Origin of the sequence: Methylobacter sp. BBA5.1 (genome assembly GCF_000746145.1) — a bacterium.
GTDB classification, from domain to species: domain Bacteria; phylum Pseudomonadota; class Gammaproteobacteria; order Methylococcales; family Methylomonadaceae; genus Methylobacter; species Methylobacter marinus.
Genome location: NZ_JQKS01000020.1, coordinates 57,672 through 113,450, shown reverse-complemented (window position 1 = coordinate 113,450; position 55,779 = coordinate 57,672). Strand labels below are relative to the sequence as shown.

47 protein-coding genes (1 of these 47 cut by a window edge) are annotated in these 55,779 nt (G+C 57.5%); 32 read left to right on the top strand and 15 right to left on the bottom strand.

Annotated elements, in window-relative coordinates:
* Positions 1–81 precede the first annotated feature (81 nt).
* Positions 82–327, top strand: a complete 246-nt coding sequence (locus EK22_RS24940) for a hypothetical protein (RefSeq protein ID WP_036251846.1) — start codon at positions 82–84, stop codon at positions 325–327.
* Here the strand turns inward: EK22_RS24940 and EK22_RS13565 are convergent.
* Positions 316–1,032 (bottom strand): fatty acid desaturase, encoded by a 717-nt coding sequence (locus EK22_RS13565; RefSeq protein WP_235209395.1) that lies wholly within the window; start codon positions 1,030–1,032, stop codon positions 316–318. The two genes, EK22_RS24940 and EK22_RS13565, sit on opposite strands and share 12 nt — an antisense overlap.
* Before the next feature lie 760 nt (positions 1,033–1,792).
* Here EK22_RS13565 and EK22_RS13560 point away from each other — a divergent pair.
* Entirely contained in the window at positions 1,793–2,209 is a 417-nt protein-coding gene (locus EK22_RS13560; protein ID WP_036251843.1) for a glycine zipper family protein, read from the top strand.
* Between the two features lie 163 nt (positions 2,210–2,372).
* Here the strand turns inward: EK22_RS13560 and EK22_RS13555 are convergent, their stop codons facing one another.
* Positions 2,373–4,211 carry an alpha-amylase family glycosyl hydrolase gene (locus tag EK22_RS13555; RefSeq protein ID WP_036251841.1) on the bottom strand — a complete coding sequence of 613 codons (1,839 nt, stop codon included), beginning with the start codon at positions 4,209–4,211 and terminating at the stop codon, positions 2,373–2,375.
* Between the two features lie 352 nt (positions 4,212–4,563).
* Here EK22_RS13555 and EK22_RS13550 point away from each other — a divergent pair, with 352 nt between their 5' ends.
* The 7 genes from EK22_RS13550 to EK22_RS13520 all read left to right on the top strand — a co-directional run bounded on the left by EK22_RS13550 (position 4,564) and on the right by EK22_RS13520 (position 15,573).
* A complete protein-coding gene (locus tag EK22_RS13550; protein ID WP_051961902.1) occupies positions 4,564–4,983 on the top strand; it encodes a DUF2170 family protein in 420 nt (139 codons plus the stop codon).
* Positions 4,984–5,009: 26 nt separating this feature from the next.
* On the top strand, positions 5,010–5,705 hold the full coding sequence (locus EK22_RS13545; RefSeq protein ID WP_036251839.1) for a PspA/IM30 family protein: 696 nt from the start codon (positions 5,010–5,012) through the stop codon (positions 5,703–5,705).
* 287 nt (positions 5,706–5,992) lie between these two features.
* A complete protein-coding gene (locus tag EK22_RS13540) occupies positions 5,993–6,592 on the top strand; it encodes a hypothetical protein (RefSeq protein WP_036251836.1) in 600 nt (199 codons plus the stop codon).
* A gap of 12 nt (positions 6,593–6,604) precedes the next feature.
* A complete protein-coding gene (locus EK22_RS13535) occupies positions 6,605–8,647 on the top strand; it encodes an SPFH domain-containing protein (RefSeq protein ID WP_051961901.1) in 2,043 nt (680 codons plus the stop codon).
* A gap of 142 nt (positions 8,648–8,789) precedes the next feature.
* Positions 8,790–9,329, top strand: coding sequence for a TFIIB-type zinc ribbon-containing protein (locus EK22_RS13530; RefSeq protein WP_036251833.1), 540 nt, complete (start codon positions 8,790–8,792; stop codon positions 9,327–9,329).
* A gap of 12 nt (positions 9,330–9,341) precedes the next feature.
* Positions 9,342–14,534 carry a DNA repair ATPase gene (locus tag EK22_RS13525; RefSeq protein WP_036251831.1) on the top strand — a complete coding sequence of 1,731 codons (5,193 nt, stop codon included), beginning with the start codon at positions 9,342–9,344 and terminating at the stop codon, positions 14,532–14,534.
* A 709-nt stretch (positions 14,535–15,243) separates the two neighbouring features.
* Positions 15,244–15,573, top strand: a complete 330-nt coding sequence (locus EK22_RS13520; protein WP_020160138.1) for a hypothetical protein — start codon at positions 15,244–15,246, stop codon at positions 15,571–15,573.
* A gap of 558 nt (positions 15,574–16,131) precedes the next feature.
* Here EK22_RS13520 and EK22_RS13515 read toward each other — a convergent pair.
* Complete coding sequence (locus EK22_RS13515; RefSeq protein ID WP_152565106.1) at positions 16,132–19,599, bottom strand: alpha-galactosidase; 3,468 nt, start codon at positions 19,597–19,599, stop codon at positions 16,132–16,134.
* A 219-nt stretch (positions 19,600–19,818) separates the two neighbouring features.
* Between EK22_RS13515 and EK22_RS13505 the strand changes: the two genes are divergently transcribed.
* From EK22_RS13505 to EK22_RS13485, 5 genes are read left to right on the top strand one after another with little or no spacing between them, the layout of a single operon-like run.
* On the top strand, positions 19,819–22,308 hold the full coding sequence (locus EK22_RS13505; RefSeq protein WP_036251825.1) for a tetratricopeptide repeat protein: 2,490 nt from the start codon (positions 19,819–19,821) through the stop codon (positions 22,306–22,308).
* A gap of 18 nt (positions 22,309–22,326) precedes the next feature.
* Positions 22,327–22,665: a J domain-containing protein gene (locus EK22_RS13500; protein WP_036251823.1), complete on the top strand. Its 339-nt coding sequence runs from the start codon at positions 22,327–22,329 to the stop codon at positions 22,663–22,665.
* The gene (locus EK22_RS13495; protein WP_036251820.1) at positions 22,662–23,330 is read left to right on the top strand and encodes a nucleotide exchange factor GrpE; all 669 of its coding nucleotides are present in this window, start codon (positions 22,662–22,664) and stop codon (positions 23,328–23,330) included. Before EK22_RS13500 ends, EK22_RS13495 begins: the two co-directional genes overlap by 4 nt.
* The gene (locus EK22_RS13490) at positions 23,327–25,087 is read left to right on the top strand and encodes an Hsp70 family protein (RefSeq protein WP_036251818.1); all 1,761 of its coding nucleotides are present in this window, start codon (positions 23,327–23,329) and stop codon (positions 25,085–25,087) included. The genes EK22_RS13495 and EK22_RS13490 overlap by 4 nt, the downstream gene beginning before the upstream one ends.
* The gene (locus EK22_RS13485) at positions 25,087–25,482 is read left to right on the top strand and encodes a hypothetical protein (RefSeq protein ID WP_020160145.1); all 396 of its coding nucleotides are present in this window, start codon (positions 25,087–25,089) and stop codon (positions 25,480–25,482) included. Before EK22_RS13490 ends, EK22_RS13485 begins: the two co-directional genes overlap by 1 nt.
* A 102-nt stretch (positions 25,483–25,584) precedes the next feature.
* Here the strand turns inward: EK22_RS13485 and EK22_RS13480 are convergent, their stop codons facing one another.
* The 3 genes from EK22_RS13480 to EK22_RS13470 all read right to left on the bottom strand — a co-directional run bounded on the left by EK22_RS13480 (position 25,585) and on the right by EK22_RS13470 (position 27,921).
* Positions 25,585–25,965, bottom strand: coding sequence for a DUF427 domain-containing protein (locus tag EK22_RS13480; RefSeq protein WP_036251816.1), 381 nt, complete (start codon positions 25,963–25,965; stop codon positions 25,585–25,587).
* Positions 25,966–26,022: 57 nt separating this feature from the next.
* Positions 26,023–26,403 carry a VOC family protein gene (locus EK22_RS13475; RefSeq protein ID WP_036251813.1) on the bottom strand — a complete coding sequence of 127 codons (381 nt, stop codon included), beginning with the start codon at positions 26,401–26,403 and terminating at the stop codon, positions 26,023–26,025.
* A 213-nt stretch (positions 26,404–26,616) separates the two neighbouring features.
* Positions 26,617–27,921, bottom strand: coding sequence for a cytochrome P450 (locus EK22_RS13470; RefSeq protein ID WP_036251811.1), 1,305 nt, complete (start codon positions 27,919–27,921; stop codon positions 26,617–26,619).
* A 582-nt stretch (positions 27,922–28,503) separates the two neighbouring features.
* On the opposite strand from EK22_RS13470, the gene EK22_RS13465 reads away from it, so the two are divergent.
* Both EK22_RS13465 and EK22_RS13460 read left to right on the top strand, forming a co-directional pair.
* A complete protein-coding gene (locus EK22_RS13465) occupies positions 28,504–28,968 on the top strand; it encodes a putative molybdenum carrier protein (RefSeq protein ID WP_036251809.1) in 465 nt (154 codons plus the stop codon).
* Positions 28,969–29,089: 121 nt separating this feature from the next.
* A complete protein-coding gene (locus tag EK22_RS13460) occupies positions 29,090–29,431 on the top strand; it encodes a zinc ribbon domain-containing protein YjdM (protein ID WP_020160150.1) in 342 nt (113 codons plus the stop codon).
* A gap of 276 nt (positions 29,432–29,707) precedes the next feature.
* Here EK22_RS13460 and EK22_RS13455 read toward each other — a convergent pair whose 3' ends face one another.
* From EK22_RS13455 to EK22_RS13430, 6 genes are all read right to left on the bottom strand, one after another.
* Positions 29,708–31,291 (bottom strand): sigma 54-interacting transcriptional regulator, encoded by a 1,584-nt coding sequence (locus EK22_RS13455; protein ID WP_036251806.1) that lies wholly within the window; start codon positions 31,289–31,291, stop codon positions 29,708–29,710.
* A gap of 11 nt (positions 31,292–31,302) precedes the next feature.
* Positions 31,303–31,551, bottom strand: a complete 249-nt coding sequence (locus EK22_RS25580) for a zinc ribbon domain-containing protein (protein ID WP_036251803.1) — start codon at positions 31,549–31,551, stop codon at positions 31,303–31,305.
* A gap of 85 nt (positions 31,552–31,636) precedes the next feature.
* A complete protein-coding gene (locus tag EK22_RS13445; RefSeq protein ID WP_036251801.1) occupies positions 31,637–32,290 on the bottom strand; it encodes a beta-class carbonic anhydrase in 654 nt (217 codons plus the stop codon).
* 1,151 nt (positions 32,291–33,441) lie between these two features.
* A complete protein-coding gene (locus EK22_RS13440; RefSeq protein ID WP_036251799.1) occupies positions 33,442–34,383 on the bottom strand; it encodes a response regulator transcription factor in 942 nt (313 codons plus the stop codon).
* Positions 34,373–37,774: a response regulator gene (locus EK22_RS13435; protein ID WP_051961899.1), complete on the bottom strand. Its 3,402-nt coding sequence runs from the start codon at positions 37,772–37,774 to the stop codon at positions 34,373–34,375. The genes EK22_RS13440 and EK22_RS13435 overlap by 11 nt, the downstream gene beginning before the upstream one ends.
* Before the next feature lie 236 nt (positions 37,775–38,010).
* Positions 38,011–38,790, bottom strand: coding sequence for a hypothetical protein (locus tag EK22_RS13430; protein ID WP_051961898.1), 780 nt, complete (start codon positions 38,788–38,790; stop codon positions 38,011–38,013).
* Positions 38,791–38,999: 209 nt separating this feature from the next.
* On the opposite strand from EK22_RS13430, the gene EK22_RS13425 reads away from it, so the two are divergent.
* The 14 genes from EK22_RS13425 (at position 39,000) to ureG (ending at position 52,012) form a co-directional block, all read left to right on the top strand.
* Positions 39,000–40,232: a porin family protein gene (locus EK22_RS13425; protein WP_036251880.1), complete on the top strand. Its 1,233-nt coding sequence runs from the start codon at positions 39,000–39,002 to the stop codon at positions 40,230–40,232.
* Positions 40,233–40,262: 30 nt separating this feature from the next.
* Positions 40,263–41,561 (top strand): urea ABC transporter substrate-binding protein, encoded by a 1,299-nt coding sequence (urtA, locus tag EK22_RS13420; protein ID WP_036251796.1) that lies wholly within the window; start codon positions 40,263–40,265, stop codon positions 41,559–41,561.
* 165 nt (positions 41,562–41,726) lie between these two features.
* Entirely contained in the window at positions 41,727–43,373 is a 1,647-nt protein-coding gene (gene urtB / locus EK22_RS13415; protein ID WP_235209388.1) for an urea ABC transporter permease subunit UrtB, read from the top strand.
* Between the two features lie 3 nt (positions 43,374–43,376).
* The gene (gene urtC / locus EK22_RS13410) at positions 43,377–44,468 is read left to right on the top strand and encodes an urea ABC transporter permease subunit UrtC (RefSeq protein WP_036251794.1); all 1,092 of its coding nucleotides are present in this window, start codon (positions 43,377–43,379) and stop codon (positions 44,466–44,468) included.
* The gene (gene urtD, locus EK22_RS13405) at positions 44,465–45,244 is read left to right on the top strand and encodes an urea ABC transporter ATP-binding protein UrtD (protein WP_036251791.1); all 780 of its coding nucleotides are present in this window, start codon (positions 44,465–44,467) and stop codon (positions 45,242–45,244) included. Before urtC ends, urtD begins: the two co-directional genes overlap by 4 nt.
* Complete coding sequence (locus EK22_RS13400; RefSeq protein WP_036251789.1) at positions 45,244–46,020, top strand: ABC transporter ATP-binding protein; 777 nt, start codon at positions 45,244–45,246, stop codon at positions 46,018–46,020. The genes urtD and EK22_RS13400 overlap by 1 nt, the downstream gene beginning before the upstream one ends.
* A gap of 258 nt (positions 46,021–46,278) precedes the next feature.
* Positions 46,279–46,854, top strand: coding sequence for a HupE/UreJ family protein (locus tag EK22_RS13395; protein WP_036251787.1), 576 nt, complete (start codon positions 46,279–46,281; stop codon positions 46,852–46,854).
* A 4-nt stretch (positions 46,855–46,858) separates the two neighbouring features.
* Complete coding sequence (locus tag EK22_RS13390; protein WP_036251784.1) at positions 46,859–47,713, top strand: urease accessory protein UreD; 855 nt, start codon at positions 46,859–46,861, stop codon at positions 47,711–47,713.
* 260 nt (positions 47,714–47,973) lie between these two features.
* Positions 47,974–48,276, top strand: a complete 303-nt coding sequence (gene ureA / locus EK22_RS13385; protein WP_036251783.1) for an urease subunit gamma — start codon at positions 47,974–47,976, stop codon at positions 48,274–48,276.
* Positions 48,277–48,286: 10 nt separating this feature from the next.
* A complete protein-coding gene (locus EK22_RS13380; RefSeq protein ID WP_036251780.1) occupies positions 48,287–48,598 on the top strand; it encodes an urease subunit beta in 312 nt (103 codons plus the stop codon).
* Positions 48,591–50,294: an urease subunit alpha gene (gene ureC, locus EK22_RS13375; RefSeq protein ID WP_036251778.1), complete on the top strand. Its 1,704-nt coding sequence runs from the start codon at positions 48,591–48,593 to the stop codon at positions 50,292–50,294. The genes EK22_RS13380 and ureC overlap by 8 nt, the downstream gene beginning before the upstream one ends.
* A 2-nt stretch (positions 50,295–50,296) precedes the next feature.
* Positions 50,297–50,728 (top strand): urease accessory protein UreE, encoded by a 432-nt coding sequence (gene ureE, locus EK22_RS13370; RefSeq protein ID WP_036251775.1) that lies wholly within the window; start codon positions 50,297–50,299, stop codon positions 50,726–50,728.
* Positions 50,718–51,392, top strand: coding sequence for an urease accessory protein UreF (locus EK22_RS13365; RefSeq protein WP_036251773.1), 675 nt, complete (start codon positions 50,718–50,720; stop codon positions 51,390–51,392). Before ureE ends, EK22_RS13365 begins: the two co-directional genes overlap by 11 nt.
* An 8-nt stretch (positions 51,393–51,400) precedes the next feature.
* Positions 51,401–52,012, top strand: coding sequence for an urease accessory protein UreG (gene ureG, locus EK22_RS13360; RefSeq protein WP_036251771.1), 612 nt, complete (start codon positions 51,401–51,403; stop codon positions 52,010–52,012).
* A gap of 41 nt (positions 52,013–52,053) precedes the next feature.
* Here the strand turns inward: ureG and EK22_RS13355 are convergent, their stop codons facing one another.
* The 3 genes from EK22_RS13355 to EK22_RS13345 are packed head-to-tail and all read right to left on the bottom strand — an operon-like array spanning position 52,054 to position 54,004.
* Entirely contained in the window at positions 52,054–52,656 is a 603-nt protein-coding gene (locus EK22_RS13355; protein WP_036251768.1) for a nitroreductase family protein, read from the bottom strand.
* A gap of 36 nt (positions 52,657–52,692) precedes the next feature.
* Positions 52,693–53,553: a pirin family protein gene (locus tag EK22_RS13350; protein ID WP_036251766.1), complete on the bottom strand. Its 861-nt coding sequence runs from the start codon at positions 53,551–53,553 to the stop codon at positions 52,693–52,695.
* Entirely contained in the window at positions 53,546–54,004 is a 459-nt protein-coding gene (locus tag EK22_RS13345; RefSeq protein ID WP_036251764.1) for a DoxX family protein, read from the bottom strand. The genes EK22_RS13350 and EK22_RS13345 overlap by 8 nt, the downstream gene beginning before the upstream one ends.
* 120 nt (positions 54,005–54,124) lie before the next feature.
* Here EK22_RS13345 and EK22_RS13340 point away from each other — a divergent pair, with 120 nt between their 5' ends.
* The gene (locus EK22_RS13340) at positions 54,125–55,018 is read left to right on the top strand and encodes a LysR substrate-binding domain-containing protein (protein WP_036251762.1); all 894 of its coding nucleotides are present in this window, start codon (positions 54,125–54,127) and stop codon (positions 55,016–55,018) included.
* 378 nt (positions 55,019–55,396) lie between these two features.
* On the top strand, positions 55,397–55,779 hold the 5' portion of the coding sequence (locus tag EK22_RS13335; RefSeq protein WP_020160175.1) for a hypothetical protein. Its footprint extends 43 nt past the window's final position; the window shows 383 of its 426 coding nt (coding positions 1–383); its start codon is at positions 55,397–55,399; its stop codon lies beyond the right edge, outside the window.

Genomic DNA, 55,779 nt, shown 5'->3' with positions numbered 1-55,779 from the left:
AAGTGCGCAGTTGGCACGGCTGGTACCGACACATGACCCTGGCAATGGCCGCGTTGGCGTATTTGGCGGTGTTGTGCCGCCATGAAAAAGACGCGTCATCGGCAAAAAAAACCGGAAACTGCTGAGCAAGCAAGCCTGGAAGCAGCGGCAGCTCTGATCCCGTTGACGGTACCGGAAGTGCGCAAGCTGTTGTGGCAATGGCTGTGGCGGCATCCGCCGAGAATCATGCATATCGTCAACTGGTCGCTATGGCGAAGACGCCATCAAGCCGTTGCCCGTGCCTGCCATTACCGACGACGCAGGGAGAAAAATAATCTACAACTGTAGTACTAGAAGGAGAATGGGCAATTGAATCATAAGGTAATTTTGAAAACCCAGAAGCAAGCTCATCCCTATGATAAGAACCGCAAGGGCGATATTGGTGAAAACTACTCCGTAACGCTCCCGTTTGCCGGCGCCAAGGCTTGGAAAGCGCTGCACCACTAAAAACAGCACGATCGGAATCAGACCGAACAATACCAAAGGGTTGCGAAAAAGCCTGTAAGCCAGGCGTTTCAACCACGAAGCGGCTAAATATTCTTCTACGGTCATTGTCCAGATATCGCCCGCGCCTCGACGATCCAGATTGCCTGAGGCCGAATGATGAATGATATGGGTGCGTTGCCAGTCTTCGTAGGCGGTAAATACCATAATTCCAGCAATATAGCCCAGAATCCGGTTAGCTTTGCGTGAAGGAAAAAAGGCACTGTGACAGCTGTCGTGGAAAAATATAAAGATGCGCACCAACAGACCTGCAGCCGGAACGGTTAATAGCAAGGTGACCCAATACGGGTAGCCCTGGAGCGTGGAAAAAATCATTAATCCCCATAGGGCGAGGTAGGGTATGAAAGTATTCGATATTTGCCAGAAAGCTTTCCGGTAATCGGGGCGCGCATACTTTGATACGGTCCGGATCAAGTCTTGTCTGTAAGTGGAGGTATTTACAAAGCCCGGGGATGACGATGCTTTGTGGCTCAAAAACTGCTCGGACATAAATTAACTCTATGAAAATAAAAAGAATGCTTGTGGCCTGGATTTGGCCAGGTACAACTTGAGGATTTGGGATAGAGGCCGGACCGGCCTATTGAAAGAAACTAAATAATGGGCACCAGGCCCAAGCAGCAAAATAGCGATTGTTCGCTATATGTGCACACATCAATGTCTACTTGTTAACATTCATGGCAGAACCCTTTAAGGTAACTCTCCTTATCCGGAAATCATGGGGGCAGTTCCTAAAGCTTGTGGTTTCCGCGTTCATGAGGGCTCTCTCATTCATCAACCCGATAATTGGATGAGGTAATCAGTGTTAAGTTCATAGTCATGTTTTTTATCAAGATGATGTATCAATGCTTTTCCGGCCACAACAATGATCCGCTTTAGGCTGCAATTCGCGGTTTACATACGATAAGAGGGTAATTGATTGCGTTTGCCGCGCCCGAGCAGCGCTTGAACCTCTTCTGCCTAAAATGGCCCAATGCCCGCGCCGGTGCGAATTCAATTGCGCCCCGGAGCAGTATTCGCACTGAACCGCCGCCCGATTTCTCTTTCCAAACGACAATGTACCCGCGGAAAGCGGCTCATTCGATTTGCTTGCCGCTATGCGTAGAACCTAACCCGGTGCTAGTGGTCTACTCAAGGTCGTCGGTCAATGAACCGTTACGCATGAATATCATGCTATCCCCGTGGCGTAATCATCGGTTTGCATTCGGCACGAAACCGTGCCGTCAATTATCCTCTGAAATAGGAGATTCTCATGGTTAAGACTTTTTTGATCCTTGTCGTTGCCCTGGTAGTGGAGGGCTGCGCATCGACCCGCCCGGTTCTTTATCCCAACGCGCATTTAACCTCCGTCGGGTCGGAAGCCGCGGAACGCGATATCGAGAGATGCATGGAGCTTGCCGACGCCGCCGGTATCGATTCCGGCGGCAGCGAAGCCGGTCGGGCGGCGGCCGGGACTGCCGGAGGTGCTGCTATCGGCGCTGCATCGGGCGCCGTAGGGGGGGCGGTGGTGGGATCGGCAGGGGCAGGGTCGGCCATCGGAGCGGCTTCCGGCGCGGTCGCCGGCTTGCTGAATTGGATATTCAGCAAGCCGAAACGCAGTTCCGCCTATGAGAACTTCGTCAACAGATGTCTTGAGGGGCAAGGGTATCAGCCCGTGGGCTGGGACTGATATTCATCATACAGGCGACGACGATTGCACTCATGCCCGCTGCGTAAGGCAGCGGTTGCGCGCACGGATAGGATGCGCTTCCAAAGTCCCGCCGGCTTTCTGACCCGTCCATCCGGCTCAAAATACCCGTTTCAGCCAAACCCCAGGCTGCATGGCTTCCTATCTAAACACTGCGCCAGATGCGTCCGTAATTGGACGGAACGGTCAGCCAGTGTTCCTGCCCCGGCGCACTGACAAAGTTGTCCTGGCCGTGCAGTTGCTCGTTATAGGCGCCGGCGCGCCCGAAGTTAAACGGCACGCTTTGATCGGCATGCGTGAAGTTCACCGCGATCAGACTGGTTGCCGCGTCGGTCGTGCGCTCGAACAGCAACAGGCCGCGTGACAGATACCGTTCATAATCATTATGAAAATAATGGCTCCCCCGGCGCAATTCCTCGCAGGACTTGCGTAGATTCACCAGTTTGCGGGTCAGACCCACCAGGCTTTTGCCGACCGGGTCATAGAAATAATCCCAGCGCAACGGCCGAAGCAGCAGCACGCGGCCCAGACCGTCCTCGGGCAGAAAGTAATTTTCGCCGAACTCCTGCCCTTGCCAGAGCATGGGGATGCCCTTCGCGGTCAGCAACGCGATCAGGTAGGGCTGGAGGCGATACCAGTGCGCGCGCTCGCCTTCGGCGAAAAGCGGATTCCAGTCGCGTTGCCGGAGTCCGAACTCGCACAGGAAACGGCTGTGATCGTGGTTCTCGATATATTGCAGCGGCGCCTTGCCCAGCACCTCGCCATTGTGGCTGGCCTGTCCGATATAGCCTACCGCGCCCAGCCGCAGGCCGAGGTGCTCTATCGCTCCGGCGGCGCCGCGCGCGCAGGCCCCCGCCGCGCCGAAAGTGGCATTCTGCCAGGTGGCGTTGCTGTAGCTCTGTTCGAGAATCTGTTCAGGCGCTTCCAGTTGCTCGGCGATCTGAATCAGACGAGGGCCTTCCGGCGCGTCGAAGCGGGACAGCCGCGCGAGCGCGCCCTTGACATACTCGTAGGTGTGAAAGACCAGACTGGCATAACCGTCGCCCATGGCCCCGTCCCAGTAATTGGGCACACAATCGTAGCGAAAGCCGTCGATGTGATAAGTCTCCAACCAGTGCTGGTTGACGCTAAAGAAAAAATCGCGGGTCAGGCTGCGCCTGAAGTCGGTGCCGACGCCGAAATAGTCCTTGGCGAACGGCCCCATAAACGGGTTTTCATGATACTGCAGGCGCCGGTAGAGATCGTGGTAAGGAAAGTCATCAGCGGTATGGCCATAAACGACATCCACGACAACCGCCAGCCCGCGCTGGTGCGCCGCATCGACAAAATGCTGGAAATCGGCGCGCCGGCCAAACCGTTCATCGACGCCAAAATAGCCCAGCGGCAGATAGCCCCAATCAACCTCCAGCGCGACATTGCTGACCGGCATCACCGACAGCGCGTTGACGCCCAGATCAGCCAGATAGTCGAGACGGTCGATCGCGCCTTGCAGGTCGGCGCCGAACTCGGCGAGATTCAGTTCGTACAGGATCAGATCGTGCAGCGCCGGCGTTTTCCAGTCCGCCTCGCCAGGGCTCCAGGCATAAGGGCTATAGCCGAGCGTAAAGGCGGAGAGCTTGCCGACGGCGTATTCGCGGGCAAAGGGATCGATAATCCAGTCCAGTATGCCGACATTCGGGTTATGCAGCTCGTAACGGTAGACATGCCGGCCGGGCGAACCGAAATGCGACCCCGGCTGCGCGTCGCGGACAATGTTGAAATCAACCGTTACCGACCAGGCGTCGCCGTACTCGGCATCGACGCCATGCCGCAGCTCGATAGCCATCGGCTGTATGGCCTGGATGAACTGATCCCGCTCATGAATGAGCTTTATAAACAGCCGGTTGCCGGCGCTCGCCGAAACCCAGGGCAGCAACAGTCCGAAATCGACCACGCCGGGCGCGGATTCGTGGGGGCCTAGTCTGGCCAAAGGAAGGCTTTTCATAATTACACAGTCCTGGGTTGGTTAATGGGACGAATGGGGGTAAAGCTGATGGCTGGCATAGTCGGCCAGGCAATCGGTTCGAGGTTGGCATAACCGGCCAATCATGCCGATTAAATGCCCAGTTTGACTCTGGATCAATAAGTGAAATTACGTAGCGGCAAGCCTTGGCCCGGACCGATTTGATCATTCAGTGAAAAATGCCCGGCTTTTCGCCCGCCCCGCTAAAAACCTGTCAATTTCTTAAAAGCAGCTATTCTTAATATGATCACATCCAGAATCCCCATAATATGTCTTGACATAATATGGGGTAAGAATCTATTCTGTCAGCGCCACTCAGCACAAGGAGTAACCCATGAATAACAAAATAACGTTAACGCAGCTGGCGGACTCGTTGCACAAGTCCAGATTCAACAATGGCGCGGCTTTGGCGCCGGAAATCATCGAAGAGGACCTGCAGGTGCTTCAGGTCCTGATCCAGGATCGCGAGGAATTCCCGGTATATGTGACGATTGATGACAGCCAGATTCTTTGTGTTTCCTATCTCTGGCAAGAACAAGAGATCATTCCGGAACAACGCGAAGCGTTACTGGAAGCCTTGCTAGCCCTGAACATTCCGATGCCGCTGTCGTCATTTTCCAAAATCGGCCATCAATACATTATTTTCGGCGCCTTGAGTACCCGCTCGGATGCCGATGCCATTCTGCATGAAATTGAGACTTTGAGTGACAACACCCTGGACGCCATTGAACTGATGGCGGACTACCTGAAATGACGCCTCATCATTAGGAGCCGAACAACATGAACCTACTCAATAAACTCCTGACCGCGCTGCGCGGTGCCGCTACCGAAACCGGCGAAGCCCTGGTCGATTCTCAAGGGATACGGATACTGGAACAGGAAATCCGCGACGCCAAGGAACATTTAAACCGCGCCAGGGAAAGCCTGACCGAAGTCATTGCCGAACAAATGGCGGTGCAGCGGAAAGTGAACGGCCTGCAGACGGCCATCGCGGAACATGAACAGTACGCCAATCAGGCATTGGCGAAGAACAATGAAGCCCTGGCTCTGGAGATAGCGGAAAAAATCGCCGCCTTAAGCAATGAGCTGGATGCCCAAGCGGTGGTTCTGGAAAGCCTCGACAGCAATATCGCGACCCTGAAGCAGTCTATCGCCGCCACCGAACGCAACATCCAGGGCATGGACCGGGAATTGACCCTGGTCAAAACCACGGAAAGCGTGCACAAGGCCAACGAAGCCGTAGCCGCCCGATTTTCCGGCAGCCGGTCGTCCTTGCGTTCGGCCACCGAATCGCTGGAACGGATCAAAGCCAAGCAGCAAAAAAAAGTCGACCAAATGCAGGCGGCCCTCGCGATTCAACAGGAGGAAAACGGCGACCGGCTGCAAGAGAAACTGCAGGATGCCGGCATCATCACCAAAAAAGCCACGGCTTCGGCCATTCTGGACCGATTGAAGGCCAAGCGGTCTGAAGCCTGATCGCGATGCTCAGGACAGCGGTTTCGGTTCGCCGGCATAAAACGATGCCGGCGCGGCCGCGACGCCTGCCTCCTGGCCGGTATGACGACAATCACAACAACAACCCTTAAGGCACATGATATTGAAGCTTCTTTTTCAGGACATACGCAAGCCTGTGGGGGCGACTTCAGTCGCCCCCACAGGTTTTAAACCCGCTTGTTTCGGCGGATGAACAGGCAAACTGCGTAAGTCCTGTTTTTTAACCACAGGCCGCCCGGCATCGTTGCCTTTGCGCGCAAGGACAAAAAATGGAAACGGTACTCACCCTTATCAGCAGCTTTCCGACCGTGGTCTACACCATTCCGCTGGCCATATGCCTGGTGTTCTGGCTGTTCAGTCTGTTTGGCGTGTTCGATTTTCTCGATGTGGATATCGACAGCGAGGCCGGTTTGGCGGGACTTTTGGCCACGTTCGGCCTGGCCGGCGTGCCCATCACCCTGTCGCTCAGCCTGCTGTTCCTGTTCGCCTGGAGCCTGAGCCTGTTCAGTACCGCCTGGCTGCTGCCATGGCTGCCGGCAGGCCTCGTTTACAACGCCGCCGGCGCGGCCGCGCTGGTCATCAGCTTGATTTTTTCAGTGTATCTGACAGGAAAAATCACGCGGCCGTTGAGCAGGCTTTTTGTCACGCATGAAGCGCGCAGCAACCGTTCCCTGGTGGCCAAATACTGCGAAATCACCTCCCTGACCGTCAACGAACAGTTCGGCCAGGCCAAAGTCGAGGATGGCGGCGCCGGGCTGATCATCTCGATCCGCGCGGCCGCGCCCAACGACTTCAAAAAAGGCGACCACGCTTTAATTTATGAATACGACCCGGATAAAAACCTCTATTTCATCAGCAAACAGGACTAATCAGGAGTAGTCATGGAAATCATCATCACCGTTACCATTGCCGCGTCAGTCATCCTGATCGGAGCGCTGATCGTCTTTGCCTCGATGTATCGCAAGGTCGACCAGGGACAGGCCATGATCATCAACACCTTGAGCAGCGAACCCAAGGTGACCTTCACCGGCGGTCTGGTCATACCAGTGCTGCACCGCGTCGAAAAAATGGCCATTTCGCTGAAGACCGTGGAAGTCAACCGGCGCGGCGGCGAGGGGCTGATCTGTAAGGACAATATCCGCGCCGACATCGTCGTCACCTTCTTCGTGCGCGTCAACAAAACCCGCGAGGACGTGCTGAAAGTGGCGCAGGCGATCGGCTGCGAGCGGGCCTCCGACCAGCACACCATAGAAGAACTGTTCAGCGCCAAGTTCTCGGAGGCCTTGAAAACGGTAGGCAAGCGCATGGACTTCGAGGACTTGTACCGCGAGCGCAACCACTTCCGCGACGAAATCATTCAGGTGATCGGGCAGGACCTGAACGGCTATGTATTGGAAGACGCCGCCATCGATTATCTCGAACAAACGCCGATGAACCAGCTGGATGCCAACAATATTCTGGATGCCCAGGGCATCCGCAAGATTACCGAACTGACGGCGATACAGCACGTGCGCACCAATGAGCTGCAACGCGATGAACAAATGCAGATCAAGAAAAAGGATGTCGAAACCAAAGAGATGATCCTGGAGCTGGAACGGCAACAGGCCGACGCCGAGGCCAGGCAACAGCGGGAAATCGCCAGCGTGCAGGCGCGGGAAAAGGCGGAAGCCGAAAAGATCAAGGCGGAAGAGCACACCAAGGAAGAACGGGCCCGCATCGCGGCCGAACAGACCCTGGGCATCGACAACGAAAACAAGCAGCGGGAAATCGAGGTCGCCGAGAAAAACCGGCAACGGGCCATCGCCATCGAAACGGAAAAAGTCGAGCGCGTGCGCCAGCTTGAAATTATAGACCGGGAAAAAGAAGTCGAATTGCAGCGCATCGCCAAGGAAAAGGCCCTGGAAGAGCAAAAGAAAGAAATCGCCGAGGTGATCCGTTCGCGCATCGCCGTTGAAAAACATGTGGCCGAGGAAGAGGAACGCATCAAGGAGTTGCGCGAAGTATCGGAAGCGGACCGCAAACGCCAGGCGACCGTGATCGCCGCGGAGGCGGAAGCGCAGGAGCGCCTGGTGAAAGATATCAAAGCCGCGGAAGCGGCCGAACAAAGCGCCCAGTTCAAGGCGCGCGAAACCCTGGTGCTGGCCGGCGCGGAATTCGAAGCCGCGGAAAAACAGGCGCAAGCCAAAATCCGGCTGGCCGAAGGCATTCAGGCGGAACAGGCCGCCGTTGGCCTGGCCGAAGCGAAAGTGCTGCGCGAGCGCATGGCGGCCCAAGCGCAGGGCGATGAAGCCGTCGGCATGGCGCAGGTGCGCATCAAAAATGCCGATGCCGATTCCGAGGAAAAACAAGCCATGGTCGACGTAAAAATCAAGATTGCCGAAGCCGAAGCCATCGAACGCCGCGGCCAGGCCGAAGCCGAAGCCGTACGGCAGCATTACCAGGCTGAAGCCGACGGCCTGAAGGATAAATTTGCCGCGATGGCCAGCATGGATGAGAAAACCCGCAGCCACGAGGAATTCCGCCTGCAAGTCGATACCGCGCATACCGAAACCCTGGCCGCCATCGAAGCCGGCCGCGAAGCGGCCACGCTGAACGCGGGCGTGTTCGCCGAAGCGGTCAAGCAGGCCAACATCGACATTGTCGGCGGCGACGGCGAATTCTTCGAACGCTACATGCGCGCGCTGGCGGTCGGTAAATCGATAGACGGCACGGTCAATAAAAGCGACTTGCTGAAAACCACGTTTAAAGACCACCTGCGCGGCGAGGCGAACCTGATCGAGGACATTAAGCAAATCGCCGCGAATCTTGGTTCCGATGATCTGCAAAACCTGTCGGTGGCGGCCTTCCTGAACAAGCTGACGACGAAAGGCAGTATCGAAGACAAAACCAGGATGCAGGCACTGTTGGAACAGTTGAGTAATTGACAATGCAGCCCGCATGGAGCGTGGCGGCATGCGGGCGTTCGAAAGCCTTGCATGGCCCGGATTCCGCAAGCTTCATCCGGGCTACGTAATCAATACAGACACGGATTTACAGGGTCGATAGCGGCCGCCATGGAGACACACAATGAATTGCCCCTTCTGTAAAACGCATCGATTAAAACCCACCCGACTCACCGCCGAATTGCCCGCCGAAAGTTGCAGCCAGTGCCGTGGCGCCCTGGTTTCGCTGCTCAGCTACCGGACCTGGTTGGACCGGCATCCGGTGGCGGAACAACTGGCCGTCGACCAACAGCAAGGTACTTGCGTCGAACCGGCCGACGCCTCGCATGCGCTGTTTTGCCCGAAATGCGCCGGCATCATGACCAAATACCGCATCGCCGCCGAAACCGAAAACAGAATCGACCTGTGCGTCCGCTGCAATGAAGTCTGGCTGGACAACGGCGAATGGGAACTGATCATATCGCTGGAACTGGCCGATAAACTGCCCCGGATTTTCTATGACAGCTGGCAAAAACAAATCCGGGAAGTACATTTCCAGGACCTGAAGGAACAAAAATTCAGAGAGCTATTGGGAGCCGATTATGACGAAATCGTGCGTATCCGCGATTGGATCGACGGCCACGCGCAGCGCAGAACCTTATTGGACTATATCAACAGCTTTTAAACCTGATCGCTCATGACTGAAGAAACCATTTCCGACATCCAGCAAACCGTTACCGAAGGCGAAGCCTTTGAAGTGATCCGCAAGCGCCTGGATCAGCAAGGGCTCGCTCTGCAGGCCAAAATCGACCGCCTCAACACGCTGCGCGCCGAGGAATTCGGACAAACGGAACTGAAAATCATCGGCCGGGTACGGGCGCGTACCGAAAACAATTGCGTGCCGCGCGATATCGGCCGGGTCGGCAAGCACCTGATGCTGTTCGGTTACAACGTGTTCATCGGCATGAAGAAAGAGACCCGGGTCGAGGATGTCTTCAGCCTGTACAATCTCGTCGAAACCGAAGACGGCTTCGATCTCGAAGCGCATGCCTCGCCGGACCATTTTTTGCTGGATGAAAGGTTTGTCGCCGACTTCAAGGAACTTTACCGCTACTACAAGACCACGCGCCTGTTGTCCCTGCATGCCGGCCACGAACAACTGCTGGCCGTGTTCCAGATTGGCCAGAAACTGGACGACATCCGGGTGTTCCGCTGGCAAATACGTGACGATCAAGTCAGCTATATCGACAACCGGGGCGAACGCGATTTGCCGCGGCATCCGGCCCACGACTTCGAATGGACCGCGACCCGGCGCGAGGACCATGTCGCCGGCAAGCACCCGCACATCAGTATCCTCGATGAGGTTTTCGTCGAGACCATCGGCGGCGACCTGACCGTCAAGGTCGAAAACAATACCGAAGACGGCCTGGGCATTTACCGCGAACCGGTCGACGACCCGCACCAGTCGCTGGCCGACGCCGAGATCGCCTACGCCAGACTGGGCACCCTGATCGTGCTGAAAATACGCCCGTACCGCGAAAGCGCCTGCCGCTACCTGGTCTTCAACACCCTGACCCGGCAGGTCAACCGTATCGACGCCATCGGCCAGTCCTGCGTGCAATTGCCGGACAACCACGGGCTGATTTTCCCCGGCGGCTATTATCTGCAAAACGGCGAAACCCGGCTGTTTGAAAACGTCCCGGCCGGCCTGACGTTTGCCAGCGTGCTGCGCTCGCCCAACGGCGAGGACGTGCTGTACCGCTTCTATGAAGCCGATGCCGGCATCAGCGTGCTGTTCTCCTACAACCTGATCGAGAAAAGCCTGCAAAACCCGATCATCGCGCACGGCGTGTGCCTGTTCCGCAGCGGCCGGATGCTGGTATTCCGGGCCGAAAACGACGAACCCGGCCGCATCCATCCGATGCAGCTGTGGGAAACGCCGTATTTTCACGAAGAGTTCATGCATCAGCAGCCGGCGCGCCAGTCATTTTTCGGCAAAATCGGCAATGCCGAACTGGTCCGGGGCATTTCCGACGGCTACAGCCTGGTGCGGGCGATTTCGAGCCGGCACGCCACGCTGGCCCACTACGAAGCCCTGATCGAGGCCGGACAACGCCTGTTCGACGCCTACCATTGGCTGGATGCCGATGAGGCGGGCGCGCTCGGGGCCGATATCCGGCAAATCCGCGCCACCGCGGAACTGGTGCTGGACGAGTTTGAAAAGGTCGAAAGCATCCGCCAGCAAGCCAACCAGGCCCTGAGCGAGGCCGAAACCCGGCAGCGGAACCTGCTGAAAAACCTGTATGTCGACAGCTGGAAAACGCCGGGGGAATTCGTCCAGGCCCTGGACGCCATGCACAGGCAACAGGGTCACCTGACCACGATCAGGGAACTACGCTATATCGACCAGGCCGCCGTGCAATCGCTGCAGGACGATCTGGCCCGCGAACTGGATGCGCTGGGCCAGGCGACCGTCGGCTTTTTAAGCAGCGAGACGGCGCTCGCGCCATTTCATGACAGCCTGTCGGCCTATCAGGCGCAACTGGACAACAGCCAGACCACAGCCGAAATTCAACCCGTCCTCGAACAGCTGGACCAGATGAGCCAGAATCTGGACCTGCTGAATGAAACGCTGGCCGGCCTGGAAGTCAAAGACGCCCAGGTCAGGACCGGTATTCTGGAAGCCCTGTCCGAACTCTACAGCAAACTCAACCAGATCAAGGCCGGCGCCCGGCACAAGCGCAAAAGCTTCCGCTCCGAGGAAGCGGTCGCCGAATTCGCCGCCCAGTTCAAACTGTTTTCGCAAAGCATCAGCAGCGCCCTGGAATCGGCCGAAACGCCCCGGCAATGCGACGATCAGCTGACCCGCCTGCTGACCCAGCTGGAAGAGCTGGAAAGCCGGTTTTCCGACTTCGACGAATTTCTGGCCGATATCGTCCAGCAACGGGAACAACTGTTCGAAGTCTTTCAGTCGCGCAAGCAGGTATTGCTGGACGAACGGCAGCGGCGCGTGCAGACCATCGTCGCGGCCATCGACCGGCTGTTCGCCGGCATCGAACGGCGCTTGCAGACCTTTGACGAGCCGGATGCGCTGAACAGTTACCTGGCCGCCGATGCCATGGTGCGGAAACTGCGCCAGATGATCGAACACTTGCAGGCCCTGGACGCCTCGGTACAGGCCGATGACGCCCAGGCCCGGCTTAAGGCCATGCAGGAACAGGCGCTGCGCTCCCTGCGCGACCGCCGGGACATCTTCGAGGACGGCGGCGCGCTCATCAAACTGGGCCGGCACCGCTTCAGCGTCAATACCCAGCCCCTGGACCTGACCCTGATCAATCGTCAGAACCGGCTGGTCTGGCATTTGATCGGCACCGATTATTATGCCCGGGCCGAACACCCGGAGCTCGATGAGCTCCGTGAGTTTTGGGATCAGGCCCTGATTTCCGAAACCGGGCAGGTTTACCGGGCCGAATACCTGGCCGCTTCGATTCTGCACAGCGCCGAGCAAGGGCTCGGGCAACTGACGCTGGACGAACTCCATGCGGCGCTGCTGCAGGACGATGCGCTGATGCAGTTGATCCGCCGCTATGCGACGCCGCGCTATCAGGAAGGCTATGACAAAGGCATACACGATGTCGACGCCCGCCGGATTCTGGAACACTTGCTGCCGGCGCGGCAGGCCGCGGGGCTGTTGCGCTTCACGCCGGAAACGCGCGCCCTGGCGTTGGCCTACTGGCATTTCGCCGCCATCGATGAGACCCAGAAACAAAACCTGCGGCGGCTCGCCCAAAGCGCCGCGCTGCTGCAAAAGTCTTTGGGCAGCCTCAAGGCGCATCAGGACCTGTCCGGCCAGATCACCGCGCAGTTGGCGCGGTTCAAGACCCTGTCCGGCCTGGCGGCGGCGGACCCCGCCAGTGCCGGCGATTACCTGCTGGCCGAACTGGCGGCCAGCGTTCCCGAATTCATTACCAGCCGGCAGGCCGATGCCCTGGTCAATGCGCTGTACCAGCATCTGGAAAGCATCGGCCATCGCGGCGACTACGAAACCGCCTTGCAGCACTGCGCGGAGCAACTTGATGCCCAATGGCAACTGACCGCCGGCTGGCTGGCGGGCATCACGGCACAGCCGCAGTACGGCACTTTTCAGCGCTTCATCCCGGAAGCGGTGATGATCATCCTGGGAACCGGCCTCAATCGAAAAATCAGCCCGGCAACCCTGGAAGTCACCATCGAAAACCTGATGGGCGATCACGCTCGCATTGAAGACAGACGGCTCAGCATCAGTATCGATGAATTCGGCGAACGTCTGCACCGGCACCGCACGCAAATCGTGCCCGGCTTCCAGCGCTACCAGACCCTGCGCCAGCAGCTGATCGCCGCCGAACGGGAACAGCTGCGCCTGGAAAGCTATCAGGCCAGACCCTTGACCTCATTCGTGCGCAACAGGCTGATCAACGAGGTTTACCTGCCGCTGATCGGCGACAACCTGGCCAAGCAAATGGGCGCGGCGGGCGCCGCCAAGCGCACCGATCTGATGGGCCTGCTGCTGCTGATTTCGCCGCCCGGCTATGGCAAAACCACGCTGATGGAATACGTCGCCAATCGCCTGGGGCTGGTGTTCATGAAGATCAATTGCCCGGCCCTGGGCCACGCCGTGCATTCCCTGGACCCCGCGCAGGCGCCCAATGCGACGGCCGCCAGGGAACTGGAGAAGCTGAACCTGGGGCTGGAAATGGGCAATAACGTCATGCTTTATCTGGATGACATCCAGCATACCCATGCCGAGTTCCTGCAGAAATTCATCTCCCTGTGCGACGGCTCGCGGCGCATCGAGGGCGTCTGGCAGGGGCGGACCAAAACCTATGACCTGCGCGGCAAAAAATTCTGCGTGATCATGGCCGGCAACCCCTACACCGAATCCGGCGAGGTCTTCAAAATTCCGGACATGCTGGCCAACCGCGCCGATATTTACAATTTGGGCGATGTCCTGAGCGGCAATGACGAGGTCTTCGCGCTCAGCTATATCGAAAACAGCCTGACCTCCAATCCGCTCCTGCAGCCGCTGGCCACGCGCGGCATGGACGACGTCTACCGGTTCCTGCGCAAGGCTGCCGGCGAAACCGTGTCCGACAATGAGTTCGAACACCGCTACGCCGCCTCGGAAAGCCGGGAAATCGTCGCCGTCCTGGAGAAAATGCTCAAGATCCGTGATGTCGTGCTGGCGGTCAATCAGCAGTATATCCATTCCGCGGCGCAGGACGACCGCTACCGCACCGAGCCGCCTTTCAAACTGCAGGGCAGTTACCGCAACATGAACAAGATGGCGGAAAAGGTCACATCGGTCATGAACGACGAGGAACTGCGGAATCTGATCAGCGATCATTACGTCGGCGAAGCGCAGACCCTGACCCGGGGCGCCGAGGAAAATCTGCTCAAACTCAAGGAAATCCGGGGGCTTCTGAACGCCGGGGAAAGCGAGCGCTGGAGCGCGATCAGGAACGAATATGCGCGCCTCAGGAAACTCGGCGATGAAAACGACCCGGCACGATTGCTGGCCAGCCAGTTGTCCGTTATCGCCGAGCAGCTGACCGTTATTGGCCGGCACTTGCAGGCGCCTTCGCCGCTGGCCGAATTGAATCAGCACATCGTGCACCTGCGCGAGCAGATCGCCCAGGTCGAAATGAATGTGGAAGTGGTCAACCAGCCGATGCCGGGCGCCGACGCGGTGCTGCATAAACTGGCGGAATTATTCGAGATTTCATTCTTGCCAGTGTTTTCGGCCATGCAGCATAAAATCAGCATGGAACATGAAACCTGGGAACGCGTCAAAATGCTGACCGAAGAGTTCAAGCGCCTAAAACGCGAGAGTGATCCCGTAAAAAGCAATTAGAGCAATCAGTCCTTACTTGAACAACGACTGTTGTGCAAATTATTGATGAGCCTGCCTGAAAAATACAGTAGGGTACCAGACTGTGAAAGTATTCAGAATTTTTCTCCTCAATGTCTATATGTTGTTATATACAAATATCAAATGCACAACATATTGTGGTGAAAATTTCAAAAAACGAATACTTTCACAGTCTCGTACGCATTGCGTACCATTCCCAGCGGTCCCGGTAAATGCCATCCCAAAAGGGACCAGACTGTGAAAGAATTAGTGAAAAGCGTCATAAAAAAGCCTTATTCACCACGAAGATCACGAACGACTGCAGGGATGCAGGAGGTAGAGCAACGCAGGAGCAGTTGCCGAGGACACGAAGAAAAAATAAAATTAATCAATAACTTAAAACTTCGTGTGCTTCGTGTCCTTCGTGGTTAAATCTTTTAAATTGAATACTTTCACAGTCTCGGACGAGATGCGTACCCTACCGGATTGAATACCCCGTGTGCCCAGCCGGTCGGTGAATGGCTTGTTTTCATGGCGGCTCAAACGACTGGTGCGGCCGCTATTTTTCCTCAGCCTGTCCGATTCCCGCCCGCGGTCCTGCGCTTGCGCAGGGACAGACGCGGGCCGGGCAGTCGTGAACTCCGTGTTCTTTGTGGTTACAATACCCGCAATCGAGCGGCTGCCGCTTATCCAAATTTAAACAAACAAGCCTATGAATAAAAAAGACCTGCCTGAAAACTGGAAAAAATCGGCGCAAAGCATACGCGCCATCCAGGTCGCTTTCGAATTTGGCACCGGCGTATCCGAAAGCATCCGGCGTGAAGCCAACAAAAACGGCCTGAGCACCTCCGACCAAATCAGAAAGATCATTCAGCTGGACATCAAACCGCCTAAGCGCCCGAGGCTGACGGTATCGCTGACCGAGGACGATTATAAAAAACTGGCGCGGCGGTATCAGCTGGATGCCGGCAACAAAGCCGCGATCCGTGAGGCCATGCGCCAGGAACTGATCGACTTCGGCAAAAGCATACAATCGGAATAGTTTCAGGCCGGCAAGGGAAAGGGCGGGGAAGAAGCCGACATTCTCACAGGCATTCTTTTTAACGGATGTTGCGCGCCAGGCATGGACGATGGTGGGAGCGATGCCCTCATCGCGATCTAGAATCGGATTGATGCCTTGATACCGTAAAATGAACAGACACATAGGGGCGAACCTGTGTGTTCGCCCTTGCTCAACAGTTCTCCGATAACCCGTTGTGCACCCGAAACAGGGCGGACACACAGGTCCGCCCCTACAATGCATCCGTACGATAAAGGTGCTCCCTTTGATCTGTATGAGCCGCATCGCAAATTATTAGGTGATTTCCATGTTAAATATTATTCCGGTAGGTCGGGTTAGCGCAGCGTAACCCGACGCTGCCTGTTACGCATAAATCGTTTCGGGTGCCTCGGGGACGAATGCCAACGACAGATGCGCCAGTAGCATTCGATCCGGCAGAGCGCATGCGTCTGCGGCAGGGCCAGGCTGACGGCACGGCTGCATAACATCAGTTCATTTAGACAAATTCCAACACACACAAATTCAGCAATAACCCGGCACTCAATCCTGCGCCATCGGCCAGAGATGATACAGCAGGACGCGGATGTCGCCGGGAAACGCATCGGGTTTCGCCGCCGAAACCGTTACCGTGTTTTCGCCCGGCTTCAGCTTAAGCCGCAGGCGGGTGCGTTCGATCTTATTGCCCGGCGCCATGCCGCCGGGCCAGTGGGTCGTATCGCCAGGGCCTTCCGACGTCAGCGCCTGTCCCGCCGCCAGCACATCGGGAAAGACCATGCTCTCGCCGTTGACCGTGATGATCGGCCGATCGAGCGAAGCCGCCGGCGCTTGCGTCCGGAAGGCACGGACATTGTCGAGCGTGACGCTGACCGTCGTTTTGGCCGGCACGGCGTCGAAATAAAACAGCAGATATTCTGTCCGCGCCCAGTCGAACTGACTGTCGGCAGGAAAAGGGAAGGCCAGCAGATGCCAGCCCGTGAAGTCGACAGCGGCTTCGAAATCGACACGCTGTCCCTTGGCATCGCGAAGCTGGATGCGAAGCTGTTCGTATTTACCGTCGCCCAGAACCCAGACGCCCAAAGCATTCTTGCCCGCCAGGTTCAGAGGCTGCTCGAAGCGCCGGCCGATCGCCGACCAGCCGCCAAATGCCCCTTCGTTCGTCGCCGAGTAGCGCAGGGCGCTGCCGCCGGTCCTTGTCTCGCCGCGGGTAGTCTCGAAATGCTGGCGCACGCCGTCGCGCACGGGCCCGGCGGGCGAGACCAGCTTGTCAGGCCGGGGGACAAGCTTCTCGTATTGATTGCGACCGCTCATCCGGAAGGCGGCCGCGTCCTCAAAGCCTTCGATCGTGAGCGCGTCCGGGCGGCCGTAAGCGGCTGATGCTCCAGCCATGCTGCCGGCAATGATCTCCACGCCAAGTTCATGGTCGCCCGGCTCATCGTTGCGGATGGTCCAGGTATTTTGACGGCCGTCCAGCACATCGACGTATCTTAACGGCTCGTAGGCGGCGCGGTAGAGCTGCCAGCCGCCGCCTGCATCATCAAACAGCTTGAAATCCTTTTGCGGTTCGCGCAGCCTGGCCTTGACCGGCGCGGGCAGGGGGCCGGCATGCCGGAACTGCTCCCACTTTCGCAGCGTATCCAGCATCTGGCGCGACTGCGTCTGATTTTCCAACGCCTCCCGCGAGGTCTCCAGAGAAAGCGATCCGTCCACGGCCATCGCCTTGGCGGCGACATACTCGAGCTGGTCCGGGCGCATGTCCTTGAACCAGTAATACCAGCCGATATCGGGCCGCGTGAAGTTCGCGTTCATCCGCAGAATCTGCGGCCAGCGCTCGTCGAGATAGCCCTTGATATCGCCATGGCCGTCCGCCGAAGCGGCTCGCGGCACGATGTGCCAGCGCAAATCGGTACCGAGGCCATTGCTGACCTGATAGAGCACATCCTTGTTGAATTTGCGGTAATAGGCGAGATGCAGGCGGTTCAGGTAATACCAGCTGTCGATATAGGCATCGATGATGCCGTCGCTGGCATCAAAGTACACCATGTCGAAATCCGCACTGTTAAAGACATCGGCGAAGTTCTGGGTCAGTTCGTCGGCGAGCGTGCTGTCGGGATCGACCAGGAAAAATCCCCACAGCGTGAGCAGCCTCTTTACGCTCGATCCGGCCGGGTGCGCCTGTGCCCTGGTGCCCAATGCGCCGCGCTCGCAATTGACATACCGGAACGGGGGGGCCGGCTGCGCGGCTTCATAACGGATGATCTCATCGCCGATTCTCAGGTATTGCCCCGGAAACTCCCTGCCGCCAGGGCCTGTCGGCGGCAAGCCGGGTTCGGCCGACAGCGTGAGGGTGGTGGCTTTCGCATCGAGCGCCTCGGCGAGGTTCGGAACGGGCACCGTTGCCAGACGATCATCCGGCTTCGGCGTGATGTAGGCATCGTTCGGCGAGATCGAGGGGCCGAATACATGCACGCCGGCCTCGAGACCGGCCGCGTGAATCTTCGCCACCGCCGCCTTCAACCCTGCCAGGCCGTGCGGAAAATTGTCGGTATTGATCCGGTAATGGCCGTGGCTTTCCAACCAGTTGTTTTTCAAAAAAACGAGAGTGCCGAAGCCACCCAGTTTGGCATAGTCGATCAGCGCGTCGATATTGGCTTCCGAGGCATCGGTGGCGAACAGATAGGACTTTTGCACCGATTCCGATTCGCGCGCCCATTTCCCTCCCAACGTGGGAGACGGCAGGCCCGCCGCGCGCTCGGCCTCCCGGATCGCGGTCGTGAAATCCCCGATGGGCGCCGCCGCCAGCGAAAATTTGGCGCCGACGAGACCATGACGGCGATGCGCGCCGCTTCTCAGCCATTGTATCGACTGGCTTGCCGGCATGGGTTGATTGACCGTGTTTTCGCTGATGCCGAAAAAAGCCGCGCCGAATTCGTCATCGTAGGTGGCGTTGATGGCCGGCGCCACGGTCTTCAGGCGCCGCAAAGGGAAGCCGATGGCAAGGGCATCAAGGTCCGCGGGTTCGGCGCTGAGCACCTCGAAAGTGAAATGATGCGGCGCGGAAATAACGCGCAAGCTGACCTTGATCTCGGGATCGATGAACCGTGCCGTCAGGACATCGCCCGTTCGGGAGATCCGGGTTGCCGGCAAGCCTTGCACGCCGGCCCGCGAGGCGGTCAGCAGCGGCCGTCTGGCCGCGATGGCGGCGTAGTCCTTGCCGGAGGCCGGACTGGCAAACCGGGTCAAAAAACCGGAAGGCGATAAACGCCATTCCACGGCCTCGTTCTGAAAAACCATGTCCGCCGCATCGGCCGGCGGTTCCGGCAAAGCCACGGGTTCCACGCGCACGTCGTCGATATCGACGCCTTCCGGTGAGGCTGCGGCGATCGCCAACGCCGAATTCAGATAGCCATCGCCGGCGGGCTGATAGAAAGCGGTGAATTGCCGCCATTGGGCGCCGGCATGTTCCTGCAGCAGCGTCTGGCCGCCGGTCGGCCGGTTCCGGAAATATTCGTACGACTGCACCGAGAACGCGCCGCCCCGGGCCCACAAGGAAACGTGATACCAGTTGCCCGCCCGCAAGCCCCGGCAGCCCTGGTACAGATGCGCGGCGCCGCGGGTCGGGGCGGCGATATGGACAAATCGCGCCCCCGAATGCGGCGCGTCAGTGCCAATCCGCAATCGTCCGGGATAAGCCGGGTTCGGTTGCCAGTCAGAGGGAATCCGGACTGCCGTATCCAGCTTCCATTTTTTTCCCCCCCCATCAGTGCCCGTCCGGGCGTCGCGGAGCGATTCGAAACCGCCGTTTTTGAGGACGGGGATTTGCTCCGCGGCCGCGTCCGGGCCGCCGGTTGCCATGATCATGAAAGCCGCAGTGGATATCACTGCGGCGCTTAATCTTATACGCTGCCGCCACTTCATTTTTTCATATCTTAATGCTGGTGAAATTTTCAGATTCGGGACCGGCCCGCTTGCCCGGCTTTTTTGTGATTGCGCGTCCTGGCAAAGAGGCAATCTTACCGGTTTTGGTCCCGGAATTTATCCGACCAATAGACAATTTGCCGTTTTGGAGGGTTGAAAATCATTCGCGGCGGGTTTCAATCCGATTTTTATAAATGCGTTAAACCTCGATTTATCAATGCTGATTTTGCGTCTTAGGTTTTCTAACGAGAAGGATGCTTTATAATGGCCCGTTTCCATTGTTCATCAGCCCCTGCAAGAACAATCATACTCATGAAAAAGAACCCAATGCCCGTTTCCGGTTCAGCCGGGAATAATCTTGAAAACCAGGCTCTGTCCCAGCTGAACGCCGGCAAGTACAAGGAAGCGATCGAGCTGTATAAAAAATTACTGAAGGATACCGACAACAGCGATTGGCGCCAGCAATTGGCTTATTGTTACCTGCAAAGAGCGTCGGTATTTGCCGCCAAGGGCATGTATAAGGAGGCGCTGGGGCTGTGGGAAAATTACAGCCAGCAGGCACAGCCGCCGTACGAAAAATACGATCATTACCTTGCCTGGCTGATTCAAACCAAAAATCCGGTCAACATCCAGTCGGCCCTGCAACGGTTATCGGCCCGGCAGCTGGATAAAGACTATCCCGGGCTGGCCGCCTTGTTGGGCTTGCTGATTATCACCCGGCATCCGGAATTTCAGCAGGCCTTGCCCCAGGACGCCGACTTCATGGCGCATTCAAGGATAGTGCGGACAGCGTTGCAGGCCTATCAGGACAACAACCCGGCGGGCGCGGAAGAGGCGTTAAAACAATTGCCCTATCGCTCCGCCTTCAGGGATTTTCGCACCTTGCTGAAAGCGGCGCTCACGTTGCCGGCCTCGCCTGGCGAAGCGCAGTCACTGCTGGACAAAATCCCGGCAAACTCGCCCTACGCGCAAACCGCCGGCCTGTTGCGGACCTGCACCCTGAACGGCCGGGCGCTGGTCCGGGAAATGGCAAGGTTCAATCGTCAACAGCGCGGGCTGATCGGGGACATCATGGGCCTGGATCAAAAGCAGTCCGATTTCATCGAGCAGTTAAGCCGGCACAAGGATCGCCTGTCCGACAAGCTGAAATTCAATCTGGCCGCTCAATACCGGTCGCTTTGCGGTTCAGAGTCGGCGAGGCGCTTCTGTTTTACGCTGCTGCCCCGGTATCCGGCCGGCCAGCGCGACTTCGAGAAACTCTTCGGCCCCGTCGATGAATTCGAACACAACCGGTTGAAGGCGCTGGCCTGCGAGCAGGAAAACAACGATGCCGAATATTATTGGCGCCAGTGCATCCGGACCCTGGCCAGGGAACGCGACCCCGGCAATGACTTGAAGATCGCGCTGATATTGCGCCATCTTGCGGAACAACAGCCGGATCCCGAGGAGAAAAACCAGTTGCTGATCGAAAGTCTGCAGTACGACCCCGACGACCGGGCCAGTTATCTGCGGATTCTCGACTATTATGGACAGTCTCCGGATACCGCCGAAAGCTATAAACAGTGGCTGGATGACACCCTCGCCCGATTCCCGCTGGACCTTGAGGTACTGACCCTGGCGGTCCAGGCGGCCATGCGCGATAACGCTTATAAAAAAGCCAGCCAGTACGCGCGGAAAATCCTGAAAACCGATCCCTTGAATACGTTTGCCAAGCAAACGCTGTTTGCCTGCCATCTGGCGCGGGCGCGCAAACTGATACAAGGCAAAAAATACCCGGCGGTCGAACAGGAAATCCAGCAGGCGGAAGACCTGAAAATGGGCAAAAGCTATGCCCTCCAGATGCAATTGATACGCGGCCTGTTCTGTTTTGCCGCCGAGGACAAGCCGCAAGGCTTGCAACTCATCGCCGAGGCGCTGGGCAAGCTCAATACGGACCCGGTCAACATGTATTTCCAGGCCGCCATGGAAGCGCAGCTGACGAATCTGCCCGTCGCGACCCTGTTGCGGGAATTGCCGCCCACCAGGGATTATTTATTATCCGGGCAGGAACTGGCCCGGTTGATCGAGCGACTAAAACAGTACGGCCGGGACGCCGGCAGTCTGGAACGGCTGCACAAGGCGCTGGACAGAGTCAAGGCGCCCCTGAAAAAGTCGCTGCAACAGCCGGACTACGATGAAGCCCTGCTGTTAACCTTGTGCGAGACGCTGGACGACATCAGGCATTACGAGTTATTGCGCCATTGCGTGAAAGAGGCGCAAGCCAAATGGCAAAAACCCATCTGGAACTATTACCTGGTTTATGCCGGGACCTCTGGCTGCCCCGAACGCTGTTCTTACGGGCAAATCTTGAGCCTGGAAACTAACCGTGAAGTGGCCCGGCTGGAGAAAGATCATCGCACCATGGTGCTGATTGACCATTACCTTAAGCGCTATCATGAAGCGCATCCTTCGATGGGGCTGGGCTTTCTCGACAGCCTGCTGCCTCCGGATGAACAGCCGGGCGCCGAAGATCCGTTCGATAGACTGTTCGGCCATTTGCCCGATGAGATATTCGATAAGCTCAATAAAAAACTGGAAGCCTTGGCTAAAAAAACATCGCCGGAGCGGCTTGTTCAGGAGCTGGCCGGCGTGGTCGGCGATGACAGCAAACTCATGCAGGTCATCATGCTGGACCCTGATTTGTTCACGGCCCTGATGCTAGTGAAAGCCGCCGGCGATTTGGGCATCAATATCGATGTCAGCGTTGACGATGTCCTGGCCTGTTTCGACGCGGACCAAAAGCCCGGCCGGTTCCCCTTTTAACCACCCTGGTAAGCCGCTATGAAGACACCTTATGAGATCCTGAACGTTGCCGCCGATGCCGGCGATGCCGAAATCAAGCAGGCTTATCTGCGCAAAGTCAAAGACAATCCGCCGGATCGCGACCGGGAACAGTTTCAATCAATTCATAGTGCCTATGAAGCGATCAAGGACCATAAAAGCCGGGTGAGCCATGCCCTGTTCACAGCGCCCGAGGCCGATTTCGAGGCGCTGCTCGACCAGGCCTTTGCTGTCGCGCAGCCCCCGCGAATCGGGCCGGAACAGTTTAACGGGCTGCTGCACGCCGGCATCGACGATCAAACCCTGCTGAACGCCCTGGCCAATTCCGGAAAACCATGACTACAGACACACAAACAAACCAGTTACTCGAAGACTTCCGCACTTATCTGGAACAGAGCCGGCCTGAGCCATTCGTCGCCGAGGAACAGCCCGATCTGAACACGTTGCTCACGGAAATGGCGGGCCTGAAAACCGAAGTGAAAGCCGAATCCAGGCAGTTCAAGAGTACCCTGGATACGCTCGGCTCGGCGCTGGCCACCGTGCAGGAAGACAATAAAGCCCTGTCGGCGGAACTGGCCAGGCATGCCGAGCGGCTGGAACAGCAGCAACGTCAAATCATGCGCGCCGTGCTGTTGGATATCGTCGACATCTACGATCGTTTGACCACCGGCCTGGAGGTGCTGCGCAACTACCAGCCGGCCGCATCGCTGTTCAAACATTCCAGGGACCAGGACGTGCGGTTTATCAGGCAGTTCAGGGAAGGGCAGGAAATGACGGTCAGGCGCTTTGAGCAATTCCTGGAGCGCTATCAGGTGCGGCCGCTGGACTGCGTCGGGCAAGTGCTGGATCCTGTGACCATGACGGCTGTTGAGACCGGTTATCATCCAAAATTCGAAAACGGCATCGTGCTGGAGGAACTGCGGAAAGGTTTTCTATTCCAGGATCAGGTTCTGCGGCTGGCGGAAGTTAAAGTCAATAAAATCAACGCTAGGGAACACTTATGAACGAAATCATCATTGGCATCGATTTAGGCACCACCAACTCGGAAGTCGCGATTGTCGAGCAGGGCAAGGTCAGGGTAATCGCCGACGGCGACAAAAAAATCCTGCCCTCGTTTGTCGGCATCGACGACCACGGCGGCATTCTGGTCGGTGAAGCGGCGCGGAACCAATACCTGGTTTATCCGGAGCGCACCGTTAAATCGATCAAGCGCCTGATGGGGCAAAATATCCAGGTGGACCTGGCGGGCCAGTCCTATGCGCCGCAGGAAATTTCCGCCATCATTCTTAAACGCCTTAAAGCCATCGCCGAAAAGCATCTCGGGCAACCGGTCGGCAAGGCCGTCATCACTGTGCCGGCCTATTTTTCCGACGCCCAGCGGCAAGCCACGCGCGAGGCCGGCGAAATCGCGGGACTGGACGTCGTGCGCATGATCAACGAGCCCACCGCGGCGGCGCTGGCTTATGGCGCCAGCCAGGTCGAAGCCAAGCGCATGCTGGTGTACGACCTGGGCGGCGGCACCTTCGACGTGTCCGTGGTCAACTTCCAGTCCGGCGTTGTCGAAGTGCTGTCCAGTCACGGCGACAACCACCTGGGCGGCGACGACTTTGATCAGCAAATCATCGAACACCTGCTCAAGCATCTGCAAAAAACCTATAATGTCGACGCCCGCGGCCACAGCAAAGCCATGGCGCGCATCACCCGGGCCGCGGAAAATGCCAAACTCCTGCTTTCCGATGAGCCTTACGCACGGATTGAAGAAGAGTATCTGCTGGAGCATGAAGGCTCGGCCATCCACTTGTCCCTCGAATTGTCCAGGCTGGAATACGAGATGATGATCGAGGATTACATCAACGCCACCCTGGACGCCGTGCATATCGCCCTGAAAGGGGCAAAACTGACCGTGGCGGATATCGATGAAGTCATACTGGTCGGCGGTTCCACGCGCATGCCTTGTATCCGGGAACGCATGTTCGATGAATTCGGCTACGAACCGCACGGCGAGGTCGATCCCGATTTGTGCGTGGCCATGGGCGCGGCGATTCAGGCGGCCATGATCGGCGGCCAGCAAGTGGATACGGTGCTGGTCGATGTGACGCCTTATACCTACGGCACCAGTGCCATAGGCACGCTGAACGGCCAGTCTTATCCTTTCATGTATGTGCCGATCATCCACAAGAATAGCGTGCTGCCGATCCGTAAAACCGAAGCCTTCATGACCACCCACGATGGCCAGGAAGTCGTTGAGGTTACGATTTATCAGGGCGAGGACCCCGATGCTTTGAACAATATCAGCATCGGCGAGTTTCGGATCGAAGGCCTGCGCGATGTCGAAGCCGGCAACGTGATAACGCTGACCCTGGATCTGGATCTCAACGGCATTCTGCACGTGTCGGCGCAGGAAAAAGACACCGGACTGGAAAAATCGATCACCATTAAAAATGCCCTGTCGCGTTTTGAAAGCACCACCCTGGATACCGCCAGGCAGCGCATCACCTCGTTATTCGGGCACCTGGAACCCGGTCCGGATGAACAGGGCGCGGCGGAACCGTTCGAGGAACCGGCCGCGCCGGAAATCGAGGAGGCGCGCAATGTCATGGCTAAGGCCGAAAGTTTGTTCGAGCAGGTCTCCGACGCGGACAAGGAGGATATGGTCGATTTGATTGGCTCCATAACAGCGTGCATCGAAGCCAGGGATATCGACGGACTGCGGGAGCCGGTCGAACAATTGAAAGACATTATCTACTATCTGGAATCCTGATGCAGCGCTGCCCCTGCTGCAGGGCCCGCCTGGGCGGCGCTGCACGTTGTCCCCGCTGCGGCGCGGATTTAGGCAAAATCATCGGCGCCGGGCAGGCCGCCCGGTTCTGGCTGGCCAAAGCGATACAGGCCTGGCGGGAAAACGAAGCCGGGCAGAGCGTTAGCGCCCTGGAATACTCGCTGCATCTGAAAAAAACCGAACTGGCGCTGGTTTTCCGGGATTTTTTGATTGACCGGCACTGTCAGGGGATTTTGGGCTTATTGGAGCAACGGCAACCGCTGTCCGCGAAACAACGGCTTTACAGCGTGCGTCATTTGCTGCCGCACAGCCCGATGCTGCGGCAGTTGAATGCGTTCACCGATTATCTGTTGGCACGGAAGCACGGAACCGGCTGAAAACCGCTTGCTGACATGCGATGTCGCAGGACAGGATTGCCTGGATCAGGCAACAGCCTTATACCCCGGTTCTGGTCCCCGTTTTCTATGTGGCGCCATCTTTCAGGCGCCCTCGATATGGATTTCCCGAAAGTGGTCGTTGTAGAAGGCGACCCTGTCCTTAAGCCCGTAATGTTCCTCATAAGGGTCTTCATAGGTCCAGACCGCATCCTCGAATGTTTCATCGCCCAGCTTGAGATGGTAATAATGCGCGGAGCCCTTGAAAGGGCACTCCGTCGTTGTCGCCGAACGCTCAAGCAGTTCCATCCTGACGTCGGAGCGGGGGAAATAATAGCGGGGCGGGTGCTGGTCCTCTTCAACCCGGATCACGTCGTCTGAATCCGCGATCAGCTCGCCGTTGATCTCAACTTGAAATCTTTGCCCCATGTGCTGTTCTTGGACTTTATGGTCGGGCCATTTCTGGTGCCCGGGCGCTTTGCTCATACTGACCTCCAGGGTTGATAAAAAAGGGTGTCGGCGACAGACCGGAGGCTCGCCGGCCTAGCCGCTGCCGTAAGGACGGGTGAGGATTTCCAGCAGATGGCCGTCGGGATCTTCGAAATACACGCCGCGGCCGCCGTCCCGATGGTTAATCTGGCCCGGCTGGTGCTGGCCGGGGTCGGCCCAGTATTCAAGCCCGCGCTCGCGGATGCGGCCGAAGATCGGCTCGAAATCGTCTTCACCGATCAGGAAGGCGTAGTGCTGCGAGGCAATTTCGCCCCCGGTTTCAAGGAAGTCGAGCGAGACACCGTTGCTGAGTTCAACGACCAGGAACGGCCCGAAGGACTTGGGCGCCGGCAATCCGAGGATGTCCGTCAGAAACGTCGCCGATCCGCGCTGATCGCGGCACGAGACGATAGTGTGATTGAGTTGTACGCTCATGGGTCATGGTCCCCAACATCAGATCGATTGGTTTTGTGACCTCGGCGGATGCCGGCGGTTCAACCGGTCGATGGGCCTTGATAGGTCCGCCGGGTTGTGAGTGTGTTGGATGGGATTCGAACCGGTGCGGGGCCGCCCGGTAAAGCGGATACGGGCGGTCGGCAAGGTGCCGTCCGCCCGACTTTCCGGTCAGCCGGATACGATAAAGCCTTCTTAGAGAACCTGGAAAATATTCGAGCAGGAATCGTTATCGTTATCCCAGGAAACCTGATAAAACTCCGGGAACGGGGTTTCTTTGTAATCGATGGCCGGAGAATCGGCCTGGATGCCTGGAAGCATGATGACCTGTTTGACCATTTCAGGGATCATGACCATTCCGATGTGTTTTCCCAGGCACTCATGCAAACCGAAGCCGAAGTGGAAAGTGTTGTACCACGGTCTTGCCGGATTGAATTCGTACGGGTCCGGAAACCTGTCGGGGTCAAACATGGCCGATAACACCAAAGGCAGGACCATCGTGCCTTTGGGAATAAAGGTTTCCCTTTTGGTGCCTTGCGCCACGGTGTAGTCACTGGCGGAGATACGGAATAAATAAGGCGCGATCGGATTAAAGCGCAAGGCTTCCCAAACGATGCTGTCAAACGCCTGAACGTCATCCGCCTGAATGGCGGCTTTCGCAAGCTTCAAAACGTCCGGGCGGCGCAGTATTTCCTGAATGATCTGGGCGACGGCCTGCGCGGTGGTTTCCACGGCGCCGATAAGCAGTCCGCCGATATTGCGGCCCAGCCGGTCCATCGGAAAGTCAATGCTGTCCGGGAAGCGGGTGCTCAACATGCGTGTGACGATGTCATCCTTGGCTGTGCCGGCCTGGATTTGTGCCAAGCGCCGGGGGATCAGTTCACCCAGGTACGCACGGATTTCGTCCCGGGCCTGCAATGAGTTGGCATGAATGGCATCCGGATCGTCCACTTTATCAAACGGCTGGTTATGAAATGAATCGTATTGGCTCCAGTAGGACCATTTAATCAATTTCGCGGGATCGATGTCGTCCAGGCCAAAATATTCCTGAACCAGCAGGGTGGGAATGGTTCTGCAATAGCTGTTCACCAGTTCAATCCGGTGGCCGCTGGCGGCCAGCGTGTCACGGGAACGCTCGGCGATCAGGTCGCGTATCCGCGGCAGATCATCACGGTTCAACATGGCCTGCATGATGGATTTTTCACGCATGTGCAGCGCCGTGTCATCCTCCGCCATCAGATAACCCTCCATCTTCGGTTCATAAAGCCCGACGGTAAACACAGACGGCAAAGTCAGTATTTCGACCACATCTTCGAATTTGGCAAACAAAGTCCCCTTGGCCGTTGCAAAAATGGGCTTTTTGGCACGCAACTCCTCAAAGAAGGGCAGGGGGGATTTATCCATCCAGTTTCTGACCAATGAAAACTTTTCATCGGCCGGCGCCTGGTCATATTGTTTTAGGAAACTGTTTTTACCGTTGTTCGGCTTTGCTGATTTCATTCCGTTACCTCGTTTTTATTTTTATAACGCAAAGGATTATTGAGAGACTCAAGCAAGGCAAGTTGCTGATTGTGAGCTTGTGGTTTGTTCGGGTATATCTGCCCGGCATCATAATTACCGACAAACAAATATTAAATGCCGTTTTAGATTTTAAATAACCCTGTTTTTTTTAATATATATTCTTATATGTAGATAATGTATTGAAATATTAAAGTATAGCAGTCTATTTATTATTTTTAGTTTTCCCGTTCAACTGGGGGCGTCGGGTTTTTTATGACTGTTCCGGTCAGCCCTGGAGGGCGGCAAAGATATTAAACGCCCGGAGTTATCAGTGCAAAAAATTATGATTATCCAGCCTCCCTTCAGGTTAAGGCCGTTTCGTGGGAGCGATGCCTTTATGCCCTTTGGGTATACATCGCGACTTGCCCGGCGGTTTGAAATTGCGATGCAAGCATCGTTTCCACCAGGATTACCCGAATGGGGAAATAAGGCCATTATTCAATCTGTCTGTGCGTAACGTCCTATTTAAAAGCGGCAGGATGTTTCTGCCAACAACTTGCCTGATCAGTTTCAGGAGGAACCATGCTCAGTAAAATAGTGAGCGGCGGACAAACCGGCGCCGACAGGGCGGCTCTCGATGCCGGTATCGAATCGGGATTTCCGGTGGGCGGTTATTGCCCGGTCGGCAGGCAGGCGGAAGATGGTGAAATCGACGGCAAGTATCCGTTGCTAGAACTCGGCGGCGGATATCGTCAGCGAACCAGGAAGAATGTCGAGGAGTCGCATGGCACTGCCGTTTTTTATGACTCGGCGCTTCAAGGCGGTACGGAGCAGACCGTGGTGTTCTGCATCAAATACGGCAAGCCCTATAAGCTGATCGATATCAGCCTGGTGGATTGCGAGCGGGCGTCGGAGGCCGTTCATGAATTCATCAATCGCCATGATATTAACGTCCTGAATGTGGCGGGACCCAGGATGAGCAGTTGCCCGGCCATTTACGCCTATGTCAGGGAAGTCATCAAAACGGTGATTAAAAAATCGACTTGACAAGTTGCGGGGGGGCGTATTTCCCCGCTTTAGTGGACAATAAACGCCCGAATCTGGCATCATGCCGCCTCACTGCGCCTTGTATTCCACAAGGTTGAGACAATTTAAATAAGGTAAAGCAATGAGTAACCTCCCCAAATGCCCGGCATGCGGCTCGGAATTCACATACGAAGACGGCGATCTGTATATCTGCCCTGAATGCGCGCATGAATGGTCGAAAGATGAGACAGCCGAAGCCGGCGCCGATGAGCTGGACGTTAAGGATGCCAACGGCAATGTGCTGCAAGACGGCGATACCATTACCGTCATCAAGGATCTGAAAGTCAAGGGCTCATCATCGGTTGTCAAGGTCGGCACCAAGGTCAAGAACATCCGCCTGGTCGAGGGGGATCATAATATCGACTGCAAAATCGACGGCATTGGCGCCATGAAACTGAAATCGGAGTTTGTCAAAAAGGTCTGATGTGGCCTGGCCAGTCGTGATGGAGCGCGAATGACGCGCCTCATTATGGATGCATTGTAGGGGCGGACCTACGTGTCCGCCCTGTTTCGGGTGCACAACGGGTTATCGGAGAACCCCTGGCCAAAGGCGAACCGTCGGGCAGGGGCGAACACACAGGTTCGCCCCTGCGTGTCTGTTCATTTTACGATATCAGGGCATCAATCCGTGGGAATGGCCAGCACGGTAGGCTGGATTGTTAAACCCGGCATGCGTAGCCCGTTGATAAAACACACTTTCCTATTTGTTTCTATACGCGGCGGCTTCGATATGGTGTTTTTTCAGTTTTTGATGGACTGCGCGCGGAGTGATTTCCATTTCTCGTGCAACCGCGCTCACGTTTCCGGAAAATCTCGTTAACGCATCCTGGAGCATTTTAATTTCAATTTCGCGAGCGACCTTCTTCTTGATCATATTAAGATTTCCGTCGCTGACAGAGCCTGAGTCCGAATCATTAAGCTCGACAGGGATATCCTCGATGATGGGGCCGCGCGTGAACAGGAACGCGCGTTCGAAGACGTTTTCCAATTCCCGGACGTTGCCGGGCCAGTCATAAAGCATCACTTTGCGCCAAGCCTGTTCGCCAAGACTTTTTTTCGGCTTTTGATATTTATCCGATAATTGCTTGAGAAAATAGTCGGCCAATGCGCCAATGTCCTCGCGCCTGTCCCGCAAAGGCGGTATATGGATCGGCACGATATTTAACCGATAAAAAAGATCCTTTCGAAAATCGCCGGCCGTTACCAGGTCTTTGAGCGGTCTGTTGGAAGCGGCGATGATCCGGACGTCCGCCTTGATCACCTGTCTGCCGCCCACTCTCTCAAACTCGCCCTCCTGAAGGATACGCAGCAATTTCGCCTGCCCGGACAGGCTCAGGCTGTCGATTTCATCCAAAAACAGCGTGCCGGTGCAGGCTCTTTCGAAAAAACCCTTGTGGACATTATAAGCGCCGGTGAACGCGCCTTTTTCATGGCCGAACAAGGCGCTTTCGATCAAGCTTTCAGCAATGGCGCCGCAATTGACGGCAACGAATTTTTCCTGGTTACGTCCGCTCGCGGCATGGATCGCGCGCGCGATAATTTCCTTGCCGACCCCGGTTTCTCCGCCTATCAAGACATTGGCCAGGGTTGGCGCAACTATTTCCATGGAATTCAAAACCTCGCCCATGGATGGGGATTGCCCGATGACAATATTGCGTGGGTTTTGCCGGGCGCCCGTTTCAGCCGGCCCGCAATGACACCAGTTCTGCGCTGTTTTTTCCTCTACCTGCACAATGGTTTCGGAATGATTCGATTTGGAAATGATCGCGCCGTCCTGGCTGTAATACGCGTCGCCCGCTTGCTCCTGGCTCGAATCCCGGTCCAGATGAATACTGACTTCACAATGCGTATCGCCGGCGGCAATCCGCTTTTTTAATTCGACTTTGGCGTATCCGAAATTCCGCGCCGCAATACCGCCAAAAACCGAGGAGGTCATTTGGCACAGTTCGGGCGTTTCCTTCACCCTGTCACCAAACGGACAACGCGTATTCTCAACGCGGATGGCGCCTACGTCGCTCGATACCCGGGAGAACCCGCCGCCGATCTGATTTTTGATGTCGATAATCACATCCGCATACTGGTCGTGGGTTAATGCGCCTTCGTATTCCAGTTGTTTTCTGGCCGTTGCTTCGAAACAACTACTCGCTGACAAACCCAGATGCTGGATATAGTTGTCATTGTCCGACTGCTCCAGGCTTTTCTTTCGACCCAGATTAATGCTCTGAATCACAAAGGCCTGAAGAAACGAAATTGGCGTCAGGCGGGATAATTGTTTATTTTTCATTAACCCAACCCTTAATGGCGATGGCCGCACCCGCATCCGGGGCCGTGTTGATGAGTGGGCTTATTCGAGGTGTCCGGCTGCAACGAACGCATCGCCTGCTCGCGGCCAACCGCTTTATAGCCATGCGCGGCGGGCGGCGAGAGAATCAGTTTTTCACACGCCCCGCCGCAAGCCGGGCAAGCAGGCTGAGTGTCGCTGATCCGATGAGTTGCTTCAAACTGCTTACCGCATTTCGTGCATCTGTAATCATAAGTTGGCATATTTTCTGACTCCGCTTGTTACGGGTAATCCAAACGCAATGAAGAACGCCGGGCAGGCGCTCTTCATTGCTGTTACTGCGGCTTTCTAGCTCCAGCGCTCGGGTTGCTTGTCCTGCACGCCGAATGCGCTTGAACAGACATCGGTTCTTAAGCGCTTTTCAGCATCGAGTGTAGGTGCCCTCAAGCGCCGTGTCTCCACTTCCCAAATCCAGCCGCTGACAATAATATCCTTGGGTATCAGCGGATGATTCCTGAACGCTTCAATGGTTTTCATGCAGGTTACATCGACATCGTCCATCATCCCGATCCACTTGGCAAAAGCGCCTTTGTCCAGTTTGAGTTCGGGCAATGTCGGATCGAGCACCAGATTATCCGTGTCGACGCCTCTATCGCGGATTGCCTTTTCAAGATCCGCGGCATTTGCTGACAGCATGCCGCATTGGGTGTGCTGCACAATCACGATTTCCTTGGTTCCGAAAAAATTACAGGTCAGCATCGCGGAGCGGATGGCGTCGTCCGTTACAATGCCGCCGGCATTGCGGAAACAATGCGCGTCCCCTCCGCCGACCGGTGTATCGACATGAATGCCCAAGGCTTCGTCCACCGGCAAACGCTCATCCATGCAAGCGAGAACCCACAAGCTTGCGTTATTATGTCCTTCCGCTCCATAGCGACGACGCGTCGCCCAAAAATCGTAATCTTTTACCCGCTGTTCCAATGTATCTTTTAGTGTTGTCATTTTTATTACCTTCAGTTGTGTGAAGTAAAAAACCAGGCTTAAAGCCTGGGATGAGAGGGGTGTCATCATGCTACACTTTTGCAATTCACATGCCATGTGAAAAAATACATAAATATCAGTAGCCTACAAGTTAATTCATTTTATAAACAGATACTTATATTTATCGGCGGAACTGACTTTAACAGAGTTTATTCCAGCAAATCAATGAGATATCAATTATGAAATCAAGCTTCTCATTGGGAAGCCGGCTGTCCTTGTCGACGCCGTTGCGGCCGATGCCATCGATCAGGGATCGCGTAGGCGCGATATCACCTGAGACAAATCCCGCTGCGGATCATTCATCAGAATATATGGCTAGAGCAATCAGCCCTTACCTGAAAGCAACGATTGTTGGTTTTGTTATTGACAGGCCTGCCTGAAAAATACAGTAGGGTACGCAGTGCGTACCTTTTCCAGCGGTTCCGGTGAATGCCATTCCAACAGGTACGCACTGCGTACCCTACCGGATTTCCCTGGTTCCCATGCTCCCGAGGCTGTGAAAGAATTAGTGAAAAACGTCATAAAAAGCCTTATTCACCACGAAGATCACGAAGGACACGAAGAAAAAATTAAGTTAATCAAAAGCTTAAAACTTCGTGCTCTTCGTGTCCTTCGTGGTTAAATCCCTTAAATTGAATACTTTCACAGTCTCTCCTGCGTGGGAACCCATACCGGTGCTCATTCCAGCTGCTGTCTGCATTCCCATTTATGCCCTTCAGGGTACGCAGGAGCGTGGGAATGAGGAAATGCCCTGCCGGTCAGTGAATGGCTTGTTTTCATGGCGACCCATGCCTGAAGGTAATGTTTTCGACTAATGAATAAATGCACTAGGTTTAATGGGGATTGAAATTGAGGCGTAGAGGGATGATGCTTAGGAATTGGCTTGAAATTAGAATCCTGCATAGGATGTGCTAATTAAAAAGCAGGTGCTCCTGGCGGCGCGGTGAACCGTATCGCTCGCGAACGATACCCTAAAGGGCACAAGTGCGCCTCCTGTCGTCGGCACATCCTATGTTTAAACAGGGATATTATTGGCGACCGGATCCTTTACGGCTGTCAGGGCCTTCCTGCCGGCCATCCCTTGCGGGCCGGATTTAACGATCAGCGCCCGCTCAAACCGGCGTGCGCTGCAGGACCATTGAAACGGCCGCCGCGCGGGTGACGACGCCCAGCTTTTCAAAAATATGCTCGAGGTGTTTATTGATGGTGCGTGGACTGCTGCCCAGGATCATGCCGACTTCCTTATTGGTCTTGCCCCGCGATATCCACATCAGGATTTCCGCTTCGCGAAAAGTCAGCCCCAGGGACTGCCTGACCGAATCCAGGTCCCAGGTGCCGGAATGCTTTTCCAGCACCAGCAGGTACTCGTCGGCGTGCTGGCACGGCGTTATTCTGGCGGAAAAATCGACGCCGGCCCGCCGGCTTTCAAAGCTGTCCCGGTCGGATTTTCCGGCCGCGGCCAGGCGCGCGCCAAACCATTCGAGCAGCGGTTTGGGCAGCGGCGCGCCCACCTCGTTTTCACCCGTCAGCACGTGGGTTTGCCGGAATTCGTCCAGCCAGCGGCTGCCGCCCGGCGTCAGCCAGGTGATGCGGCCGGATGGGTCGGTTGCCAGGGCGGAGAAAGGGCTATGGTTCAGGGCGTTTTCGGCGCGCCGCAGGTTTCGGGCCTGCGTCAGCTGCACGTCCACTCGTGCCAGGACTTCGGGCGGGCGTATCGGCTTGACGATGTAATCGACGGCGCCTTCGTCGAAACCTCGCAACAGGTTATCGAGTTCGCTTAGCGCGGTCATGAACAAAACCGGAATGTCGGCCGTTTCCGGGCTGGCTTTGAGCCGGTTGCAGGTTTCAAAGCCGTCGATGCCGGGCATCATCACGTCCAGCAGGATAATGTCCGGCTTCAGGTAAGTGATCTGCTCCAGCGCCGACAGCCCGTCGGTGGCTACCAGTACGCGGTAGCCGGCTTCGGAAAGCGTATCGGAGAGCAGGGCCAGATTGCCGGGCGTGTCATCGACGATCATGACGGTGCCGCTGGTAGGGGAAAGTTTACTGGTCATCGCCGGTCTGTTCCTCATTCGCCATAGGTAAAAGTTGTTTGATTTCAGCCAGCCGGAATTCGCCGGCCAGCGCCATGATCCGCCGGGCGAAATGACCGTATTGCGGCTGGCGCTCGATCAATTCGGCCAGGTATTGGTTAACGCTCATCAAGTCGCCGATCCGGACATAGCCGGCCAGGTCCTGAAGGATGTCCGGCGAGGGCGTCTGATGGTCGCCGCGCGGTTCGGCGTCATCTTCCTGATAGCGCCAGTCCAGCGCCAGATGCAGTTTCAGTTTGTACAGCAGTTCGCTGACCTGCAGGGGCTTGGACAGGAAGTCGCTGCAGCCGGCGTTGACGGCGTTCACCCGGTCGGCCGGATAGGCGTTGGCGCTGAGTACGATGATCGGACCCGCATAGTCTTTCAGGCGCAGCCGGTGGGCGGTTTCGGCGCCGTCCAGGCCGGGCATGGACAAATCCAGCAGGATAAGGTCGGGCGGGTCATTTTGAACTTGAACCAGGCAGTCTTCGCCGCTGCCGGCCCCGGCCAGGCCAAAGCCTAACGGTTCCAGAATGGACGCGACCAGCTGACGATGCTCCGGTTGGTCATCGACCACCAGGATCTTGCGGTGTTTTCCCCGGTAGCCGACGATGTCCTCTTCCTGGATGTATTGCTGCTTGCCGCCCAGGTTGGGCAGCAACAGCCGCACGGTAAAGGTGGCGCCCTGGCCCTGGTCGCTGGCGACAGCCAGTTCGCCGCCCATGATTTCGCACAGGATTTTGCTGATGGTCAGTCCCAGGCCGCTGCCGCCGGTCAGGCTCTCGTTCGGCAGCTGGGTAAAGGGCTGGAAAATGTTCGTCAACTGATCCTGATGGATGCCGGGGCCGGTGTCGATGACCTGAAACGTGGTGACGCCGCAACTGTAGCCGATACGCAGTATGATTTCGCCCGTCGAGGTGAACTTGATCGCATTGCCGAGCAGGTTGATCAGGATTTGCCCGACCCGCTTCTCATCGCCGCGCACCCGTTGGGGCAGGGTGTTGACGATCTGGCAATGAAACGACAGGCCCTTGTCCTCGGCCTGCGGCTTGAAAATGCTGACCAGGTGCTCGATAAAATTCGGGAAATCGATAGGCTCGCGGCGCAGTTCGAACTTGCGCGCCTCGATGCGGGCAATATCGAGAATGTCTTCGATCAGCGACGATAAATGCTCGCTGTTGCGTTTCAGAATATCCACGGCCTGGCGCCTGTGCGCCGGTATCGCCGGATCTTTCTGCAGAATGTAGGCATAGCCGATAATGCTGTTTAACGGCGTGCGTATCTCGTGGCTCATGCTGCTCAGGAACCGGCTCTTCGCGCTGTTGGCGCGGTCCGCCATGTTGATGGCCTGCTGCAGCTTGGCATCGGTTTTCTTGTGCTCGGCGATTTCCATCAGCAGGCGCTGGGTTTGCCGGTCGGTTTCTTCATGCGCCACGCGCCGGCTTTCGTCGTTCAGGATCAGCCACCAGGTGCACAAGCCGATGAACACCAGCAAGGAGGCGTACACCTTGACAAAATTTTCCAGCAGCAGGTTGAAGGACGGCGGGTAGGGTTCGGCGGTCAGCAGGTCCTGGTAATAAATAATGCCGACGAAGACGCTGGTCAGCACCGTCAGAAACAAAAACAGCAGGCTGAAGCGTATCAGGCGCAGCCTGACGGTCAGATTCAGCCGGCCGGGCAGACAATATTCGGCCAGGTTGTGCAGATAATCGTCCAGGCGCATGCCCGGCTTGCAGGCGTCCATGCAGCGCGAGTCCAGCGTGCAGCAGAGCGAGCAGATGCCGCCCTTATAGACGGGGCAATAGGCCATGTCCTCGCGTTCGAAATGGTTTTCGCAAATGCTGCACCGGCCGAGCTGGTCCGGATGATGATGGCCGAGGTCGCGGGACAGGTAACGTTCGCGCCCGTAGACCCAGGCAATGCAGGGGACCAGCACAAAAGCCAGACCCAGGGCGATGAAGGCGGAAAAGGCCTGGGCATGGGCGCCGAACAGCCCCAGATAAGCCAGGATCGAAACGACCGAGGCGCACAGGGTCGCCAGTGTGCCGACCGGATTGAGGTCGGGCAGGTAGGCGCGTTTAAACTCGACCGCCTTGGGGCTCAGGCCCAAGGGCTTGTTGATCAGCAGTTCGGCGGCCACGGCGCTGATCCAGGCGATCGAGATATTGGAAAACAGCCCCAGCACTTTTTCCAGCGCGCCGAAGACGCCGAACTCCATCAGCAGCAGGGCGATGGAAACATTGAACAGCAGCCAGATCACCCGGCCGGGATGGCTGTGGGTCAGGCGCGAGAAAAAGTTCGACCAGGCCAGTGAGCCCGCATAGGCATTGGTGACATTGATCTTGACCTGGGATATCACCACAAACAGGGTCGTGGCCGCCAGGGCCAGCTCGGTATTGCCGAACAGTTCGCCGTAGGCCACCAGATACATTTGCGTCGGTTCATGGGCATGAACCGGATCTATGCCGTGACGCACGGCAAGATGCGCCAGCAGGGCGCCGCCCAACTGCCTGGCCATGCCGAACAGAATCCAGCCGGGCCCCGCGCTCAATGTGCCCAGCCACCAGCGCAGCCGGTTTTTTTCGGTCAGTTCCGGCATGAACCGTAAAAAATCCACCTGCTCGCCGATCTGCGCCACCATTGAAAAAGCGATGGTGGCGGCGCTGCCGAACAGCAGCCAGTCGAAGTCCCGGCCGCTGCCCGCGATCCCGAAATAGGCCTGCAGGGTCATCAGCGACTCCGGCTCGCGCACGAACACGGCGATATACGGCGCAATCAGCAGCACCAGCCACAGCGGCTGCGTCCACAATTGCAGGCGGCTGATGGTGGTGATGCCGAAAGTCACCAGCGGAATGACGATAACGGCGCTGATGATATGCGCCATGGCCAGCGGAATGTGGAAATACAGTTCCAGCGCCAGGGACATGATGGAGGCCTCGAGCGCGAACAGCGTGAAGGTAAACGAGGCATAAATCAATGAGGTGACCGTCGAGCCGATGTAGCCGAACCCGGCGCTGCGGGTCATCAGGTCGATGTCGATGTTGTAGCGGGCCGCGTAATAGCTGATCGGGAAACTGGTGATAAAAATGATCAGGCCGACGGCCAGAATGGCCCAGAAGGCATTGGTAAAACCGTAGTTGATGGACAGAAAGCCGCCTATCGCTTCCAGGACCAGGAAGGAGGTGGAGCCGAACGCGGTATTCGCCACCTGAAATTCGGACCATTTGCGAAACGTGCGCGGCGCAAACCGGAGCGCATAGTCCTCCAGCATTTCGTTGGCGACCCAGGCGTTATAGTCATGGCGAATTTTTGAGATGTTGTGTCGGATACCGGCTTCCTTGGTGGGTTTGGTAAAAAATTTACCCCACGGCATTGGTTAAATTACCTCCTCGACATAGCAATAAGCGCACCAGACAGCATTGGGCACGGCCAATGCGCGAAAAAAAGCGGCATCCATAAAGAACCTTGAGCCACATTGGTGCGCTAGCTCTGGCTCTGCACCAAAATGGGCTGCGTTGAAATGCTTTTGGTCAGTTCCGATAATGTTTTTTATTCAGGAACTTCGTATATCAGCAGGGCGACTTCGCCCCGCGTGCCCGCACAAGTCGATCACCGTCTTTCATGCCCAAAACGTAAAATCACCGGCGCCCCCTGGTTGTGAATGATGATTTGTTTACGGCCTTCGCTGGTGGAGGTGATCGCCTTGCCGGACGCCTTCGCGTCCGCTTCTTCTACCGCTTCCTCAACCGGCCCGGTCACGGTTTCGATGCGCACTTCCGGCATCCAGCCGGGCTTGATGCCGGAAGCCGGCTGGTCCGGCGTTTTATCGGGCCAGTCCAGTTCATTCAGCAGGTTGAAACAGACGGTGCTGATGTGATCGACCAGTTTGTCGGTGCCGACGGCTTGTCCCGCGCGTTTGCCGAAAGCGCTTCCGACCGCGAAGTCCATGTGCAGATAACGGGTTTGTTCGGGGCGGGCGATAAACGTCAGTTCGCAGCTGATGGGCAGCACGTCGGTTTTTTGAAAGCCGGGCGCCCGGGGATCGGAATCACCGGCGGAAAATGAAAAACCGGTCGGCGTTTCGCCGTATTCGATCGCGCCGATTTCGGCGGTCAGGGTGTGGCTGGCCGCCTGGCTGTCATCGGCGCTGACGGGATAGCTCCAGCCGGCCAGGTTGTCGGCGATCCGGGCCGCGATGCCGGGTCGGGACAGGGCTGTCGCCAACGTCGGTTGCCGGATCGCGCCGATCTTGAAGTTAATGTGTTCGACCCGCGCGGTATCGAGCCGCGCCTGCCGTTCTTCCGGCCCCGCGGCACAGGCGGTCAATGCGCAGGCGATTGCCGCGGATTTGAAAAACAGGCGGCTGGCGGCGGGTAGTGGCTTGATCATAGGCGTCCGTAGGTCAGGTGCAAAGGTATCGAAACTCTAATCGAGCGGCCGGTGCGCGGCTATACGTCATCTGACTGATGAGTCAGATGACGCATTGTCGAAATATCCCCCAGACAAAATAATTCTCGCCAGCCGGTTTTTTCGGCCGCGTTCGGGCCTTCCGGATGCAACATCAAATCATGTTTTTTAAAGTTTGGGGGGAACCTGACATGAGCGATTCTGTAGCAACAACGTCCGAAACACGAAAAAATCGGCTTCTTTCCGCCATCAGCCTGCTGGCGCTGGCGGCCGGCCATGCGTCGACCACGCAGGCGGGCGCGACATTCAAAATCGACGACACCAAATGGGTCAGCATCGGTGCCGGTTTGCGCACCAGTTTTCAATCCGTGGAAGGCGCGTCCGGCGCCAATGGCAACAAATGGAGCAACGACTTTAACCTGGACAATATCCGTTTGTACATCAACGGGCAAATTCATGAATATTTGAAGGTGGAGTTCAACACTGATTGCCAGACCTGCAGCAATGGCGGGGAAGTGCGGGTGCTGGATGCGATCGGCAAGTTCGAGTACAACCCCTACGTTAACCTTTGGGTGGGCCGCATGCTGGTGCCGGCCGAACGCCGGGAAATGAACGGCCCGTTTTACAGCGGCATCTACAATATTTTCAGCGCCGGCACGCCGTTCGAGCCGGCCGACTTCAACCTGACCATTAAATCGGACGGCACGTCCGCCGGCTCTTTCGGTCGCGATGACGGCGCCACGTTCTGGGGGGCGGCGTTTGACGGCCGTTTGCAGTATGCCTTCGGCTTTTTTCGCGGCCTGAGAGGCGGCGCCAATGTCGACGACAATATCCTGTACGCCCAGCGCATCGCCTACAACTTCTGGGATGTCGAGAAAAATCCCGGCTATTACACTTCCGGCACGTACTACGGCAAGGGCGGCGATATTCTGACCGTCGCGGTCACCAACCAGTACCAGGAAGACGGCGCCGGCACGTTCGACGATGCCGGCAATTTTCGCGGCACCTCGGTCGACGTGCTGATGGAAAAAGTGCTGGGCAACGGCGGCGTCGTGACCTTGAACGGCGAGTACAAAAACTACGGCATTACCGACGGCTACAGCCAGGCCTCGCGCGATGCCGGCGGCGGCTTCGCCATGTTCGAGGGCAACGCCTACGACATCAGCGGCATGTACCTGTTTCCGCAGCAAATCGGCATCGGCCAGTTTCAGCCCTATGTGCGCTATGTGAATGTCCTGCCGGACGGCAGTTCCGACCGCGATGTCGTCGAAGGCGGCGTGAACTACGTCATCGACGGCCATAACGCCCGCGTGTCCTTGAGCTGGCAGTACGGCGACCTGCTGACCAAGGGGCTCGATTACTCATCAACCGCCTTGGGCGATGATGTCAACGCCATCAAGCTTGGCTTCCAGTGGCAAATTTAAACCTCACTTCAACACTTCAGGATGACTATTATGAATAGACTATCTTCAAAACTGCGCAGCCTCGGCATTGCCGGCACCCTCGCGTTACTGACCTCGGCGGCCGGCGCGGCCAAGGCCGAGGACACCATCAAGGTCGGCGTGCTGCATTCGCTGTCCGGCACCATGGCGATCAGCGAAACCACGCTGAAGGACACGATGCTGATGCTGATCGATGAACAGAACAAGAAAGGCGGCCTGCTCGGCAAAAAGCTCGAAGCCGTGGTCGTCGATCCGGCCTCCAACTGGCCGCTGTTCGCCGAAAAGGCCCGTGAACTGCTGACCAAGGACAAGGTGGCGTCGATCTTCGGCTGCTGGACGTCGGTGTCGCGAAAATCCGTCCTGCCGGTGGTGGAAGAGCTTAACGGCCTGCTGTTCTACCCGGTGCAGTACGAAGGCGAGGAGTCGTCCAAGAACGTCTTTTACACCGGCGCCGCGCCGAATCAGCAGGCCATTCCGGCAATCGATTATCTGATGAACGATTTAAAGGCGGAGCGCTGGGTACTGGCCGGCACCGACTACGTTTACCCGCGCACGACCAACAAGATTCTTGAAGCGTATCTGGTCGCCAAGGGCGTGGACAAGAAGGATATCATGATCAACTACACGCCGTTCGGGCATTCCGACTGGCAGAGCATCGTCGCGGACATCAAGAAATTCGGCTCGGCCGGCAAGAAGACGGCCGTGGTGTCGACCATCAACGGCGACGCCAACATCCCGTTCTACAAGGAACTGGGCAACCAGGGCATTTCCGCGGAACAGATTCCGGTGGTGGCGTTTTCGGTGGGCGAAGAGGAACTGTCGGGCATGGATACCAAGCCGCTGGTGGGCCATCTGGCCGCCTGGAACTATTTCATGAGCATCGACACCACTAAAAACGCCGATTTCATCTCCAAATGGCATGACTTTATCAAGAATCCGAAACGCGTGACCAATGATCCCATGGAAGCGCACTACATCGGTTTCAACATGTGGGTCAAGGCCGTGGAAAAAGCCGGCACCACCGATCCGGATGCCGTACAGAAAGCGATCATCGGCATGGAGTTTCCGAACCTGACCGGCGGCATCGCCAAAATGCTGCCCAACCATCACATCAGCAAACCGGTATTGATCGGCGAAATCCAGGACGACGGCCAGCTGTTGACGGTCTGGCAGACCAACACACTGGTCGAAGGCGATGCCTGGTCCGATTTCCTGCCGGAAAGCCAACCCATCATTGCCGACTGGACGGCGCCGATCAGCTGCGGCAATTACAACACCGAAACCAAACAATGCTCCGGGCAGAATTTTTGATTTGAAGGCATTGGCCGGGTTAGTGAATCCGATGTTTTAGGGGCGGCCATGCCGGGTTTCATTGTAGGGGCGGACCTGCGTGTCCGCCCTGTTTCGGGTGCACAACGGGTTATCGGAGAACCACAGGCCAAAGGCGAACCGTTGATTATGATTATTGGAGAGGACATGAAAGCGAATTCTTTCAGGTGGTGCAGCGGGGCGGTCATGGCCGTCATCCTGATGCTGCCAACGTTGGGCCTGGGTCAGGAGAACGCTTCCGAGGCGGCTTTCTCGGCCGCGTTGACTACGCTTAAGGGCGCGTCCATGGCCGAACGCGGCCAGGCTATCGAACAACTGGCCGCGGTGCGCCAGCCGCGCGTCGTTGTCGTGCTGCAGGCGCTGCTGGAGGGTCGGCTGTTTAACCTGAAGGCCGATGACCGGCTCGTGATCGGCGAGACGGTTGAGGAAGGCTACCGGCTTATCGATGCCCAAAGCGCCGAAAGCCTGGGCACGGCGGCGCGCTCCGCGACGCAAAAGATTGCCGTCACCAACAATCTGCGCGCCTCGCTGCGGAAACTCATCGGTCGGTTACAGCTGAATGATGAGGATGCCAACATCAGGCTGGCCGCGGTCAAGGCTATCGGTAAGGCCGTGGATGCCGACAGCCTGGCGCTGCTGCGCGACCATCTGGTACTGGAACAGGACGCGGGCGTCCAAAAAGCCATCAAGCTGATCCTGGGGCTGGAGCAATTGAACAGCACCGACAAAGCCCAGCGTCTGGCCGCGATCGCCTTGTTAAAAGATCAGGCCAGCCGCGATGTCGTCAACCGCTTGAACGGGCTGGTCGAGAAAGACACCGAAGGCCGTTTCCGGGAGCCGGACGGCGAGGTGCGCCATCAAGCCGAGGCGGCACTGGCGAGCATCAATGCCAGGCTGCAGCTGTACGCCGCGGCCGAAACCCTGTTTTTCGGCCTGAGCCTGGGCGCGGTGCTGGTGCTGGCGGCGATCGGCCTGGCCATTACCTTCGGCGTCATGGGCGTGATCAACATGGCGCACGGCGAATTGATGATGCTCGGCGCTTACACCACGTACGTCACGCAACAGCTCCTGCCGGACAGTCTGGGCTGGTCGCTGGCGATCGCGATACCGGCCGCGTTCGTTATTTCCGGCCTGACCGGGATCGCCATCGAACGCGGCATCATCCGCTTTCTGTACGGCCGCCCGCTGGAAACGCTGCTGGCAACCTTCGGCGTCAGCCTGTTTCTGCAACAGACGGTACGGTCGATTTTTTCTCCATTAAACCGCAGCGTCGCCACGCCGGACTGGATGAGCGGCGCCTGGCGGATCAATGATTTCCTGTCGCTGACCTGGAACCGCTTTTACATTCTGGTGTTCTGTCTGCTGGTGTTCGCGTTGCTGCTGCAAATCCTCAGGCGCACGCGTTTAGGGCTGGAAGTGCGGGCCGTGGCCCAGAACCGCAATATGGCCAAAGCCATGGGCATACCGACCGGTCGGGTCGATGCCTTGACTTTCGGACTGGGCTCGGGCATTGCCGGGGTGGCCGGCGTGGCCTTGAGCCAGATCACCAATGTCGGCCCGAATCTGGGGCAGGCCTATATCGTCGATTCGTTCATGGTCGTGGTGTTCGGCGGCGTCGGCAATTTGTGGGGCACATTGGTGGCGGGGTTTTCCCTGGGGATCGCCAACAAATTGCTCGAACCCTACGCCGGCGCCGTATTGGCGAAAATACTGGTGCTGGTGTTCATCATTTTATTCATTCAAAAGCGCCCGCGCGGCTTGTTTCCGCAACGGGGCCGGGCAGTGGAGGGCTAGGCGATGCTGTTAAAAGGATTAAAAAACGACAAGGCCATGGCCTCGGTGCTGGTTGCCCTGGCCGCGATCAGTCTGATCGTGCCGGTCTGCAATCTGATTTTCGCACCGGGTTCGGCGCTGTATTTTTCCGCCTATACGGTTTCGCTGATAGGCAAGTACCTGACCTTTGCCCTGCTGGGCATGTCGCTGGACCTGGTCTGGGGCTATTGCGGCATTCTGGCGCTGGGGCAGGGCGCGTTTTTTGCGCTGGGCGGCTACGTCATGGGCATGTATCTGATGCGCCAGATCGGCAGTCGCGGCGTGTACGGCGATCCCGTGCTGCCCGATTTCATGGTGTTCCTGGACTGGAAGGAACTGCCCTGGTACTGGCACGGATTCGATCAGTTCTGGCTGGCGGCGTTAATGATTGTGCTGGTGCCGGGCTTGCTGGCTTTCGTGTTCGGCTGGCTGGCGTTCCGCTCGCGGGTGACCGGCGTGTATCTGTCGATCATCACGCAGGCTTTGACCTATGCGCTGATGCTGGCTTTTTTCCGCAATGAAATGGGCTTCGGCGGCAACAACGGTCTGACCGATTTCAAGGACATCCTGGGCTTCAATATCCAGTCCGACGCCGTGCGCGCCTGCCTGCTGATGGCTTCAGGCATCACGCTGATTCTGGCCTTGCTGATCAGCCGCCGGGTGATCAACAGCAAATTGGGCCGGGTGGTGACAGCGGTCCGCGATCAGGAAATGCGCGTGCGTTTTCTGGGTTACCGCGTCGAAAGCTTCAAATTATGGGTTTTCGTGTTTGCGGCCATGTTGGCCGGCATGGCCGGCGCCCTGTATGTGCCGCAGGTCGGCATCATCAATCCCAGCGAGTTTTCGCCCCTGAATTCGCTGGAAGTCGTCATCTGGGTCGCGGTCGGCGGGCGCGGCACGCTGTACGGGGCCATCGTCGGCGCGGTGCTGGTCAATTATGCCAAGACGCTGCTGACCGGATGGGCGCCGGAAATCTGGCTGTTTTTTTTGGGGGCGGCCTTTATTCTCGTTACCGTGCTACTGCCTGACGGCTTGCTCGGGTTCTGGCGGCGGCGTCCGAAGGAGCAAAAACCATGAGCGTACCCGCCTTGAAAGCAGGCCAGGTCGATACCCGGCACGGCACAATACTTTATCTGGAAGATGTCAGCGTCAGTTTCGACGGCTTCAAAGCCCTCAATAACCTGTCGCTGTATATCGGCGCGGGAGAACTGCGCTGCCTGATCGGCCCGAACGGCGCCGGCAAGACCACGCTGATGGATGTGATTACCGGCAAGACCCGTCCCGACAGCGGTACGGTGTTTTTCGGGCAGACCATCGATCTGCTGCAAATGGATGAGCCGGCCATTGCCCAGGCAGGCATCTGCCGCAAATTTCAAAAGCCCAGCGTCTTCGAAACGCTGAGCGTGTTCGAAAACCTGGAACTGGCCCTGGCGACCGATAAGGGCGTCTGGGCGACCCTGTTCGCCAGGCTCAATGGAACGCAGCGGGAGCGCATCGAGCAAGTGCTGGAAACGATAGGGCTGACCGGACACCGTTCGCAGCCGGCCGGCATTCTGTCGCACGGGCAGAAGCAATGGCTGGAGATCGGCATGCTGCTGATGCAGGAGCCTCAGGTCATGCTGGTCGACGAACCGGTCGCGGGCATGACTCATCAGGAAGTCGAACGCACGGCGGAGCTGCTGCTGTCGCTGCAGGGCGAGCGTTCCATCATCGTGGTCGAGCATGATATGGAATTCGTGCGCTCGATCGCCCAGCGCGTGACCGTGCTGCATGAAGGGACGGTGCTGACCGAAGGCAGTATGGACGAAGTACAGAACGACCCGCGCGTCATACAGGTTTATTTGGGGGACTGATGCTGAAAATTACCGGACTGAATCAATATTACGGCGGCAGCCATACCTTGTGGGATGTCGATCTAGCCGTGCCGGCCGGCTCCTGCCTGTGCCTGATGGGACGCAACGGCGTCGGCAAAACCACCTTGCTCAAGTGCATCATGGGGCTGATCGCGGTACGCGAGGGCGCTATCGATTATCAGGGTACGGCGTTAACCCTGGCCAAACCGGAAAAGCGCGCCGGGCTGGGCATCGGTTTCGTGCCGCAGGGGCGGGAAATCTTTCCGCTGTTGACCGTGGAGGAAAACCTGAAGACCGGTTTGCGCGCGGTGCGCGGGCAGGGCATCAAAAAAATCCCGGACTCTGTCTTTGAGATTTTTCCGGTACTGAAGCAAATGCTCAAGCGGCGCGGCGGCGATCTGTCCGGCGGCCAGCAGCAACAGCTGGCCATCGGCAGGGCCCTGGTGCTGAATCCCAAATTGCTGATCCTGGACGAACCGACCGAAGGCATACAGCCGAACATCGTCAGCGAAATCGGCGATGTGATCATCCGCCTGAACCGGGCCAGAAACATACCGACGCCGCTGCTGAAAGAGGGCGAAAGGGATGACGTGCGCGAAGGCATCATCAAAATCAAAAACGAACTGGGCGTGACCGTCCTGCTGGTGGAGCAAAAACTGCCTTTTGCGCGCAAAGTGGCGGATCGGTTCTATATAATGGACCGCGGCCGAGGCGTCGCCGCCGGCGCCATGGACCAGCTGAGCGAAGATATGGTGAAACGCTATTTGACGGTTTGACGGGTAATGTATAAAACATCATGTAGGGTACGCAGTGCGTACCTTTTGGGATGTTGATAAATCCTGACATTTTAAAAGGTACGCGATGCGTACCCTACAGGAACCGAGCGGGACGGGGCATGTTGCCCCGTCCGAAATGTTTCAGGTTGGTAGGGTAGCCACTTGACCCAGGCATCATGAAAACGTTAGGGGCGGGGTTACAAACCCCGCCCCGCTTGAGTACCCTACGGGAATTTAAAATAACACTGGGGAATCTTTATGAAAGCGAACAAATTGCTAATTTTTATCGGTTTGATGTTGTCCTTGCCGGCGCAGGCGCATACCGGCGCCGGAGCGGTGCATGGCTTTATCGACGGCTTGCTGCATCCGTTGCTGGGTATCGATCATTTGCTGGTCATGCTGGCTATCGGGCTATGGGCGGCGATGCGCGGCGGCAGGGCATTGTGGCTGCTGCCAATGAGTTTTTTGTTAACGATGGCCGCGGGCGCGGGCGTCTCTCTGCTCGGTATCGCCATCACCTCGGCGGAAAGCTGGGTGGCGTTTTCGGTGCTGGCTTGCGGATGGCTGGTCTGGAGTAACTGCCGCATGTCCTCCGGTCTGGCGGTCGTCCTGGCTGCCGTGTTCGCGTTCGGTCACGGTTATGTCCATGCCGCCGAGCTGCAAGCGGGAGCCGATGCCGGCTCGTACGCGGCGGGGTTTTTGCTGACCACGGCCTTGCTGAATGGCTTGGGCATCGCGGCAGGCTTATCGGGAACGGCCAGACTGAAAACCATCGGCACCGGCTTTGGCCTGCTGTGCGCCATCGTCGGCACGACCTTGCTGGCCGGAGCCTGATCGGGTGCTGGCAGATCTGAAGGAAGCAGGCTGCGCCAGCGTAGCGGGCAACTCTGCTCAAGGCTGGGAAGCGAAACTGGCGCTGGGGTTCGCGCAGCGATACGGCAAAACGGTCCTGGCGCACCGCCGTCATTACGGCCCGCTGACGGTACAGCGGCCGTTTTATCCGGAAGGCGGAGTGTGCCATGTCTACATGCTGCATCCGCCGGGCGGCATCGTGGCGGGCGATCACTTGAGTCTTGAGATCGATGCCGAGGCAGGCAGCCACGCCCTGATCACCACGCCGGCGGCGGGCAAGTTTTACCGCAGCGCGGGCGGGCTGGCCAGGCAGGATGTCTCGATAACCGTGGCGGAGGGCGCGGCGCTGGAATGGCTGCCGCAGGAAACCATCGTTTATGAAGGCGCCCGCCTGCGCTCGACGGTCAGGGTTGAACTGGCTTCAAAAGCGCGTTTTATCGGTTGGGAAATCCTGTCCCTGGGCCGGCCCGCCTGCGGTGAGCGTTTCGACGAGGGGCTGGCGGATCTGGACTGGCAGGTTTATTGCCAAGACCGGCCTCTGCTGCTGGAACGTTTGAAGCTGGATGCCAGGGCTTTTGCGGCGCGCTGGGGCCTGCAGGGCTGTTCGACGTGCGGAACGCTGTTCGCTTACCCTGCCGGCGCTGAAACGCTGGCCGCCGTGCAGCAGTTGATCGGCGACGCCAAAGGCCGGGGCGTGACGCGCATGGACGATCTGCTGGTCTGTCGGGCGCTTGATTGCCGAAGCGACCGGCTACGCGGTTTCTTCGAACGGGTTTGGGCGATTGTACGGCCGGACTGCGTGCGGCGCGAAGCCTGCGCGCCGCGGATTTGGGCGACTTGACTCACTACCATTACCAGAAAGTCGTTAATTAAAGCCCGTGGGAGCGACGCCCACGTCGCGACAAGCGTTTAACAATGCTCGCTCTAGTCGCGACGTAGGCGTCGCTCCCACAACCGGCTTTCATTTTTCGGCTTGGTAAAATTAACTTTATGATCGTTAAGTTTATCCATTCATGGTTCGACAAGGCTCTCCCGAGCATAGCCAAAGTGATCACCACAAAAGGCTTAACTTAACGAGTGGCAACTTGGGAAAATAAAACAATGCAATTAACACCACGCGAAAAAGACAAACTGCTGATATTTACCGCCGCTCTGCTGGCCGAACGGCGCAAGGCCCGCGGTCTCAAGTTGAACTACCCCGAAGCCGTGGCTTTTATCAGCGCCGCGATCATGGAGGGCGCGCGCGATGGCCGCACGGTCGCCGAATTGATGGAGTTTGGCCGCACGCTGCTCAACCGCGACGAGGTCATGGAAGGCGTTGCCGATATGCTGCCCGATGTGCAGGTGGAGGCGACTTTTCTCGACGGCACCAAGCTGGTGACCGTGCACAACCCCATCGAGTAGGAGTGGCGCCATGATTCCGGGAGAGATTATTGCCGCCGCCGGCGAGCTGGAACTGAATGCGGGCCGCGAGACGATCCGCGTGGTGGTCGCCAACAGCGGCGACCGGCCGATTCAGGTCGGCTCGCATTATCATTTTTTCGAGACCAATTCCGCCTTGCACTTTGACCGCGCCGCGACGCGCGGCTTCCGGCTGGATATTCCGGCCGGCACGGCGATGCGCTTTGAACCCGGCCAGCAGCGTGAAGTGCAGCTGGTGGCCTTTGCCGGCTTGCGCCGGGTTTATGGTTTTCGCCAAGCCGTGATGGGAGAGTTAGATGAGTAGAATCAGCAGACAGGCTTATGCCGATATGTTCGGGCCGACTACCGGCGACCGCGTGCGCCTGGGCGACAGCGGCCTGTTTCTGGAAGTGGAGGAAGACCGCACGGTTTACGGCGATGAAGTCAAGTTCGGCGGCGGCAAGGTCATCCGCGACGGCATGGGGCAAAGCCAGGTTGATGGCACTCAGGCTATGGACCTGGTCATCACCAATGCCTTGATCGTCGATTACTGGGGCATCATCAAGGCCGATGTCGGCATCAAGAACGGCCGCATCGCTGGCGTCGGCAAGGCCGGCAATCCCGATACGCAACAGGGCGTCAATATCGTCATCGGCCCCGGCACCGAAATCGTCGCCGGGGAAGGCCAGATTCTGACGGCTGGGGGCATCGACGCGCATATCCATTTCATCTGTCCGCAGCAAATCGACGAAGCCCTGATGTCGGGCATCACTACCATGATCGGCGGCGGCACCGGCCCCGCCACGGGCACGAACGCGACGACCTGCACGCCCGGCGCCTGGAATATTCATAATATGCTGCAATCGCTGGATGCGTTTCCGATGAACTTCGGCCTGCTCGGCAAGGGCAACGCCAGTCTGCCGGCGGCGTTGGAAGAACAGGTGCGCGCCGGGGCCATGGGCCTGAAGCTGCACGAAGACTGGGGCACGACGCCGGCGGCTATCGATTGCTGCCTGTCCGTGGCCGAGCGCTTTGACGTGCAGGTCGCGATTCACACCGACACCCTGAACGAATCCGGGTTTGTCGAAGACACCTTCGCCGCCTTCAAAGGCCGCACCATCCATACCTATCACACCGAAGGCGCCGGCGGCGGCCATGCCCCTGATATCATCAAGGCCTGCGGCGAGGCCAACGTGCTGCCGTCGTCGACGAATCCGACCCGGCCCTATACGGTCAACACCGTGGACGAGCATCTGGACATGCTGATGGTGTGCCACCATCTGGACCCGGGCATCGCCGAGGACGTGGCTTTCGCCGAATCGCGCATTCGCCGCGAGACTATCGCCGCCGAGGATATTCTGCATGACCTGGGCGCCTTTTCGATGATCGCGTCCGATTCGCAGGCCATGGGCCGGGTCGGCGAGGTCATTATCCGCACCTGGCAGACCGCGCATAAAATGAAGGCGCAGCGCGGCAGCCTGGCGGAGGATTCGTCCCGCAACGATAATTTCCGCATCAAGCGCTATATCGCCAAATACACCATCAATCCGGCCATCAGCCACGGCATCGCGCACGAAGTCGGGTCCGTCGAAGTCGGCAAGCTGGCCGATCTGGTGCTGTGGCAGCCGGCCTTTTTCGCGGCCAAGCCCAGCCTGATCATTAAAGGCGGATTCATTGCCGCGGCGCCCATGGGCGATCCCAATGCCTCGATTCCGACGCCGCAGCCGGTGCATTACCGGCCCATGTTCGGCGCCTTCGGCAGGGCCGCCGCGGCCAACTCGATGCTGTTTTTGCCGAAGGTCGCGGCCGAGGCCGACATGGCCGCGCTGCTGAAGCTGAACAAGCGGATCGGCGTGGTGGCGAATACGCGCACGATCGGCAAGAAAGATTTGATCCACAATCATTACCAACCGCATATCGAAGTCGATCCGCAAACCTATTCGGTGCGCGCCGACGGCCTGCTGCTGACTTGCGAGCCGGCCGATGTGCTGCCTTTTGCCCAACGTTATTTTTTGTTTTGAAAATGCTGAAACTTACTGAACTGGCTCCGCCGGAGACGACTCCGGACGATGTGGTGACGCTGCCGTACGAAGCCCGGCAGAAAAGCCGGCTGTTGGTCAACACCGACAGCGGCACTGAAATCGGACTGTTTTTGCCGCGCGGCCAGGTGTTGCGCAAGGGGCTGATTTTAACCGGCCCCGATCATTACCGCGTACGCGTCGATGCGGCGCCGGAGCCGCTGTCGGTGGTACGCACGGACGATGCCTTGCAATTCGCGCGCGCCTGCTATCACCTCGGCAACCGGCATGTAGCCTTGCAGATCCGGCTCGGTGAGCTGCGTTTTCCGGCGGATCATGTCCTGGACCACATGCTGGAAGGTCTGGGGCTGACGGTTACGCATGAGGAACTGCCGTTCGAACCGGAACAGGGCGCGTATCACGGCGATGGTCACTGATCTGGCCTTGCTGCGTTTGCTGCAGCTGGTCAGCCCCGGCCTGCCGGTCGGCATGTACAGTTATTCCCAGGGCCTGGAGCGTGCGGTCGACGATGGCTGGATAACCGATGCCGATGAAGCCGGCGCATGGCTGGACGGCCTGATGCATGGCGGCATGGTGTGCATCGACCTGCCTGTGCTGGCGAGGTTTTATCATGCCTGGCGAGACGGGGCCATGGAACAGCTGGAGCACTGGAGCCGGGTTCTGATCGCCTGCCGCGAAACGGCCGAGTTGCGGGCCGAGGACCGGCAAACCGGCCAGGCCCTGGCGCGCCTGCTGGACGGTTTGGCGATAACTGAAATGCAGCCCTGGATACGCAAGCCGGAAGCGACGCTGGCCGCGGTGTTCGCGTTTGCCGCCGTCAACTGGGGCATTCCCTTGCGCGCGACCGCCATCGGCTATCTGTGGAGCTGGCTGGAAAACCAGGTGCTGTGCGCGGTAAAGCTGGTGCCGTTGGGGCAGGTGGCCGGGCAGCGGCTATTGGCCGATCTGGCCGGAAACATACCGGCCCTGGTCGATGAGGCGTTAACCCTTGCCGATAATGAGATCGGCGGCAGCGCTTTCGGTCTGGCCCTGGCCAGCAGCCGCCATGAAATGCAGTATTCCCGATTATTTCGTTCTTGAGAGGATGTATGAGTGACAAACAGGTATTGAGAGTCGGTGTCGGCGGGCCGGTCGGCTCCGGCAAAACGGCGCTGGTGGATGCGCTGTGCAAGCGAATGCGCGATCGCTTCGAAATCGGCGTGGTGACCAACGATATTTATACCCGCGAGGACCAGGAATTCCTGATTCGCAGCCAGGCGCTGCCGGAAGCGCGCATTTTGGGCGTGGAGACCGGCGGCTGCCCGCACACGGCCATTCGCGAGGACGCCTCGATGAATCTGGCGGCGGTCGATGAGCTGATCGAGCGTTTTGATAATCTCGACTTCATCATGGTGGAGAGCGGCGGCGACAATCTCAGCGCCACGTTCAGTCCGGAACTGGCCGATCTGACGATCTACGTGATCGACGTATCGGCCGGCGACAAGATACCGCGCAAGGGCGGACCCGGCATCACCCGCTCGGATTTGCTGGTCATCAACAAGATCGATCTGGCGCCTTACGTGGGCGCATCGCTGGACGTCATGGACCGGGATGCGCGCAAGATGCGCGGCTCACGGCCGTTTGCCTTTACCAACCTGAAAACCGGGGACGGTCTTAAAGCGGTCGAGGATTTCATTATCCAGGCCGGCATGCTGGATTGACGGCAGCACCGCCGGGACAAACGGCCCGCGCCCCCGGCGGATCAGTCAATGCCGCGGCCCCACTGCCCGGCATAAAAGCGTTCATTCAGCGCGGCCCGGGTACGTGCGGCCCGTTCGGCGTCCTTGAAACCGTCATCGAGCACGTCAATACCGGCCTGGTAACCGACAGCCAGCATCGCCATCGGCCGGCAATCGTCCGGCAGGTTAAAAGCCTCGCGGGCCTTATCGGCATCAAAGCCGGCCATTTGATGCACGCTCAGCCCCAATGCGGTCGCCTGCAAACTCAGGCTGAGGCTGGCGGCACCGGTATCGTACATCGCGCTGCGGTTAGGCTGGCCGTTATGATTGAAATTGTCCATGGCTATGGACAGGATCAGTACCGGGGCGTTTTTGGCCCATTGCCGGTTGCGTTCCGACAGCGTTGCCAATGCGCGCTGCCAGGCGGCTTCATCACCGGCTTTGTCGCACACGATAAAACGCCAGGGCTGATCGTTAAAGGAAGAGGGCGCCCAGCGCGCGGCTTCCAGCAGCGCCAGCAAATCGTCACGGCCTACCGGCCGGTCAGGATCGAAGGCTCTGGGGCTCCAGCGCGACTGGATAAGGTCGTGGATTTTTACCCGGGTTATCGCAGGTTTTTGCGGCATGTTCGTCTCCTTATCTCGGGTTGGATTAAAACGGATTCACAGCGTCAGCAAGCCATCCCGGTAATCACGAAACGCCTGTTCGATTTCCTCGGTGCTGTTCATGACAAACGGACCGGCCTGCACCACCGGTTCGTTCAACGGCAGCGCGGCCATCACCAAAAACCGTGCCGGCTGATCCTGTGTTGCCAGCCGCAGGTTGTCGCCGTCAATTAAATGCCCCAGTTGCCCGGCCTTTAAAATCCTGGCCGAGGCGCCGATAGCCAGCTCGCCCTGGTAAACATGGATCAAGGCGGTATGCCGCATGCTTACCGGTATGTCCAGTTGTTGCCCAGGAGCCAGCCGGACGTCGAAAAGCAGCGGCCGTGTGGTCACGCCGGTTACCGCGCCGGACATCGTTTGCGTTTCGGTCACATAGTCGCCGGCGATGATCTTGATGTAACCGCCATCTGCCAATGCAATCCGGGGGATGTCCGCAGCCTCAAAATCCTGGTAATGCGGCGGCTTCATTTTTTCCCTGGCGGGCAGGTTAATCCATAATTGAAAGCCGTGCAACGAGCCGTTTTCCTGCTCCGGCATCTCTGAATGAATAATGCCATGCGCGGCCGTCATCCATTGCACGCCGCCCGCGCGCAGATGCCCTTCATTGCCCAGATGGTCGCGGTGCAGCATGGCGCCCTCGAGCATATAAGTCACGGTCTCAAAGCCGCGGTGCGGATGATCCGGGAAGCCGCCGATGTAATCCGCCGCCTGATCCGATCCAAACTCATCCAGCAGGATAAAAGGGTCGAAGGCGTTGTTTTGCTGTGGGCTGATGATCCGTTTCAGTTTGACGCCGTGGCCATCCGAGGTACTTTGCCCGGTAATAACGGCCGCGAGTTGCCGCGCCTGCTTATTCATAATTCGTCTCCCGTGTGTCGATCAAATAGCGGTCCAGCGAATACCGGCCGCCGCCGATAACCGTCAATGCCAGGGTTGCCGACAATAATGCCAGCGCGTATTCAATGCCGTGGCTAGACAGAAAAAAGCCGTTGCCCCAATGCACCCAGAACAAGGCGACCAGCATGGTAACGGCGCTAATCATCGCCGCGGGACGCGTCAGTAAACCCAGAACCAACGCAATACCGCCAAAAAATTCGGCACTGCCCGCCAATAACGCCATGACAAACCCCGGATTTAACCCCACCGATGCCATCCATTGTCCTGTGCCTTCCAGTCCATTGCCGCCAAACCACGCAAATAACTTCTGGCTGCCATGCGCGGCCAGGATTAAACCGATGGGAACTCGCAGTATGATGGCTTCCAGGCCCGCATCGGAAATCAGCGTTCTTTTGAGTAAATTGTTCATCATCGCTCCTTAGAATGTTTAAGTTGAAAACTCTGGATTGATTATAAAGTTGGCTGAAATAATAAAAAGCGATAGATTCTGCTCAATAAGTTCAAAATATTTGAACAATAGACACGGGCGGACATGAAATATCCTATTACTCTCGACGCGCTGGAAGTACTCGATGCCATTGACCGGAAAGGCAGCTTTGCCGCCGCGGCCAATGAATTATTCCGGGTTCCTTCGGCCATCTCTTATACCGTGCAGAAATTGGAGCAGGACCTGAATGTGGTCTTGTTTCGCAAGGAAGGCAGAAAAGCCGTGCTGACACAGGCCGGAAAAGTATTGCTTGAACAAGGCCGGGACATTCTGGAGGCAACGGAGCGTTTGGCGATAGCCACGAAAAAAGCCCATGGCGGCTGGGAACCAGTTTTCAATATCGCGATAGATTCAATTTTGAGTTTTGATTTCATCTATCCGTTGATAGCCAGGTTTTACGAGGTGATGCCGGATATCGAAATCAATATTTATGAGGAGGTATTAGGCGGCGCGCAGGAAGCGATCACCAGTAATCGCGCTGATCTGGTAATAGGAACGGGCGCTGAGCCGATGCCGGGCCAGGCGGTTAAATATCAACAGATTCAGCGCATCGAATGGATTTTCGCTGTTGCGCCGGGGCATGAGCTGACCAAAGCATCTCTGCCGCTGTCCCGGCAACAGATTGAGCAGCACCGTTTTATCGTGGTCAGGGATTCATCCAGGAATCAGGCGCCGCGAAGCCAGCGCGTGTTTAGCAAGAGACCGGTACTGAGCGTGCCGTCGGTAACGGAGAAAATACAGGCCCAATGTCTGGGGCTAGGCGTTGGTTTTATACCGGCGCACCGAATTCGGGACTTGCTTGAACAGGGTCGGCTTATTGCTCTGCCGGTAGAAAACACGGCACCGGTAGAAATTATCGGCATGGCCTGGAAAACAACAAATAATGGCAAGGTCCTGCGCTGGTTTATCGAGCAGTTGTCCCGGCATGATTTCGTTTAGGAATATTTTATCCGACATCCCGCAGCCAATTCAGCCACTACCGGAATAATATGTAACATGGAAATCACCTGATAATTTGCGATGCGGATCATACAAATCAAAGGGGTCGCCTGCATCGTGCGGGTGCATTGTAGGGGCGGACCTGCGTGTCCGCCCTGTTTCCGGTGCACGATGGGCTATCGGAGAACCGCTAGCCAAAGGTGAACCGTTGGACAAGGGCAAGCACACAGGTTCGCCCCTACGTGTCCGCCTCCACACCAGCTATAGACAATGCGGGTTTTTTACCCGTCAAAACAGCCTGGTTTTTGGAATTCATCCACGATTAAGATTCAAAGGTTATGCTAGCGCTTCACGTTATTTTCACTAAGAGACAAATTCATGCGAAACAAAGCGATTTTATTCAGTTCCTTGTTGATGGCATCCGGCACGGCACTGGCCGGAGAAAGTTTACTGGAAGCGGCCGCCAAACAAGTAGCCAGGGATGTCGCCACGTCCACGGCTCCCGAGGCTGCCCAGGGAGCGGCCGAGGCAGAGCGGATACTGCAGCAGACTCAACAGTTAAAAGGACGCGTGGAAAGCGCACCTCAGGCCGTTAAAGAGCGGACGCTGAACGCGGCAAAGGAAACGGCGAGACAACAACTCGAGCGGGCGACGCCGGAACAAGTCAGGCAGGGCACGGAAACCGTAAAAAGGCTGAAAGGCCAGGTTGAAAACATGCCGCAATCCACCGAACAGGCCGCCGAGGCGGCCAAGACCCGGGC

Excerpts from the sequence above, each read along its gene's own strand:
- EK22_RS13500 (WP_036251823.1), top strand. The coding sequence starts at position 22,327 with ATGAAGACACCTTATGAGATCCTGAACGTTGCCGCCGATGCCGGCGAT.
- EK22_RS25580 (WP_036251803.1), bottom strand. The coding sequence starts at position 31,551 with ATGCCAACTTATGATTACAGATGCACGAAATGCGGTAAGCAGTTTGAA.
- EK22_RS13430 (WP_051961898.1), bottom strand. The coding sequence starts at position 38,790 with ATGATCAAGCCACTACCCGCCGCCAGCCGCCTGTTTTTCAAATCCGCG.
- EK22_RS13435 (WP_051961899.1), bottom strand. The coding sequence starts at position 37,774 with ATGCCGTGGGGTAAATTTTTTACCAAACCCACCAAGGAAGCCGGTATC.
- EK22_RS13485 (WP_020160145.1), top strand. The coding sequence starts at position 25,087 with ATGCAGCGCTGCCCCTGCTGCAGGGCCCGCCTGGGCGGCGCTGCACGT.
- EK22_RS13540 (WP_036251836.1), top strand. The coding sequence starts at position 5,993 with ATGGAAACGGTACTCACCCTTATCAGCAGCTTTCCGACCGTGGTCTAC.
- urtB (WP_235209388.1), top strand. The coding sequence starts at position 41,727 with ATGAAAGCGAATTCTTTCAGGTGGTGCAGCGGGGCGGTCATGGCCGTC.
- EK22_RS13475 (WP_036251813.1), bottom strand. The coding sequence starts at position 26,403 with ATGAGCGTACAACTCAATCACACTATCGTCTCGTGCCGCGATCAGCGC.
- ureC (WP_036251778.1), top strand. The coding sequence starts at position 48,591 with ATGAGTAGAATCAGCAGACAGGCTTATGCCGATATGTTCGGGCCGACT.
- EK22_RS13400 (WP_036251789.1), top strand. The coding sequence starts at position 45,244 with ATGCTGAAAATTACCGGACTGAATCAATATTACGGCGGCAGCCATACC.
- ureE (WP_036251775.1), top strand. The coding sequence starts at position 50,297 with ATGCTGAAACTTACTGAACTGGCTCCGCCGGAGACGACTCCGGACGAT.
- EK22_RS24940 (WP_036251846.1), top strand. The coding sequence starts at position 82 with ATGAAAAAGACGCGTCATCGGCAAAAAAAACCGGAAACTGCTGAGCAA.
- EK22_RS13495 (WP_036251820.1), top strand. The coding sequence starts at position 22,662 with ATGACTACAGACACACAAACAAACCAGTTACTCGAAGACTTCCGCACT.
- EK22_RS13440 (WP_036251799.1), bottom strand. The coding sequence starts at position 34,383 with ATGACCAGTAAACTTTCCCCTACCAGCGGCACCGTCATGATCGTCGAT.
- EK22_RS13455 (WP_036251806.1), bottom strand. The coding sequence starts at position 31,291 with ATGAAAAATAAACAATTATCCCGCCTGACGCCAATTTCGTTTCTTCAG.
- EK22_RS13525 (WP_036251831.1), top strand. The coding sequence starts at position 9,342 with ATGACTGAAGAAACCATTTCCGACATCCAGCAAACCGTTACCGAAGGC.
- EK22_RS13505 (WP_036251825.1), top strand. The coding sequence starts at position 19,819 with ATGAAAAAGAACCCAATGCCCGTTTCCGGTTCAGCCGGGAATAATCTT.
- EK22_RS13445 (WP_036251801.1), bottom strand. The coding sequence starts at position 32,290 with ATGACAACACTAAAAGATACATTGGAACAGCGGGTAAAAGATTACGAT.
- EK22_RS13555 (WP_036251841.1), bottom strand. The coding sequence starts at position 4,211 with ATGAAAAGCCTTCCTTTGGCCAGACTAGGCCCCCACGAATCCGCGCCC.
- EK22_RS13530 (WP_036251833.1), top strand. The coding sequence starts at position 8,790 with ATGAATTGCCCCTTCTGTAAAACGCATCGATTAAAACCCACCCGACTC.
- EK22_RS13550 (WP_051961902.1), top strand. The coding sequence starts at position 4,564 with ATGAATAACAAAATAACGTTAACGCAGCTGGCGGACTCGTTGCACAAG.
- urtA (WP_036251796.1), top strand. The coding sequence starts at position 40,263 with ATGAATAGACTATCTTCAAAACTGCGCAGCCTCGGCATTGCCGGCACC.
- ureA (WP_036251783.1), top strand. The coding sequence starts at position 47,974 with ATGCAATTAACACCACGCGAAAAAGACAAACTGCTGATATTTACCGCC.
- EK22_RS13365 (WP_036251773.1), top strand. The coding sequence starts at position 50,718 with ATGGTCACTGATCTGGCCTTGCTGCGTTTGCTGCAGCTGGTCAGCCCC.
- EK22_RS13395 (WP_036251787.1), top strand. The coding sequence starts at position 46,279 with ATGAAAGCGAACAAATTGCTAATTTTTATCGGTTTGATGTTGTCCTTG.
- EK22_RS13520 (WP_020160138.1), top strand. The coding sequence starts at position 15,244 with ATGAATAAAAAAGACCTGCCTGAAAACTGGAAAAAATCGGCGCAAAGC.
- EK22_RS13470 (WP_036251811.1), bottom strand. The coding sequence starts at position 27,921 with ATGAAATCAGCAAAGCCGAACAACGGTAAAAACAGTTTCCTAAAACAA.
- EK22_RS13490 (WP_036251818.1), top strand. The coding sequence starts at position 23,327 with ATGAACGAAATCATCATTGGCATCGATTTAGGCACCACCAACTCGGAA.
- EK22_RS13545 (WP_036251839.1), top strand. The coding sequence starts at position 5,010 with ATGAACCTACTCAATAAACTCCTGACCGCGCTGCGCGGTGCCGCTACC.
- EK22_RS13340 (WP_036251762.1), top strand. The coding sequence starts at position 54,125 with ATGAAATATCCTATTACTCTCGACGCGCTGGAAGTACTCGATGCCATT.
- EK22_RS13480 (WP_036251816.1), bottom strand. The coding sequence starts at position 25,965 with ATGAGCAAAGCGCCCGGGCACCAGAAATGGCCCGACCATAAAGTCCAA.
- EK22_RS13380 (WP_036251780.1), top strand. The coding sequence starts at position 48,287 with ATGATTCCGGGAGAGATTATTGCCGCCGCCGGCGAGCTGGAACTGAAT.
- EK22_RS13460 (WP_020160150.1), top strand. The coding sequence starts at position 29,090 with ATGAGTAACCTCCCCAAATGCCCGGCATGCGGCTCGGAATTCACATAC.
- ureG (WP_036251771.1), top strand. The coding sequence starts at position 51,401 with ATGAGTGACAAACAGGTATTGAGAGTCGGTGTCGGCGGGCCGGTCGGC.
- urtC (WP_036251794.1), top strand. The coding sequence starts at position 43,377 with ATGCTGTTAAAAGGATTAAAAAACGACAAGGCCATGGCCTCGGTGCTG.
- EK22_RS13425 (WP_036251880.1), top strand. The coding sequence starts at position 39,000 with ATGAGCGATTCTGTAGCAACAACGTCCGAAACACGAAAAAATCGGCTT.
- EK22_RS13345 (WP_036251764.1), bottom strand. The coding sequence starts at position 54,004 with ATGATGAACAATTTACTCAAAAGAACGCTGATTTCCGATGCGGGCCTG.
- EK22_RS13535 (WP_051961901.1), top strand. The coding sequence starts at position 6,605 with ATGGAAATCATCATCACCGTTACCATTGCCGCGTCAGTCATCCTGATC.
- EK22_RS13560 (WP_036251843.1), top strand. The coding sequence starts at position 1,793 with ATGGTTAAGACTTTTTTGATCCTTGTCGTTGCCCTGGTAGTGGAGGGC.
- EK22_RS13465 (WP_036251809.1), top strand. The coding sequence starts at position 28,504 with ATGCTCAGTAAAATAGTGAGCGGCGGACAAACCGGCGCCGACAGGGCG.
- urtD (WP_036251791.1), top strand. The coding sequence starts at position 44,465 with ATGAGCGTACCCGCCTTGAAAGCAGGCCAGGTCGATACCCGGCACGGC.
- EK22_RS13565 (WP_235209395.1), bottom strand. The coding sequence starts at position 1,032 with ATGTCCGAGCAGTTTTTGAGCCACAAAGCATCGTCATCCCCGGGCTTT.
- EK22_RS13350 (WP_036251766.1), bottom strand. The coding sequence starts at position 53,553 with ATGAATAAGCAGGCGCGGCAACTCGCGGCCGTTATTACCGGGCAAAGT.
- EK22_RS13355 (WP_036251768.1), bottom strand. The coding sequence starts at position 52,656 with ATGCCGCAAAAACCTGCGATAACCCGGGTAAAAATCCACGACCTTATC.